Here is a 56,963-nt window from a genome sequence, read left to right on the forward strand (position 1 = left end):
CACACGAACTGTGTGACGCGGCCCGCGGCGTGTGTTCGCCAGGCGGTCAGCGGGCGCGTACGGTCACGGCACGGGTCACGGGGTCAGCGGCGGGCGCGGGCCCTCGTCCTCGGGGCGCCGCTCGGGCGCCTCGTCCTGCTTGATGACCTCGCCCTGGACGACCTTGCCGTCGGGCCGGCGCATCCGCGCCTGCTGGAAGGCGTCGCCCAGGGTGCCGGGGCCCGCCGCGTTCATCCGGCGCTCCATGGACCGCTCCGCGTACCGGCCGAGCCCCTTCCGTACCGGCGGTACGAGCAGCAGCAGGCCGAGCACGTCGGTGATCAGCCCGGGGATCATGATCAGCAGGCCGCCGAGCATGAGGAAGCCGTTGCCGGTGGAGCCGGTGGCCGCCTCGGGCTCGGCTGCGGCGCCGGGGCGCTGCTGCCGCTGCAGCGTCTCGGTCAGGTTCTGGAAGGCGCGGCGCCCGGCGCTCTTGATCACCACGGCGCCGAGTACAACCGCGCCGACGAGCAGGAACAGGACGGTGAATCCGCCGGCGGCCTCGGCCACCACGGTCAGCAGCCAGATCTCCAGCACCAGCCAGACGGCGACGGCGAGCGGGAGGAGGGTGCGGGCGCGTGAGCGCTTGGGAACGGGCCGGGGCGAGTGCGCGGTCGTCATGGTTCCAGTGTGCCTGGGCGCCGGCCGTTACGGCGGGCCGGGGAGCCCTTGACGATCATGGGCGGCGAGGGGGTCAGGCCGCGGGACCGTTCGGTCCGGCCGGTTTGCGGCCCAGCAGCCGGTTCGCCCGGGACTCGACGCCCCATGCGGTGACCCGCCACAGCGCCTCGACGAGGATGTCCTTGCTCATCTTGGAGTCGCCCAGCTCGCGTTCGACGAAGGTGATGGGCACCTCGACCACATGGCAGCCGGCGTCGACGGCGCGGCGGGCCAGATCGACCTGGAAGCAGTACCCCTGGGAGGAGACGGCGTCGAGGCCGAGCCCTTCCAGGGTCTCCCTGCGGAAGGCCCGGTAGCCGCCGGTGACATCGCGGATCGGGACGCCGAGCAGGACCCGCGAATAGGTGCTGCCGCCCCGGGAGATCATCTGCCGGGTCTTGGGCCAGTTGACCACGCGCCCGCCCGGCACCCAGCGTGAGCCGAGCACGAGATCGGCGCCCTTGAGCGCGGTCAGCAGGCGGGGCAGTTCCTCGGGCTGGTGGGAGCCGTCCGCGTCCATCTCGACGAGGACCCCGTAGCCGTGCTCCATGCCCCAGCGGAATCCGGCCAGATAGGCGGCGCCGAGCCCTTCCTTGCCCTTGCGGTGCAACACCTTGACCTGGCTGTCCTCGGCGGCCAGCTCGTCGGCGATCTTGCCGGTGCCGTCGGGGCTGTTGTCGTCGGCGATGAGGATGTCGGCCGCCGGCACGGCCGCGCGCACGCGGGAGACGATCGGCGTGATGTTCTCGGCCTCGTTGAAGGTCGGGATGATCACCAAGGCTGTACCGAGCGGGCCGTACCGCCTCTGGCCACCGTCGTTCACTGCTGCCCCTTCATCGCCGTACGCAGACATCTCAGCTTAGCGAGCGGACAGGGGCCCCCGAGCACGGTGGTGGCCCGGTGTCGGACGAGTTGAGAGGTGATGTCCGGAGATGACGGAGGGGAACGGCCGGCCGTGGGCTCCCGTACGGAGCGTGCGGACACGGGGCGGGGCTGCGGACCGGGACCCGGCGTCCTTCGGGCCGACCTGGGACCCGCTGGCTGCGGATCGACCGAAAGCCGTTGTCTACTGAACGCCGGGGCCCCGTCCGGGTCGCACCTGCCGGCCGGCGGAAACCTTCCCTCGCCTCCGAGACGCGGGCGCTGGACCTGGCTCCCAGTGGTGGTGCGCCGGTGCGGCACACCGCCCCATGGCCCAGCGGCGTTCGACGACGTGTGTGGAGGTTGCCGGACGGACGTCCTGTGGTGGACCCGGCCGAACCTACCCGCCGGTGGCGGCTCGCTGTCAATACCGCTTTGACCTGCGAGGTTGACCTGAAACACCAGGTCAGTGCGGAAGATCCGCAGGTCGTGGCCGAGGCCGGAAAGCATCGGTCGGCGGTACGAAATGTCCCTACGTCACTCGTTCGGGCCCACGAAGACGGTCTGCCCGGCGACCACCGTCCGCAGGCACACGGGCAGCGGACGCCCCGGCGTGAGGTCCGGCAGTCCCGGCGTCCCGGAGCGCGGATCCGTCGACCAGCGCGCCACCCGGTCGTCGGGGGCCTGGACGACCAGTTCCTCGGTCCGCCAGAGCGCGTAGTCGGCGGGGGCGCCCGGCACCAGGGTCCCCGCGTCGTCGCGCCCGACGGCCCGCCAGCCGCCCCGGGTGTGGGCGGTGAACGCGGCCCGTACGGAGATCCGGTGACCGGGGGTGCGGTGGAAGGCCGCGGCCCGGACGGTCGACCACGGGTCGAGGGGGGTGACCGGGCTGTCGGAGCCGAGGGCCAGCGGCACCCCGGCGCGCAGCAGCGCCGCGTACGGGTTGAGCGTACGGGCCCGCTCGACGCCGAGCCGGCGCGCGTACATGCCCTCGTCGCCGCCCCAGGCCGCGTCGAAGGCGGGCTGCACGGAAGCGGTGAGCCCGAGTTCGGCGAAGGCGGCGACGGTCTCCGGGGTGAGCATCTCGGCGTGTTCGACCCGGTGCCGGGCGGCGCGGATCCGCGCGAGCCCGAGACGCTCGGCGGCAGCCCGCACCCCGGCCACGACCGTGCTGATCGCGGCGTCGCCGATGGCGTGGAATCCGGCCTGAAGTCCCGCCTCCGTACAGGCAGTCACATGGGCCGAGACGGCGGCGGCGTCGAGATGCGCGGTACCGGTGTGGGCGGCGTCGGCGTACGGCTCGTGCAGGGCGGCGGTGTGCGAACCGAGCGAACCGTCCACGAAGAGGTCGCCCGCCGCGCCCGCCGCGCCGAGCTCCCGAACGCGCCGGGCCCCCTTCTCGTCGCCGACCGGCTCCGCCCAGTAGCCGTGGACCCGCGGGCCCGGCTCGTCCCGGGCGAGCGCCAGCAGGGCGGTGAAGTCCTCCTCGTCGGAGATCTCGGGACCCGCGCACTCGTGGAGCGTGCCGATCCCGAGGGAGGCGGCCCGCAGCCGGGCGGCGCGCTGCGCCTCGGTGCGCTGACGGGCGCTGACGGCACCGTGGGCGGCCTCGCGCACGGCGTGGTGGGCGGCGGCCGTCAGGGGCCCTTCGGCGCGGTATCCGGCCAGGGAGGTGACGCCGGGGACCAGGTCGAGCAGGGCGGTGGTCACGACCGCCGAGTGCACGTCGACCCGCGGCAGGTAGAGGGGCCGGCCCCCGGCAGCGTCGTCCAGTTCGGCGCGGGTGGGAGCCCGCCGCTCGGGCCACCGCTCGGCGTCCCAGCCGTGCCCGAGCAGGATCCGCTCGTCCGGCCGCGCCGCGCTGTACGCCCGTACGAGCCCGAGCGCCTCCGCGAGGCTCGCCGCGCCGGACAGGTCGAGCCCGGTGAGCGCGAGGCCGGTCGCCGTGGTGTGCACATGGGCGTCGGTGAAGGCGGGGGTGACGAGCGCGCCGTCCAGGTCGACGACCTCGTCGGCCCCGGCGACAAAGGAGTCCGCGGCCCCCTCGGAACCCACCCAGGCGACATGCCCGCGCTCCACGAGCATGGCGGTGGCGAACGGGTCGGCGGGGCTGTGGACTTCCCCACGGCGCAGCAGCACGGTGCGATGGTCGGCCGGGGAGGCGGTGCGATCACTCATGCCCACCAGTCTCCCCCCTTTTCTTGAGGGCTCGGTTCGCCTCCGGGCGCTGACTGAGCCCATCAGCGGCCTCCGGCAGCGGGCGGAAGACCTGGCACCGAGGGGGCGCCCCGGAGGCGAACCGAGCCCCTAAAAGGAAGGCGCCCGGGATTCGTAGGGGGTGGAGAGGACCACCGTGGTGCGGGTGGAGACCCCGGCCAGTGAGCGGATCCGGGTGAGGAGGTGTTCGAGTTCCACCGGGGCGGAGACCCGGACCTTGAGGATGTAGTTCTCGTCGCCCGCGACGCTGTGGCACGCCTCGATCTCGGCGATCCCGGCGAGCCGGTCCGCGATGTCGTCGGGGGCGCTGGGGTCGAAGGGTTTGACCGAGATGAACGCGGTGAGGGGCAGGCCGACGGCCTCGGGGTCGACCACCGCGGCGTAACCGCGGATCACCCCGCGCTGTTCCAGGCGGCGTACGCGCTGATGTACCGCCGAGGTGGACAGGCCCGTGGCCTTGCCCAGGTCGGTGTAGCTCATCCGGCCGTCCTTGACGAGCAATTCCACGATCTGTCGATCCAGCTCCTCCATGCGGATCAACCTATGGCCCCGGGGCCGTTCCGGCACAGTCGGAGCGGCGCCACGCCCGGCGGGGAGGCCGCTTCCGCGCGCACCTGCGGCTGGCATGTGACGAAGACCACAGAGCTGTGGCCGGGTCCGTCGAGACCTTACGGTTACCTGGCGCGCGCGACGGGAAGTGCTTGCTGTGGTCGAGACCACACGAGCCTGGTCGGCCCACCCGAGGGGGAATGTCTCCATGCAGAGCCTTAAGCGCGCCGGACGTACCGAGCCGGTTCCCGTCGATCTCGACGACAGTGACGAGATCGACTCCTACGACACCTTCGAGATGTACCGGGTCGTCTGCCCGGACTGCGTGCAGCCGATCGCGCTCCTCGCCGACGAGGGAACCCTTCCGGAGCACGCGCTGTGCCCCACCCCGTGGAACCCCTTCGTGCTGTCGGTGTGCGCCGGTACGGGCCGCGCCGCTTCCGAGGCGCGGCCCGCCGACGCGTCGTACGAGGCCCAGGAGCAGGAGACCGGGCTGCTGCTGACGCTCCCCCAGGGGCTCGACTGGCGTACGCAGCCCTTCTCGCACGTCGGCGGCCCGGGCTCGCGCCCGTTCAAGGTGCCGTCGCTGCACCGGCACGCCGCCTGAGGTTCCGTCAGCGGGTCTCCGGGCCCGCGAGATGGCGGGCGATCACCATCCGCTGGATCTGGTTGGTGCCTTCGACGATCTGCAGCACCTTCGCCTCGCGCAGATAGCGCTCCGCCGGGAAGTCGGCCGTGTAGCCGTAGCCGCCGAGTACCTGTACGGCGTCGATGGTGATCTGCATGGCCGCGTCGGTGCAGAACAGCTTGGCCATGGCGGCCTGTCGGGAGAAGGGCCGCCCCGCGTCGCGCAGCCGGGCCGCCGCGAGGCAGAGCGAGCGTCCGGCCTCGATACGGGTGGCCATGTCGGCGAGCAGGAAGCGCAGCCCCTGGAAGTCCGCGACGGGCCTGCCGAACTGCCGCCGTCCGGTGGCGTAGGCGACGGCCTCGTCCAGTGCCGCCTGGGCGACCCCCACGGCGCAGGCGGCGATGCCGAGGCGGCCCGAGTCGAGCGCGGAGAGCGCGATCGCGAAGCCCTGGCCCTCCTCGCCGAGCCGGCGGTCGTCGGCCACCCGTACGCCGTCGAAGTGGAGTTGGGCGGTGGGCGAGCCCTTCATGCCCATCTTCTTCTCGGGCGGGGCCGCGCTCAGCCCCGGCGCGTCGCCGGGCACGAGGAACGCGGTGATGCCGCGCGCGCCGTCCCCGCCGGTCCGGGCCAGCACCGTGTAGAAGTCCGCGACACCGCCGTGGGTGATCCACGCCTTGGTGCCGGTGATGACCCAGTGGTCGCCGTCCCGTACGGCCCTGGTGCGGAGCGAGGCCGCGTCGGAGCCGGCTGCGGGTTCGGAGAGGCAGTACGCGCCGAGCAGACCGCCGGTGAGCATCGCGGGCAGGTGTTCGGCCTGCTGGGCCTTGGTGCCGTAGCCGGCGAGGGCGTGGCAGGCGAGGGTGTGGACGCTGACGCCGAGCCCCACGGTGAGCCGGGCGGCGGCCAGCTCTTCGAGTACCTGGAGGTAGACCTCGTACGGCTGGCCCCCGCCGCCGTAGGCGGTGTCGTAGGGGAGGCCGAGCAGGCCGGAGTCGGAGAGCAGACGGAAGAGTTCGCGCGGGAAGTGCCCGGCGTCCTCCTCCTCGGCGGCCGTGGGGGCGATCTCCCGCCGGCTGATGTCGCGTACGAGGGCGATGAGGTCCTGAGCCTCATCGGTGGGCAGCAGACGGTCCACCGGTCGCGGGGCGCGGTCGGACATGGCGGCGCTCTCCTCCCTGTCGGGCGCTGCGGCGAACGCGCGCGGGGTGTGCGTCACGTCGCCGGCACGGGTCCGGGAATGGCCCCGGACGGGTCGTTCCTGCCTCGCCGATGCTGCCCTGCCGGATCACGGCGGGGGCTGATCATCAGCTGTGGCGCGTTGAGTATGCCCGATCGGCGGGGCTTCGTCACGGGTCGGCGATCACGCACCCGGCGCGGCCGGGCGGCGTTCGCGGAAGGAAAGCGGGTTGGTACGAACCATTGACCACACTGGTCTAGTCCTTCTAACGTTCCCCCTCAACACACCTGACATTCCTGCCCGGTCGGCTCCGTGGCAGGATCCCGACTCCCCCCACTTGTCCTTCCTCTCCCCCACGAGGAGACTCCATGCTCAGGTTCCACCCTTCCCGTTCCCGCTTCCGGGCGCTGACCGCCGCGGCGTGCACCGCCGTTCTCGGCGTGACGCTGCTCTCCGGGGCGGGCACCGCCTCGGCAGGCACCGCCTCGGCGGGCGAGACCACCGAGGCACCGGCCACGGCCGCTGCCGTGCCGGCCGCGCCGGCCCGGGCCGCTGGGGACAAGGTCATCGGATACTTCACCAACTGGGGTGTCTACGACCGCAATTACCACGTGAAGAACATCGAGACGTCCGGCTCGGCCGGCAAGCTCACCCACATCAACTACGCCTTCGGCAATGTCACCGGCGGCAAGTGCGCCGTCGGCGACTCGTACGCGGACTACGAGAAGGCGTACACGGCCGACCAGAGTGTGGACGGCGCCGCCGACACCTGGGACCAGCCGCTGCGGGGCAACTTCAACCAGCTGCGCAAACTCAAGGCGATGCACCCCGGTCTCAAGGTGATCTGGTCCTTCGGCGGCTGGTCCTGGTCCGGCGGCTTCGCGGAGGCGGCGAAGAACCCGGCGGCCTTCGCGCAGTCCTGCCGCGCGCTGGTGGAGGACCCGCGCTGGGCCGATGTGTTCGACGGGATCGACATCGACTGGGAGTACCCCAACGCCTGCGGGCTGACCTGTGACAGCAGCGGCCGGGACGCCTTCAGGGACATGGCTGCGGCGCTGCGCGGCGCGTTCGGCTCCGACCTGGTGACGGCGGCGATCACCGCCGACGGCACGGACGGCGGGAAGATCGACGCGGCGGACTACGCGGGCGCCGCGCAGTACCTCGACTGGTACAACCCGATGACGTACGACTTCTTCGGCGCCTTCGCCGCGCAGGGCCCCACCGCCCCGCACTCGCCGCTGACCTCGTACGCGGGCATCCCGACCCAGGGCTTCGACTCGGACACCGCGATCACCAAGCTCAAGAGCCTCGGCATCCCGTCCGAGAAGCTGCTGCTGGGCCTCGGCTTCTACGGGCGCGGCTGGTCCGGCGTCGGCCAGGCGGAGCCGGGCGGCACCGCGACGGGCGCGGCGCCCGGGAAGTACGAGGCGGGCATCGAGGACTACAAGCTCCTCAAGGACCGCTGCCCGGCGAGCGGCACGGTCGGCGGCACCGCGTACGCCCACTGCGGCGACCAGTGGTGGAGCTACGACACCCCGGCCACCATCGCCGGGAAGATGGCGTACAAGGATCAGCAGGGCCTGGGCGGCACCTTCTTCTGGGAGCTGAGCGGGGACACCGCGGACGGCGAGCTGATCAAGTCCATCGACTAGACCCGCTGGATCCCACCGGATCCCGCAGGAGTACGGCCCCGGAACGCGCCGGGGGCGGGGCGCCCGATCGGCCCCCGCCCCCGGCGTCCGGTTTCTCTCTCCGTGCGCCGGGGCCCTACGGCGCGTCCTGCCCGGGGCCGCGGCCCGTGAACGGGACCCATTCGAGGTCCTGGGGCGGGGCCGGGCACTCCGGCGCGAACTCCTCGATGGTGTTGAGGGTGTGCCGCAGCATCCGGACGAGCAGGTCGCGGGGGATCTCCCGGCGCAGCTCCTCCCGGTGCTCCAGCCATTCGAGCGTGAGCCACTCGACGCTGCTGAGCCAGCCGAGCAGGGCGAGCCGGGCGATCGGCGGGATGTCGTCGTGGCCGTAGGCGCCCTGGGCGACCGTGGCGACCAGGCCGGTCCTGACCGCGTCGCGGATCGCCTGGACCTGGGTGTCGAAGCCGACGCCGCCGGTGACGATGGTGCGGTAGGCCGCCTCGTTGTACTGGGCGAAGCGCAGATACGCCTCGACCGTGCGCTGCACCCGCTGGGTGCGCGGCAGTTCGGCGCCGTCGGAGGCGAGCGAGACGAGTTCGGCGACCGAGTCCTCGACGATGGCGAGGTAGTAGCCGCGCTTGTTCTTGAAGTAGTAGTAGATGAGTCCTTTGGCGACGCCCGCGTGCTGCGCGATGTCGTCCATCGACAGCGCGTCGTACGAGGTGTCGGCAAACAACTTCCGGCCGGTTGCGATGAGTTCGGAGCGCCGTACCTGTGATCGCAGGGACGGTCCACGCTGTTGACTACGATTCAAAATCCGCGTCCTGGTCTCCGGCTGCCACGGTGTTCCCCCGCAGGAATCCCCGCAGTATTGCAGAGTGGACGCGGGGTACCACAGTGTGGTCGGCGGAGGGCCGGCGCGACGGTACGGGTTTGCCGGACCAGCAACAAATCTTGCGGGCGCGCCGGCCCCGTGCGGATGATCGTGGGACCACATACCCCGATCGAGGAGCGGCGATGCCAGGGATGTCAGGGATGCCGGCGGTGTCAGCGGCCTCAGCGACGCCGATGGAGAACCCGGCCGTGCGGCACCGGCTGGTGGAGGTCCCCGGCGGCCGGATCCATCTCGCGGAACAGGGCACCGGTCCGCTGGTCCTGCTCGTCCACGGCTTCCCCGAGTCCTGGTACTCCTGGCGCCACCAGCTTCCGGCGCTCGCCGCCGCCGGGTACCACGCCGTCGCCGTCGACGTACGCGGCTACGGGCGCTCGTCCAAGCCGGCCGATGTGGCGGCGTACCGGATGCTCGCCCACGTCGCCGACAACGTCGGTGTGGTGCGCGCGCTCGGCGCGGAGAGCGCGGTGGTCGTCGGCCATGACTGGGGCTCCCCCATCGCCGCCAACTCCGCGCTGCTCAGGCCCGATGTCTTCACCGCCGTGGGAATGCTGAGCGTCCCGTACTCACCGAGGAACGGCTTCCGGCCGAGCGACGCCTTCGGGATGCTCGGCGGGGCGGAGGAGTTCTACGTCAGCTACTTCCAGCGGCCCGGCCGGGCGGAGGCGGAGATCGAGCCCGATGTACGGGGATGGCTGGCCGGGTTCTACGCCGGGCTGTCGGCCGACACGATGCGGCCGGCCGGCGAGGAGAGCCTCTTCTTCGTGCCCGAGGGGGCGAAGCTCTCCGACCGCTTCCCCGGTGACCGGCTGCCCTCCTGGCTGACGGAGGCCGATCTCGACGTCTACGCGGGCGAGTTCGAGCGGAGCGGGCTGACGGGGGCGCTGAACCGCTACCGCAACGTCGACCGGGACTGGGAGGATCTCGCACCGTGGGACGGGGCGCCCGTCCGCCAGCCGTCGCTCTTCATCGGCGGCACGCTCGACGCCTCCACCACCTGGATGGCGGAGGCCATCGCGGCGTACCCCACCACGCTGCCGGGCCTGATCTCCTCGCACCTTCTCGACGGCTGCGGCCACTGGGTGCAGCAGGAGCGCCCCGACGAGGTCAACGGGCTCCTCGTGGAGTGGCTGCGTACGCTGCCCGCGTCACCGCACCGTCCCTGATCCGGCCCGCGCCGCCCGGTCCTCGCGGCGGACCTCAGACCAGGCCGACCGCCCGCAGTGCCCGGCTCTGCGCGGCGGACGGCTTTACGGGCCAGTAGACGTAGCAGACCCCGCCCGTGCCGGAGGCGACGTTGCCGGAGGCGTTGTACCGCTTGGTGCGGAGCCAGATCGTCTCCCACTCGGCCCGGCGGTAGACGCGCCGCACGGCCGGATTGCTGGGCGAGGCGGGGTCGTTGGCGATCACATCGCCCTCGGCCGTGAAGCCGATGACCGTCATGAGGTGGCCCGAGGTGCCGTAACCCGCCCCCGTCAGCTCCTCCCTGAGGAAGGACTGCGAGGTGATGACGGGGATGCCCGCGCCCACCAGCGTCTCCACGTCGGCGAGCGAGCCGAGCCGGGTGACGGCGGAGCTCAGCTCCCGGTACGTGGCGGCGTACGCGGCGTTGAAGGGCCAGTTGCCGCACCCCTCGTACTGGTAGTCGTAGGTGTACCGGGCCGCGTGGCAGACCTGCGGGTCGTCGAAGTCCGGGTTCACCCAGGCGAGTTCCTCGGTGGTGGGGACCCGCCCCCAGTACTCGATGATCATCTGCGAGGAGGTGGGGCTGCACCACGCCTCACCGCCGTTGTCGTACTCGGGATACTGCCCGATGTGCGTGTTCTGCGAGTAGCGCGGCACGGTCAGCTCGCGCGCGAGCCCCGGCGTGGAGGCCGGGACGGTGAACCGGTCCGGGATGTCGGAGGCCATCGCCCCGACGCGGTGGACCACCGGGGTGAGGCCGCTGCCGGGGGTGCGGTGGAGGGTGAGGCGCAGCCGGTACGCGACGAGGCGCGTCCCGCTCGCCGCGTCGTCCACGGCGAAGGTGTCGGTCCAGATGGAGCTGCGGCCGTCGCTCTGGCCGTCCAGGGAGGTGCGCCGGATGTCGCCGTCCCCGTCGCCCGAGGTCCAGCGGCCCATCACGTACCACGGGGTGTCGGTGCCGTCCCCGTACCGGCCGCGCAGTTCGACCTGGAGCCAGGTGCCCGCGGGGGTGGACGCGTTCCAGGAGGCGATCACCTCGGTGGCGGGGACCTTCGGGTGGTACAGGGGGGAGGTCCAGGTGGCGTACTCCCACGGGGTGGTCTTCCCGGTGTGCGGATCGGCGTACGTGGTGGAGCCCGCCGGGGTGGCGATGACCAGCGAGGGCCGGGCGCCGGAGACGGCGCGGACCCCGTTCGCGGCGCCGGCCCGCCAGTCGGCGTACGAGGTCCAGAACGCGTTGTCGACGAGCGGCCCCGCGGGGGCGGCGGGGGCCCCGGGAGCCGCCTCCGCGGCGCCGGCCGGCAGGGCCGCGCCCGTCCCGGTGGCGGCGGTGGCCGCGAGCGCGGCGGCGAGAACGGTTCTGCGCGAGGGGGGACGGGGCATCGGAACCTCCGGTCGACGGGCGGAGAGGCGAAGAGGCGAAGAGGCGGAGTGGCGAAGAGTCGGACGGCAGTCGTCCACTATCGCGGCTCCCGGCGGGCTTCTGCCAGCGATTCGTCTCGCGTCGCCCGACCAATATTGGTCTGCGCCAGTGGCATGGCCTGGGGCGGCCGGGGCACCGCTCAGGGCGCCCCGGCTCGTGGGCCGGCGCAAGGCCACCCCGGTGCCTCGGCTCAGCTCGTACGCTGGGCCATGTGACTCCTCCCCTACCGATAAATCGGAGGGGCTTCACGCCGGTCCTGACGATCGGCCCCGGACAAGCCCTGCCCGCTGCCCGCAGGCAGGAAATCAACCTACTACGGCGCCTCGCGCCGCCTTCGGATACATCCGGAGGTTCCCTCGAAAGATGGTCGGATGGATGACCTCACCGCCGTGGCCGCGCGACTGCGCGACCTGCCGCCCTCCTGCGGCCCGGTGCGGCTGATCGCCGTGGACGGTCACGCCGGCTCGGGCAAGAGCACCTTCGCGGCCCGGCTCGCGGCGGCGCTCGGCGGCGCACCCGTGCTGCGGCTGGACGACGTGGCCAGCCACGAGGAGCTCTTCGCGTGGCTGCCCCGGCTGACGGCGCAGGTCATCGAGGCGTTCACGCGGGGCGAGGCCGCGCGGTACACCCCGTACGACTGGACGCTGCGCCGCTTCACCGCGCCGCGCGTGCTGCCCGCCGCCCCGGTGGTCGTGGTGGAGGGGGTCGGGGCCGGCCGGCGGGCGCTGCGGCCGTATCTCGCCGGGCTGTTCTGGATGGAGCGGGGGGCCGAGGAGTCCTGGGAGCGGGGGCGCCGCCGGGACGGAGCGGCGCAGTCCGCCTTCTGGGACGGCTGGACGGTGGCGGAGACACGCCATTTCGCGACGGACCCAACTCGTCCCTTTTCCGATGCTCTGGTACATGAGGGGCACGAGGGGTACGTGATACGCCCAGCGTCTCGCGCGACCGCGAGGCAGGACCAAACCATCACCCACTGTGACCGGTTGACGCCGCCATACTGAGCAGTCGGAAATCGACGCGCACCGAGTGCCCAACTCGGCTTGACCAGCGGGCGGGACAGGTCTTACGTTCTTAATGTGCGGCTTTTCGGAGCCGCCCCAGACGCGAAGCCCCCGGTTGTTCCCCCGTGATCGGGGGCTTCGTTCTGCCCTTTTCGCCGCGTTCCCGGCCCCGTACCGCCTCACCCGCTCACCCTGGGTCACCGCGCGACCCGGTGCGCGGCGCCCTTAGTCGCACACACTCTGCGCAGGTACGATGCCTCTGAGTGCGGTCAATTCCCGTCCGCGTCATGGTGGTTCAGTACGCTGCCGACGGGCGCCCGCCCGGCGGGACATCACGGGGGCACGGTTTGTGGGGGACCTGATGGATATCGGCACGCAGGGCACGGGCGCCCCGGCCGACCTCGCCTGGGTGCGCGGGGTGGACGCCTACACCATGGGGGCGTACCCCCAGGCGGAGGAGGAGTTCAGGACAGCCGTCCGGCTCGATCCCGGGATGGCCGACGGCTGGCTCGGGCTGCACGCGCTGCGCGTCGAGACCACCACCGCCCTGCTCCACATGTACCGCCATCGCGACCGCTTCGGCGAGCAGCGCACCCGCCACCGCCGCACCCTGAACTCGTGGTACTGGCTGGGCTGGTGGGTCCAGCCGGTCCTGGAGAGCGGGCGCGACCTGCGGCTGGCGCACGCCTCGCACTGGCTGGACGGCCGCCATGTGCCCGAGCTGGACCGGGCGTTGGCGGGGCTGCCGCCGGTGGACACCGATCCGCAGGTCCGCTTCCTGCACGCCTGCCGCGCCTATCTGGTCAAGGACTGGGAACAGCTGTGCCGCCACACGGAGCAGCTCGTGCACGACCCGCTGCTCGGCATCGAGGCGGGTCTCTTCGGCGGGATGGCCCGGGTCAGGCTGGAGATGTTCGGCCAGGCCGAGCCGCTGCTCGCCACCGCGCTGATGCGGTGCCGCAGCGAGCAGCCCCAGCGCAAGGAGCTGCGGTACTGGCTGGCCCGCGCCCACGAGGGCACCGGGCGCAGCGCCGCCGCCCTGCCGCTCTACCGGGCCGTGCACCGGCTCGACCCGGCGTTCATGGACACCGCGGCGCGGCTCGCGGCGATCACCGACTCCGACGGGTACGACGGCTACGAGGGCCCCGACGACCCGCTGGGGCTGGCCTCCGTGTCGCTGGCCGGGCTCGGCCAGGACGCGGCGGACGTGGCCGAGGCCCAGTCCCAGGCGCAGTCGGGGAGCGAGCCGGAGGGGCCGCTCGGCTCCGACATCCTGCTCGGCCGGGAGCCGGCGCCACCGCTCGGCGGCAGCGGTCCGCCCGTCGCGCCCGACGCGCTGCGGGAGAAGCTGCCGCCCCCGCCCGCGCAGCCGACGGCGCCGCGCTTCCCCGAGGGGCCGACGGATCCCGCGCTGCTCGCCGAGGCACTGGCCGAGTTGGAGCGGATGGTCGGGCTCGAACCGGTGAAGCGCCAGGTGAAGGCGATCTCCGCACAGCTGCGTATGGCGCGGCTGCGGGCCGGCCAGGGGCTTCCGGTCCAGCCGCCGAAACGTCACTTTGTCTTCTCGGGCCCCTCGGGCACCGGCAAGACCACCGTGGCGCGCATCCTCGGACGGATCTTCTACGCGCTCGGGCTGCTCGGCGGGGACCATCTCGTCGAGGCGCAACGGGCCGACCTGGTCGGCGAGTTCCTGGGCCAGACCGCCGTCAAGGCGAACGAGCTGATCGACTCGGCGATCGGCGGGGTGCTCTTCGTGGACGAGGCGTACAGCCTCTCCAACTCCGGTTACAGCAAGGGCGACGCCTACGGCGACGAGGCCCTTCAGGTGCTGCTGAAGCGCGCCGAGGACAACCGTGACCACCTCGTGGTGATCCTGGCGGGCTACCCGGAGGGCATGGACCGGCTGCTCGCCACCAACCCGGGGCTCTCCTCGCGCTTCACGAGCCGGGTCGACTTCCCGAGCTACCGGCCGCTCGAACTGACCGCGATCGGCGGGGTGCTGGCCGCCGAGAACGGTGACCTGTGGGACGAGGAGTCCGTGGACGAGCTGCGCTCGATCAGCGGACACGTGGTCGACCAGGGATGGATCGACGAGCTGGGCAACGGCCGGTTCGTCCGGACGCTGTACGAGAAGAGCTGCGCCTACCGCGATCTGCGGCTGTCCGGCTACAGCGGTACGCCTACGCGCGATGACCTGGCCACGCTGCGGCTGCCCGATCTGATGCAGGCGTACGGCGAGGTGCTCTCGGGGCGCGGCCCGGCGGGCCGGAGCCCCCAGGACCCGACGGGTACATGACCCGCCGGGTCCCGGCGGTGGCCGGGTCCCAGGGCCTCGGACCTCGGGGCCCTGAGACCTCGGGCGCCGAGTCCCGGTTACGGGTGCCGGCCGCACCGGTCACCGGTGCGGCCGGGTTACCGGGCCGGGATTCAGCCGGCCAGGACCTGGGAGGCCTGGTCCGTGCGCTGCTCGCCGACGAGGGCCGCCCGGGGGACGGACGCCGCCCGGTGGGAGGGGTCGCGTACCTCCCCGACCAGCATTTCGAGGACGTCCTCCAGCGCCACCAGGCCGAGCACCCGCCCGGACGCGTCCGCGACCTGGGCGAGATGGGTGGCCGCGCGGCGCATCACGGTGAGGGCGTCGTCCAGCGGGAGTTCCGCGCGGAGCGTCGCCATCGGCCGCCAGATGTGCTGGGGCACGGCCCGGTCGGCCATCTCCAGATCGAGGACGTCCTTGACGTGCAGGAACCCCATGAAGGCGCCGCCGCCCTCGGCGCACACCGGGAAGCGGGAGTAGCCGGTGCGTACCGTCAGCTCCTCGATCTCCCGCGGTGTGACCGCCGGGTCCACGGTGACCAGTGAGGCGCGGGTGAGGAGCACGTCGGTGACCGGGCGGCTGCCCAGCTCCAGCGCGTCCTCCAGCCGCTCCTGCGCCTCCGGTTCCAGCAGCCCCGCCTGTCCCGAGTCCTCGACGAGCCGGTTGAGCTGCTCGCTGGTGAAGACGGCCTCCACCTCGTCCTTGGGTTCGACGCGGAAGGCCCGCAGGACGAGCCGGGCGCAGGCGCCGAGGCCGGCGGTGACCGGCCGGCAGAGGCGGGCGAAGCCGACCAGGCCGGGGCTGAGCCACAGCGCGGTCTTCTCCGGGGCCGCCATGGCGAGGTTCTTGGGGACCATCTCGCCGATGACGAGGTGCAGGAAGACGACGAGCGCCAGGGCGATGACGTATCCCAGCGGATGGATCAGGCCCTCCGGCACGCGCATCGCGTGGAAGACGGGCTCCAGGAGCCGCGCCACCGTCGGTTCGGCCACCGCGCCGAGCGTCAGGGAGCAGACGGTGATGCCGAACTGCGCGGCGGCCATCATCTGCGGCAGGTTCTCCAGCCCGTACAGCGCCTGCCGGGCCTTGGCCGAGCCGCGCGCGGCGTGCGGCTCGATCTGGCTGCGGCGTACGGAGACGAGGGCGAACTCGGCCCCGACGAAGTAGCCGTTGGCGAGGACCAGGAGCAGGGCGAAGGCGAGTTGCAGCACGCTCATCGGACGGCCTCCACCGGCGCGGGGGCCTCGGCGGGAGCGCCCACGAGGACGTCGGCCGCGGTGGCGGCGGTCCCGTCGGGGGCCCTGCCGGGCGGCGCCCCGGTGCGGACCGGCGGCGCGGCGGGGTGGTCCGGTACGAGCCCGGCCGGTCCTTCGCCCGTCAGCCGTATCAGCCGGACCCGCTCGGCCCGGTAGCGGTCCACCTGGCGCACGGAGAGCCGCCAGCCGGGCAGCTCCGCGCGGTCGCCGGGGGCCGGGATCCGGCCGAGCAGATCGGCGACGAGCCCGGCGAGGGTCTCGTACGGGCCCTCGGGGACGTCGAGTCCGATGCGCCGCAGGGTGAGGACCCGGGCGCTGCCGTCGGCCTCCCAGGCGGGCCGGCCGTCCACGGGGTCGACGGGGGCGAGTTCCGGCCGTCCGTCCCGCTCGGGGTCGTGCTCGTCGAGCACCTCGCCGACGAGTTCCTCGACGATGTCCTCCAGGGTGACGACCCCGGCCGTACCGCCGTACTCGTCGACCACGGCGGCTATGGGCTGCTCGTTGCGCAGCCGTGCCAGGAGCTGCTGCACCGGCAGGGTCTCCGGGACGAAGAGCGCGGTGACGGCGATCCGGCCGACCGGGGTGCGGCGCCGCTCCGCCACGGGGACGGCGAGCGCGTCCTTGAGGTGCACCATGCCGATGATCTCGTCGATGCGCTCGCGGTAGACGGGGAAGCGGGAGAGCCCGGTGGCCCGGGTGAGGTTGAGGACGTCCGCCGCCGTCGCGTCCGCCTGGAGGGCGCTGACCTTCACCCGGGGGGTCATCACGTGCTGTGCCGTGAGCCGGCCGAGGGAGAGGGTCCGTACGAACAGGTCGGCCGTGTCCTGTTCGAGGGTGCCGGCCTGCGCGGAGTGGCGGGCCAGGGAGACGAGTTCGCCGGGGGTCCTGGCGGAGGCGAGTTCGTCGGTCGGCTCCACGCCGAGTATCCGCACCAGCCGGTTGGCGACGGCGTTGAGCAGCGAGATCACCGGCCGGAAGACGGTGGCGAAGAGGTACTGCGGGCCCGCCACGAACCGCGCGACCTGGAGCGGCCGGGAGACCGCCCAGTTCTTGGGGACGAGCTCACCGATCACCATCTGGAGGGCGGACGCCAGCAGCATGCCGATGACCACCGCGATGCCGGAGACGGCCCCGGCGGGCAGTCCGGTCGCGGCGAGCGGCGGGCCGAGCAGTTCGGCGAGCGCCGGCTCGGCGAGCATGCCGACGACGAGCGAGGTGATGGTGATGCCGAGCTGGGTGCCGGAGAGCTGGAAGGAGAGTTCCCGCAGGGCTCTGACGACGGTACGGGCTCGGCGGTCGCCCTCGGCGGCGGCGCGCTCGGCGTCGGGGCGGTCGACCGTGATCAGACCGAACTCGGCCGCCACGAAGAAGCCGTTGGCGAGGATGAGAAGGAACGCTGCGGTGAGCAGCAGAAGGGGGATGGTCATGCCGCCGCCTCGTCGAAGGGGGCGGCGCAGGTACTACCGGACGATCCGTCCATTGCTGGAGGGAGTCACTCCTCGGGTCGCAGGATGCCCCGCGGGCCGTCGACGGCCGTCTGATGCGGGGCGGGGCGCACTCGGCGCCTCCACCACCAGAGTAATCAAGACAGGGCCCGGACGGACAGGACCTGGCGACCGGTCACCGGTGCGCGGCCGGTGTCCCGGTGGCTGCCGGAGGGGTCCGTCGCTGGTCAGTCGCGGTCGCGCGCGGCGCGGGACTCGGTCAGGTCGCGCAGCGCGCGGGCGTCGCGGATGGCGTGCGCCTTGGCCACGCCCGGCTGAATACCGAGGACGGGCAGGCTGCTGCCGTCGCTGAGGTCAAGGAAGACCCAGGGGTCGCCGGGCCGCAGATTGACGCGCAGGATCTCGGCCCATTCCAGCCGGCGGGTGCGGGTGAGATTGACGACAGTCACCCCCGTGTCGTCGGCGACGACCTTCGGACGGCTGAGCAGCGCCAGCACGCCGAAGAACAGCAGCGCGGTGAGGATGAAGCTCAGCCGCTCCCCCGTGCTGAGCTGTTCGAGCACCAGGCCGATGGCCGAGATGACGACGAACATGACCGTGCCGACGGACAGCAGCACCGTGCGGGTGGCGGTCGGCCGGAACGTGACCGGCAGGGCGGGTACGGCAGGGGCGGGCACGGACATGGCGGGTCTTCCCGGGGTGGTGGCCGGAGGCCCCGGGGGCCTCCGGCGGGACGGTTCGGGTGCGGCGGGAGCCGGTCAGAGCCGGCAGGCGTGGATGGCCGTGGTGAGGATGGCGCGGGCGCCCAGCTGGTAGAGGTCGTCCATGATCCGCTGGGCCTCCTTGGCCGGGACCATCGCGCGGACGGCGACCCACCCCTCGTTGTGCAGCGGGGAGACGGTCGGCGATTCGAGCCCCGGGGTGAGCGCGACGGCCCGCTCCAGGTGCTCGGCGCGGCAGTCGTAGTCCATCATCACGTACGTACGGGCCACGAGGACGCCCTGGAGGCGGCGCAGGAACTGCTGCACCTTCGGTTCCGCCGCGTCGGAGCCGGTGCGCCGGATGACGACCGCCTCCGAGGTCATGATCGGCTCGCCGATGACTTCGAGGCCCGCGTTCCGCAGCGAGGTGCCGGTCTCCACCACGTCCGCGATGATCTGGGCGACGCCCAGTTCGATGGCGGTCTCGACCGCGCCGTCGAGGTGGACGACGGAGGCGTCGACGCCGTGGTCGGCGAGGTGCCGGGCCACGATGCCCTCGTACGAGGTGGCGACGGTCATGCCGCCGAACTCGGTGACCCCGGTCGCGGTCCCCGGCTTGGTGGCGTAGCGGAAGGTGGAGCGGGCGAAGCCGAGCGGCAGGATCTCCTCGGCGTCGGCCTCCGAGTCCAGCAGCAGATCGCGGCCGGTGATGCCGATGTCGAGCTTGCCGGAGCTGACGTAGATCGCGATGTCGCGGGGGCGCAGGTAGAAGAACTCGACCTCGTTCTCCGGGTCGACCAGGACGAGTTCCTTGGACTCCTTGCGCTGCTGGTATCCGGCCTCATGGAGCATCGCCGACGCAGGCCCGGAGAGTGAACCCTTGTTGGGGACGGCGATGCGCAGCATGAGGTCTTGTTCCTTCGTGCGGAGGATGGGGCGGGGCAAATGGTGTGGAACGGTACGAAGTGGTGCTGAGGCGATGCTCAGAGATGGGCGTACACGTCGTCAAGGGAGATTCCGCGCGCCACCATCATCACCTGGACGTGGTAGAGGAGCTGGGAGATCTCCTCGGCGGCGGCTTCCTTGCCCTCGTACTCGGCGGCCATCCACACTTCGGCCGCCTCCTCGACGACCTTCTTGCCGATGGCGTGTACGCCCTTCTCCACCAGTTCGGCGGTGCGGGAGGTGGCGGGGTCGCCGTGGGCGGCCTTCTGCTGGAGCTCGCTGAACAGCTCCTCGAACGTCTTCTTGGACATGGTGACGCTCACTTTACGCGGCTGGACTCACTCGACCGGCGCCAGGGTTCGGCGATGGTGCGCAGGGTGGTCGCGGTCGCGACGGCGGCGGTCACCGCCTCGTGTCCCTTGTCCTCGTGGGAGCCTTCGAGACCGGCCCGGTCCAGGGCCTGTTCCTCGGTGTCGCAGGTCAGTACGCCGAAGCCGATGGGGACCCCGGTGTCCACGGAAACCTGCGTGAGGCCCTGGGTGACGCCCTGGCACACATAGTCGAAGTGCGGGGTGCCGCCCCGGATGACGACCCCGAGCGCGACGACCGCGTCGTAACCGCGTCCCGCGAGCACCTTGGCGACGACGGGCAGTTCGAAGCTGCCGGGCACGCGCAGCAGCGTCGGCTCGTCGATGCCGAGGTCGCGCAGGGCGCGCAGGGCGCCGTCGACGAGACCGTCCATGATCTTCTCGTGCCACTGCGCCGCGATCACGGCGACCCGGAGGTCTCCGCAGTTCTGCACGCTCAGTTCGGGTGCGCCCTTGCCGCTCACGTCTCTCCTCGGATGCTGTGCTGCTGGTCGGGTGGTGCGCCGGCCGTACGTCAGCCGTGGCCGGCCGTACGGTCCTACTGGTTGCCGCAGGTGGACACGGCGGCGGCGTCGAGCCACGGCAGGTCGTGGCCCATCCGGTCGCGCTTGGTGCGCAGGTAGCGGAGGTTGTGCTCGCCCGCCTGGACGGGCATCGGCTCGCGCCCCGTGACCCGCAGGCCGTGCCGGACGAGGGCCGTGGTCTTGTCGGGGTTGTTGGTCATCAGCCGCAGGCTGCGCACCCCGAGGTCGTCGAGGATCCGCGCGCCCGCCGCGTAGTCGCGGGCGTCGGCGGGCAGCCCCAGCTCCAGGTTGGCGTCCAGGGTGTCGTGGCCCCGCTCCTGGAGTTCGTACGCGCGGAGCTTGGAGAGCAGGCCGATGCCGCGCCCCTCGTGGCCGCGCAGGTAGACGACGACGCCGCGGCCCTCCGCGGTGACGCGCTCCATGGACGCCTGGAGCTGGGGGCCGCAGTCGCACCGCTGGGAGCTGAAGATGTCGCCGGTCAGGCACTCGGAGTGGACGCGCACGAGCACGTCCTCGCCGTCGCCGAGCTCCCCGTGGACGAGGGCGACGTGCTCGACCCCGTCGACGGTGGAGCGGTATCCGTACGCGGTGAAGTCGCCGTAGGCGGTGGGCAGGCTGACCTCGGCCTCCCGGCGGACCGTGGGCTCATCGGTGCGGCGGTAGGCGATCAGGTCCTCGATGGAGATGATCGTCAGGCCGTGCTTGCGCGCGAACGGGACCAGCTCTGGCAGCCGCAGCATCACCCCGTCCTCGCCCGCGATCTCCACGATCGCGCCGGCCGGGCGCAGCCCGGCGAGCCGGGCGAGGTCGACGGCGGCCTCGGTGTGGCCGTTGCGCACGAGGACGCCGCCGGACCTGGCGCGCAGCGGGAAGACATGGCCGGGGCGGACGAAGTCGCCGGGCGCCGCCTCGCCCGAGGCGAGGAGCCGGAGTGTGGTGGCGCGGTCGGCGGCGGAGATCCCGGTGGTGACGCCGTGGGCGGCGGAGGCGTCGACGGTGACGGTGAAGGCGGTCCGCATCGACTCGGTGTTGTCGCCGACCATCTGCGGGAGTTCCAGCCGGTCCAGCTCCGCGCCGTCCATGGGGGCGCAGATCATGCCGCGGCACTCGCTCATCATGAAGGCGATGATCTCGGGGGTGGCCTTCTCGGCGGCGATGACGAGATCGCCCTCGTTCTCGCGGTCCTCGTCGTCCACGACCACGACGGGGCGGCCGGCCGCGATGTCGCGGATGGCCTGCGCCACGGGGTCGAGGGAGAGGTCCTCGGCGTGGTCGCGGGCGGACCAGGCGAGGCGCGGCGGGTCGGTGCGCGGGGTCCCGGGGGTGTCGGGGTGCGGAATACCGGCCGCCGCCTCGTCGAGGGCGGTGGCGGGGGACGGACGAGTGGTCATACTGCTGCTCCTTCCAGGGGCATGGCGCCGGCGCGGGAGCGCAGCCACCAGTCGCGCATGCCCCACAGGACGAGGGCGAGGTAGATGACGTAGACGAGGCCGGAGAAGGCCAGTCCGCTGCTGAAGGCGAGGGGGACGCCGACCAGGTCGACGAGGAGCCAGGCGAACCAGAACTCGACGAGACCGCGCGCCTGCGCGACCATCGCCGCGAGGGTGCCGGTGAAGATGTACGCGTCGGGCCAGGGGTTCCAGGACAGTTCGGGTACGGCGACGAAGAGCCCGCCGACGGCGAGGGTGCCCAGGGCCGTCGCGCCGAGGAGCAGCCCGCGCTCGCGCCAGGTGGCGAACCGTACGGCGATCGAGCCGTCCTGCGCCTGTTGTGTGCCCCTCTGCCACTGACGCCAGCCCCACACCGCGACGCCGATGACCAGGAGCTGCTTGCCGACGCCGCCGCTGAGGTGGGCGGAGGCGTACGCGCCGACGAGGACGACGCCGGAGAGGAGCTGGGCGGGCCAGGTCCAGATGGAGCGCCGCCAGCCGAGGGCGAGCGCGGCCAGACCGATGGTGTTGCCGATCATGTCGGACCACAGGATGTGCTGACCGAAGGCGCTGAACGCCTCACCGTTCAGCCAGGACAGGGTGCTCACCGCGCGGACTCCTCGGCCTGTGCGCGCTGAGGGGTCAGCAGGCGCTCGACGTACTTCGCGATGACGTCGACCTCCAGGTTGACCGGGTCGCCCGGCCCCTTGATGCCGAGGGTGGTCAGCGCGAGGGTGGTGGGGATGAGGCTGATGGTGAAGTGGTCGGTGCCCGCGTCGACGACCGTGAGGCTGACGCCGTCCACGGTGATGGAGCCCTTCTCCACGACGTAGCGGGTCAGGGCGGCGGGCAGCGAGATCTTGACGATCTCCCAGTGCTCGGAGGGCGTGCGCTCGACGATGGTGCCGGTGCCGTCGACATGGCCCTGGACGATGTGTCCGCCGAGCCGGCCGCCGAGGGCCATGGGCCGCTCCAGGTTGACGCGGGAGCCGGCCCCGAGGGCGCCGAGGCTGGACCGGTCGAGCGTCTCGGCCATCACATCGGCGGTGAACTCGCCGTCCCCCGACTCGACGACCGTCAGACAGACACCGTTGACGGCGATGGAGTCCCCGTGCCGGGCGTTCTCGGTGACGACGGGTCCGCGCAGGCGGAAGCGGGAGGAGTCACCGAGGTTCTCCACGGCGGTGACCTCACCCAGTTCTTCGACGATTCCGGTGAACACTCAACGCTCCTTCGTGGCGGTCGTGACAGTGGTGGCGGTGGCGGTGCCCGTGGCCGCGGCGGGCCCGGTGGCCCGCGCGACGGGGGATCCGGGGGCCGCGGTGGCCCCTTCGGGGATCGTGGTGGCCTCTTCGGGGATCGCGGTGATCCGCAGGTCCGGGCCGATCCGTACGGTCTCCGTCATCCGCAGGCGCAACGCCCCGGCGATCGTGGTGATTCCGGCGTCGCCGAGCGCGGCGGGCCCGGCGCCGAGGAGGACCGGGGCGAGATAGCCGACGACCTTGTCGACCGCGCCCGCGGCGACGAAGGAGCCGGCCAGCGCCGGGCCGCCTTCGAGGAGTACGGAACGCACGCCGCGCTCGTGCAGGGCGGCCAGCAGGGCGGGGACGGAGAGCCCCCGGCCCCCGGCCGCGCGGGGCAGCCGTACGGCGTCGGGGAGATGGCGGGCGTCGGCGTCCTCGGCGACGGCGATCAGGGTGGGCGCGCCGCCGTCCAGGACCCGGGCGCCGGGCCGCACGGCGGTGGCCTCGGTGTCCACGACGACCCGCAGCGGCTGGACGGCGCCCTCGATGCCGCGGACCGCGAGGTGCGGGTCGTCGGCGCGGGCGGTGCCGGAGCCGACCACGACCGCGTCGGCCTCGGCCCGCAGCCGGTGCACGTCGGCGCGCGCCTCGGCGGAGGTGATCCAGCGGCTGGTGGCGTCGGCTGCGGCGATCCGGCCGTCGAGGGTGGCCGCGTACTTCCACAGGACGTACGGGCGGCCCCGGCGTACGGAGGTGAGCCAGGCGGCGTTGCCCGCCTCGGCCTCGGCGGCGAGCAGCCCGGGCTCGGCGGTGATCCCGGCGGCGCGCAGGGTGGCGGCGCCCCCGGCGGCCTGCGGGTTCGGGTCGGGGACCGCGTAGTGGACGCGGGCGACCCCGGCGTCGATCAGTGCCTGGGCGCAGGGGCCGGTGCGGCCGGTGTGGGCGCAGGGTTCGAGCGTGACGTAGGCCGTGCCGCCCCGGGCCCGGGATCCCGCCGCGCGCAGGGCGTGGACCTCGGCGTGCGGGCCGCCCGCGCGGCGGTGGAAGCCCTCGCCGGCGAGGTGTCCCGAGGCGTCCAGGATCACGCATCCGACGACCGGATTGGGGCTGGTGGAGCCGAGTCCGCGGGCGGCGAGCGCGACGGCCCGCCGCATGGCGTCCGCGTCGGTGACGCGTTCGGCTTGGGTGGCCACCCGGGTCCTCCTGCCTCTTCGGGCACGGACTCCGGGGCCTGTCGATGACGACAGAGAAACGGGAACTCACCGGGGAACGCCAGGGCCGGGAAGCCGGCTCGTCGGAGGACGAACCCGCCCGGGGCGGCGTACCGGTAAGAGCCCGCCGCGCACTGCCTCCCATCCGGACTTTAACCGTCGGTCCAGGAATCTCACCTGGTCAACCGGCCACTGGATGCGGCCGGGTCGCGGACTGTAACCGCCGGTTCGGAATTGCACCGACCCCGGAGTGCGCTGCTGCTGGTACGCGACCAGTGTGCCACGGCTGATCGTCGGCGTTCCGGGCGAGCGCTGTGGGCTGACTCACAGAAGGGCCGGGAATGCCGCCGAGGGGTTGCGCTCCGCCCGTCCTGCCCGCACCTCCGGAGAGCCTCATATGCCGGGCGCGAACAGCTCGTCCTGCGCCGCGTCGCGCGCGGTGAGCAGCGCGCCCCTGAGCACGGCGGCGCCGCCGAGCGCCCCGGGTCTGACCTCGGTCCGGAGCGGGGACATCGCGGCGAGCCGCTCCTCGACCCGGGCGGCCAGCGCCTCGCCGCCCGCGTGGCCGACCTCCCCGGCCAGCACGATCCGGCCGGGGTCGAGAACCGCGGCGACCCCCGCGGCGCCGATGGCCAGCCGGTCGGCGAGGGTGTCGAGGAACTTTCCCGCGCCGGGCCGCCCGTCCCCGACGGCGGCGCGCACCAGCGCGGCGGACGGCGGCTCCTGGGGCGCGCCGGGTGCGGGCACGAGCCCGTACCCCTCGGCGAGTTCGCAGACGGCGGCCGACCCCGCCAGGCTGTGGAAGCCGCCGTCGCAGGCCGTCGCCGAGGGCAGCCCCCCGGTGCCGGGCACGGGCAGGAAGCCGATCTCGCCCGCTCCGCCCGAGGCGCCCCGGCGGAGCCGCCCGTCGAGCACGACGGCCGCGCCGATGCCGTGGCCGATCCAGAGCAGTACGAAGGTGTCCTGGCCGCGGGCGGCGCCGAGGCGCTGCTCGGCGAGGGCGGCGAGGTTGGTCTCGTTCTCGACCAGGAGGGTGGCGGGCAGCCGCTCCTGGAGCACGGCGACGAGCCGCCGGTGCCACTCCGGCAGCCCGGTGGTCTCGCGGAGTACGCCGGTGGCGTCGACCAGGCCGGGGGCGCCGATGCCGACGCTGTGCAGGGGTACGGAGCCGGCCTGCCGGGCGGTGCCCTCCAACAGCGCCGCGGCCTGTTCGACGGCGGGCTCCGTCGCGGTGTCGCTGCCGATGGGCAGGACGGCCTCGGCGAGGGTGACGCCGAGCAGATCGGCGACGACGACGGCGACGCTGTCGGTCCGTACGTCCAGGGCGGCGAGATGGGCGCGGTCGGCGACGATCCCGTACAGCCGGGCCCTGGGGCCGCGGCGGCGGTCGTCGCTCTCCCCGACGACGGTGACCAGCCCCGACTCCTGGAGCCGGTCCACCAGATCGGCGACGGTGGGGCGGGAGAGCCCGGTCATCGTCTTGAGCTGTCCCGCCGTCAACGGGCCTTCCTGCTGGAGCAGTCGCAGGGCAAGCCGGTCGTTGATGGCCCGGGCGGTGCTCGGGGATGCGGCCATGCCGGGATCCTTCCAGACAGCCGCCGGGGGACGGATGTCCCCGGCGGTCCTGAGGTGCCTCCCGCCTGTCTCTATTTATCAGGCAGGGTTCCTGATAATTTACTCCCCGCACCTGGCGGAGGTGTGTCAGGGGTGGGCCCGGGCAACGGGACACCCGACGGAGCGGGACCCTCAGGGGAGGACGGAACGGCATGCGGGCTGAAGCGGTCGGCGACATGCACGGCAAACACGACAAGCAGGGGTTGCGGCGGGCCCGGCTCGCCATCGCCGTCGTCTTCTGCGTGCACGGCGCGGTCACCGGCAGTTTCGCCACCCGGGTCCCCTGGATCCAGGAGCACGCCGGTCTCAGCGCGGGGCAGCTCGGTCTGGCGCTCGCCTTTCCCGCGATCGGTTCGGTGACCGCGATGCCGGTCGCGGGGGCGATCAGCCACCGGTTCGGCTCGCGCACCGCGCTGCGGGGGCTGCTCTCCCTGTGGACGCTGGCCCTGGTCCTGCCGTCGCTGGCGCCCAACCTCGTCACCCTGTGCGCGGCGCTGTTCGTCTTCGGCGCCTCGTCGGGCATGTCGGACGTGGTGATGAACGCGCTGGGTCTGGAGACCGAGGCCCGGCTCGACCGGTCGATCATCTCCAGCCTGCACGGCATGTGGAGCACGGGCGCCCTGATCGGGTCGGCGGCCGGCGCGCTCGCGGCCCATCTCGGCGCCGACGCGCGACTGCACCACCTGCTCGCGGCCCTCGTCCTCACGACGCTCGGCCTGATCGCCTGTCAGAACGTGCTGGACGTACGGAGCGCGCCCGAGGCGGAGGCCCCGCCGAGGTTCGCGCTGCCGCCCCGGTCCGCGCTGCTCATCGGGGTCGTCGGGTTCTGCGCGGTCTTCGCGGAGGGCGCGAGCCTGGACTGGTCGGCGGTCTATCTGCGGGACGTCCTGGACACCTCGCCCGGGGTGGCCGCCGCGTCGACGACGGCCTTCGCCCTCACCATGGCGGTCACCCGGCTCTCCGGCGACCGGGTGGTCGACCGGTTCGGCGCGGTACGGACCGTGCGCACCGGCGGGGTGCTCGCCGCGGCGGGCGGTCTGCTGGTGGTCGTCGCGCCGCAGCCGCTGGTCGCCATGGCCGGATTCGGACTGCTGGGGCTCGGGGTCGCGGTGGTCGTGCCGCTGGCCTTCGCGGCGGCGGGGCGCTCGGGTCCCAACCCGAGCCAGGCCATCGCGGGGGTGGCCACCATCACGTACACCTCGGGGCTGATCGCGCCCTCCGCGATCGGCGCGGTCGCCGACGCGACCTCGCTGGTGGCCTCGTTCGGGCTGGTCACGCTGCTCGCCTGCGGTCTGGTCGTGGGCGCGGGGGTGCTGCGTACGGGCGACCGGCGCACCGCCGCGAACGGGGCCGCCGACGGGGCGCGCGCCCCGGGCAACGAGCGGGCCGGCGACCCGGCGGCGGCCTCCGACCCCCTGGGCCCGGCCTGAAGGCCCGGTCCGAAGGCCTTGTCCGACGACCGCCGGGCGGAGCGGTCCGGTGGCGGCACTACGATGGGCGCTGATCTTTTTCGGCCACACAGCCGCCCGATCGGCTGAGAGCCTGTCGGGTGACCTCCGACCGGGCGCGGCCGGAGGTCACCCGACAGCCTCCGAGCCCGGTCCGGGCCGTGGCGGCGCCGGTTCCGTGCCGGACGCGACCCAGAAGTGGAGCACCACCCATGAAGCTCGGCGTGCGCTGGACCCTGCACGGAGACGGGCGCACGCCGGCACCGGGCGCCGTCGTCCGCCCCGACGAGCGGCTGTCGTGGCCCCGCACGGCGGGCCTCGGCGCCCAGCACGTGGTGGCGATGTTCGGCGCCTCGTTCGTGGCCCCGGTCCTGATGGGCCTGGACCCCAATCTCGCGATCATGATGTCCGGCGTCGCGACGGTGATCTTCCTGCTGGCGACCCGCGGCCGGGTGCCGAGCTATCTGGGGTGTTCGCTCTCGTTCGTCGGCGTGGCCGCGGCGATCCGGGCCTCGGGCGGCGACAGCTCCACCGTCACCGGCGCCATCCTGGTCGTGGGCGGCGTGCTCCTGCTGGCCGGGCTCGCGGTACGGCACTTCGGCGCCCGGATCATCCACACCGCGATGCCGCCCGTGGTGACGGGCGCGGTGGTGATGCTGATCGGCTTCAACCTGGCGCCGGTGACGGCCACCACGTACTGGCCGCAGGACCAGTGGACGGCGCTGCTGGTGATGGTCTTCACCGGCCTCGCCGTGGTCTGTCTGCGCGGCTTCTGGTCCCGGATCGCGATCTTCCTCGGTCTGGTCTTCGGGTACGCGATCTCCTGGATCTTCGACCGGGTCCTGGGCCGGATCCACTCCCCGGCGGGCGGCGCCGAGGCCGTCGACCACTGGCGGCTGGATCTGTCGGGCGTCGGCAAGGCCCCCTGGGTCGGGCTGCCGGACTTCCACGGGCCGAGCTTCGAGTGGTCGGCGATCCTGCTCGCGCTGCCGGTCGTGATCGCGCTGATCGCGGAGAACGCGGGTCATGTGAAGGCCGTCGGCGAGATGACCGGCGACCCGCTCGACGACGAGCTGGGCACGGCGATCGCGGCGGACGGTGCGGCCTCGATGCTCTCCACCGCCGTGGGCGGCCCGCCCAACACCACGTACTCCGAGAACATCGGCGTCATGGCCGCCACCCGCGTCTACTCCACCGCGGCGTACTGGGCAGCCGCCGGTTTCGCCCTGCTCTTCGGCCTCTGCCCCAAGTTCGGCGCGGTCGTGGCCGCGATCCCGGGCGGGGTGCTCGGCGGCATCACCGTCATCCTGTACGGCATGATCGGCCTGCTCGGCGCGCAGATCTGGACCAACGCCGGGGTGGACCTGCGTAATCCGCTCAATCTGGTGCCGACGGCCGCGGGCATCATCATCGGGGTCGGCGGGGTGAGCCTGAAGATCACCGACAATTTCGAGATCGGCGGGATCGCCCTCGGCACGATCGTGGTGATCACCGGCTACCACGCGCTGCGCGCCTTCGCCCCGGCGCATCTCAAGGGAACGGAGGGACCCGACGGAGCCGACAGGCCCGGCGGACCCGGCGGTTCCGAGGGACCGGGCGGATCCGGCGGAGCTGACGGACCCGACGAGCCCGCTCAGCCGGTCGCCAGTTCGTAGGCGTAGTCCGGGGTGAACGAACCCGCCGCCCCCTTGCAGCCGTCCGACTCCCCCGGCAGCTTCACCCACAGGTAGGCGTCGATCCGTGCCTCGCCCGTGTCGGTCGTCGGCGCCCGGCCCAGCGCCCGGCCCGCCGGATCGCACCACTGCCCGGCGGCCGGGGCCCCGTTGCCGTTCCGGCTGGTGTCGATCACCGCGCCGAGCCGGGCCGGGCCGCCGAGCGCGGCCAGCACCTGCCGGGCGTACGCCGCCTCGTCGGCGGTGCGGTGGAAGTTGGAGACGTTGGTGAAGATGCCGTCACCGCTGCTCGCGGCCCCGGCGGCCCGCAGCAGCGACGCCTGGCGCTCCGCCGGGTGCCAGCCGGAGTGGCCCGCGTCGAAGTAGACCCGCGCCTTCGGGGCGGCCGCGTGGATCGTCCGGGCCGCGCGGGCCAGCGAGGCGTACCGGTCGGCGCGCGCCGCCGCGTCGAGGCAGTCGGAGAGCGCGACCGAGTCGGGTTCGAGGACGACGATCGACGGTCCCGCGCCGAGCCCCGCCGCGAACTCCGCGATCCAGCCGTCGTACGCCGCGAGGTCGGGCGCCCCGCCCTGCGAGGCGCCCCCGCAGTCCCGGTCGGGGATCGCGTACGGCACGAGGACGGGCACCCGGCCCGCCGCGGCGGCCCCGGCCGTCACCGCGCGGACCTCCCCCGTGACGGCACCCGGGTTGTAGGCGGCGAACCAGACCGCGGCGGGCCGGTCCGCGATCCGCGACTCGATCAGCGGGCGCCGGGGGTCGTCGCGGTGCGCGGCGACCCAGTCGAGCACCTGGGACGCGGGATGGCGGTAGAGCGCGGCGTCCACGGGCCCGGCGCGCTCCGGGGAGCGGCGCCCGCCCTCCGGGGCGGCCGCCGACGGGGTGCGCGCCGCGGCCGTACGGGACGGGCTCGGCGCCGACAGCGGGGTGCTCGACGGCGGCGGCGAGGACACCGACGGGGCGGCGGCGACCCGGCTGGGCACCCCGGGCAGCGGCGCGAGCACCGGCGACGAGGTGGGCGCGGGCCCGGCCGTGTCCCGCTCGCCCCCTCCCGCGGCGGCGCTCAGCACACCGGTGACGGTGGAGACGACGACCACCGCCGAGGCCGCGACGGCCATGGCGTGGTGCCGTACGGCACGGCGCCGTTCGGCCCGTTCGAGCTGAGCCGTGGAGCGCCGCGCCCCTGTTCCCGCCACCTGGATTCCCCCTTCGCACGGTGCCCGGCCGGGCGAGCGCCGGGCCGGGCGAGCGCGAGCCTATGCCGGTGTGCGGGGCGCACGGACCCGGATCAGCGGGGTTCACGGCCCCGACCGGGGCACGCCGCACCGATGTACGCCCGCTTCGGTCGCCCGGGCCCGGCCGCGCTCGGCCCCGCTGCGCAGCCGGGCCTCCGCCCCGGCGCGGGCCGCCGGTGGACACCTGTCGTACGACGGGAACCGGAGGAACTCCCGGGCGGGCTCAGCCCTCCGGGAGCTCCACGGGCGCGAGTGCGTCGAACAGGTCGCCGGGCCCGGGGTTGACCGGGTCGGTGGCGCCGCCGAAGTGGCGCATCACCCCCCACACCGCGTTGAGCGCGGTCTGCACGGCGCCCTCGGCCCAGCCCGCCGTCCACGAGATGTCGTCCCCGGCCAGGAAGATCCCCCGCCGGTCCGCGGGCAGCCGGTCCTGCATGAAGTGGGTGAACAGCCGCCGCTGATAACGGTAGTGACCGGGCAGATTGGCCTTGAACGCGCCCATGAACCAGGGCTCGTTCTCCCAGGACACGGTCACCGGCCCGCCGATGAGGTGCTTCCTGATGTCGACCTTCGGATAGATCTCGCCGAGCGAGGTCAGCATCACCTCCATCCGCTCCTCCGGCGACAGGGGCAGCCACTTGAGGCTGTCGTCGCACCAGGTGTACGAGAGACAGATGACCGCCGGCCGGTCCGGCCCGTCGTCCAGCAGATAGGTGCCCCGGGTCATCCGGTCGGTGAGCGTCATCGACATCGTGTCGCGCCCGGTCGGCTCCCCCCGGTCGTCCACGGCCTCGTCCAGCCAGAACGGCCGGTCGACCGGCACGAACAGCTTGGAGGACTCCATGTAGTGGGTGCGCTCCATCGCCGTCCAGTGGTCGATCGGGAAGAGCGACTCGTCGCAGGCGATCTTGGAGAGCAGCAGCCAGGACTGGGCGGTGAAGACCGCGGCGCGGTACGTACGGATCCGCCCCGTGGCGTCCGTGACGGTGATCCGGTTGCCCGCCGTACGGTGCAGCCGGGTCACCGCGGGGCGCGGCGCGCCGTCGTGCAGCGAGGCGAGCGAGGTACCGGCCGGCCAGTGCGTGAGCTTGCCGGGCGCGCGCTCCCAGAGCCGCAGCGGAAGCTGCTGGCTGCCGCCGATGATGGAGCGGTGGTGGTCGTCGGCCTCGGTGTAGACGACCCGCAGGATCTCCAGGATGGAGTTCGGGAAGTCGGTGTCCCAGCCCCCGGTGCCGAAGCCGACCTGGCCGAAGATCTCCCGGTGCCGGAAGGAGGCGAAGGCCGGGGAGTCGCAGAGGAAGCCGTAGAAGGTCTGGTTGTCGAGCCTCTCGACCAGCTTCGCCCAGATCTCCCGGATCCGGGGCACGTCGCGCTCCCGCAGCGCCCGGTTCATGGCGGCGAAGTCGGCGCCCTCCTCCAGGGCGGTGTTCCAGGCGTCCATCACCTCGTGGAAGACGGGCGGCAGTTCGTCGACGGTCCGCGCGTAGTGGGAGGTGCCCTTGAGGTCGACCACGGTGGACGGGGTGCCGGGGGCCAGCGGGTTGGGGAAGGGCCGGGTCTCCAGGCCCACCAGGTCGATGTAGTGGCGCAGCGCGGTGGAGGACGGCGGGAAGCGCATCGCGCCCATCTCGGCGGTCAGCCCGGGGTCGCAGCCGTCGAAGCCGACGGTACGCAGCCGCCCGCCGATCCGGTCGGCCTCGTACACGACGGGCTTCAGCCCCATCTTCATCAGCTCGTACGCGGTGACGATGCCGGAGAGCCCGCCGCCGATGACGGCGACCTCCGTGCCGTGCTCGGCGGCGGGGATCTGGCCGAGCCCGGCGGGGTGGGCGAGGAAGTCGTCGTACGCGTAGGGGAAGTCGGGACCGGCCATGGTGACCGGCGGCTGCGCGTCGGTGTGCTGGACGGCGGTGGGCACCGTGGACGTCATGGGGTACGGACTCCTCGCGGCATAAGGGAGCGGGCGTGCGGGACCGGGTATGCGGGACAGGGCACGCGGGACAGGGGGCGGAACGATTCGGCGGACTCGCGGAGGGGCGGGGAGAGGAGGGGAGGTCAGCCCAGCGACGTGTAGAGCCCGGGGCGGCGGTCGTCCAGATACGGGTTGGCCGCGCGGGAGGCGGCCAGGAGTGCGCCGTCGACCTCGCCGAGGAGCAGTTCCTCGCCGCGTCCGGCGCGGGCGCGGACGGCTCCGTCGGGGGCGGCCAGACAGCTCAGCCCGACGAACTCGAACGTGTCCCGCTCACCGGCCGCGCCCTCCTCGCCGGTCCGGTTCACGTACGCCACGTACATCTGGTTCTCGAAGGCCCGGACCGGCACCATCGATTCCGCGACGAACTGGAACGGGTGCATCTGGGCCGTGGGCACCAGCAGCAGATCGGTGCCGGCGAGGGCGTGGGCGCGGACGTTCTCCGGGAACTCCACGTCGTAACAGATCATGATCCCGAGCCGCAGTCCGGCCAGTTCGGCCTGGACGACGGGGCGCTCCCCCGGGGTGAACCAGGTGCGCTCGAAGGAGCCGAAGAGGTGGGTCTTGCGGTAGTTGGCGAGGCGGGTGCCGTCGGGGCCGATCAGCTGCGCGGAGTTGTAGACCGCCCCGCTCGCCGGTGCGGGGTCCCGCTCGGGGTAGCCGTAGAGCACCGCGAGCCCGTGGCGTACGGCGATCTCCGCGACCGCCGCGCCGCCGGGGCCCCCGGCGGTCTCGGCGAGCCGGTGGACGGCGTCTCCGATGGCGTAGCCGGTGAGGAACATCTCGGGGCAGACGAGCAGCCCGGCCCCGGCCGCCGCGGCCCGGCCCGCGGCCTCGTCGAGCACGCGCAGACTGCCGTCGACGGAACCGGGCCGTCCCGAGCTCTGGAGCAGGGCGGTACGGAGCGGGGGCATGGCTGACCTCGGGCGGGGTGCGAAGGGGGTCCGGCGGGAGTCCGCCGGGACAGCTCGACCGTACGGTCCGGGCGCCGGGGGCGACAAGACGCGTCCGTTGCGCGCGAGCCATCGATCCGTTGCGTGTTCGGCGGCCCCGGCGGCGATTCGTTGTCCACGGGACGCGCGGCACCGGCACCGCGAGAAACCGGCGGTTACGGCGATCCGGCGGAGTGCCGGCGCAGCAGCGGGGAGAGGACGAGCACCGACTTCGTGCGCTCCACGTACGGTTCGCCCGCGATCCGCTCCAGGACCTGCTCGAAGTGGCGCATGTCGGCGGCGAAGACCTGGACGACGGCGTCCGCCTCGCCGGTCACGGTGGAGGCCGCCACCACCTCGGGCAGCCGCTCCAGGCCCCGCCGGATGGCGTCGGGCGAGGTGTTGCGGCGGCAGTAGATCTCGATGAAGCCCTCGGTCTCCCAGCCGAGGGCGGCGGGGTCGACCCGTACGGTGAACCCGGTGATCGCGCCCGTGGCACGCAGCCGGTCGACGCGCCGCTTCACGGCGGGCGCGGAGAGCCCGACGAGGGAGCCGATGTCGGCGTAGGAGCGGCGGGCGTCCTCGGCGAGGGCGTGGACGATGCGTTCGTCGAGTTCGTTCAGTCGCACTGTTGGTGGTTCATTTCTCTGTACGGGGGCTCCCCTGCGGGGGCTCCGTGCGGGCCCCGTGTGGGGGCTCCGCCCTCCCGTACCCGAACGGTACGGGAGTGCGGGAGAGCCGTCCGCCGGCCCGGTCAGCTCCAGCTGTGGTGCAGCGGCTTGCCCTCGGCGTACCCGGCGGCGCTCTGGACGCCGACGATCGCCTTCTCGGCGAACTCCGCGAGGGAGTTGGCGCCCGCGTAGGTGCACGAGGAGCGGAGGCCCGCGATGATCGAGTCGATCAGGTCCTCGACACCGGGGCGCGCGGGGTCCAGGAACATCCGCGAGGTGGAGATGCCCTCCTCGAAGAGCGCCTTGCGCGCCCGGTCGTACGCCGACTCCTCGCTCGTACGGTTGCGTACGGCGCGGGCGGAGGCCATGCCGAAGGACTCCTTGTAGAGCCGCCCGTCGGCGGACTGCTGGAGGTCGCCGGGCGACTCGTACGTACCGGCGAACCAGGAGCCGATCATCACGTTCGACGCGCCGGCGGCCAGCGCCATGGCGACATCGCGCGGGTGCCTGACCCCGCCGTCGGCCCAGACGTGCTTCCCGGCCTTGCGCGCCTCGGCGGCGCACTCCAGGACGGCCGAGAACTGCGGGCGTCCCACGCCGGTCATCATGCGGGTGGTGCACATGGCGCCGGGGCCGACCCCGACCTTGACGATGTCCGCGCCGGCCTCGATCAGATCGCGTACGCCCTCCGCGGCGACCACGTTGCCCGCGACGACGGGGACCTTCGGGTCGAGCGCGCGGACCGCCTTGACAGCGCTGATCATCGACTCCTGGTGGCCGTGGGCCGTGTCGACGACCAGGGTGTCGACGCCCGCGTCGAGCAGCTGCGCCGCCTTGCCCGCGACATCGCCGTTGACGCCGACGGCGGCGGCGATCCGCAGCTTGCCCGCGGCGTCGGTGGCGGGCGTGTAGAGGGTCGCGCGCAGCGCGCCCTTGCGGGTGAGGACACCGGCGAGCCGGCCCTCGGCGTCGACGGCCGGGGCGAGCTTGCGGTTGGCGTTGTCGAGGGTGTGGAACGCCTCGCCCGGGTCGAGGTCCGCGGAGATCAGCACCAGGTCCTTCGACATCACCTCGGAGAGCTGGGTGAAGCGGTCCACACCGGTCAGGTCGTGGTCCGTGACGATGCCGACGGGCTTGCGGTCGCCGTCGACCACGACACCCGCGCCGTGGGCGCGCTTGGGCAGCAGGGAGAGCGCGTCGCCGACGGTCTGGAACGGGGTCAGCACGATCGGCGTGTCGAGCACGAGATGGCGCGTCTTGACCCAGGAGATGACGTCGGTGACGACCTCGATCGGGATGTCCTGCGGGATCACGACGAGCCCGCCGCGCCGGGCGACGGTCTCGGCCATCCGGCGGCCCGCGATCGCGGTCATGTTCGCGACGACGAGCGGGACGGTGGTGCCCGTGCCGTCCGGCGAGGAGAGGTCCACGGCCTGGCGGGAGCCGACGGCGGAGCGGCTCGGCACCATGAAGACATCGTCGTACGTCAGGTCGTACGGGGGCGTGACGTCGTTGAGGAAACGCATACTGACTCTCTCACCTGCTGTTTCGCTTGAGGGGCGGGTGGGGAGTCAGCGACGGGCCCGGTGGGCCCCGGCTGCGGCTCCTACGCCATCATCACCGATCCGCCGGCGTTCTGGCGAACCTGCCGGCCGGCTCTGTACGTTCTGCCAGGGAGCCGGTGGTGATCTTCGAAGCATCCTCCGAAACCCCCGTCGAAACCCCGTCGAATCCCCCGTCGGCGCCTCAGTCGTCGTCCGGGTCCGCCCGCTCCAGCGCGGGGTGCGGGGCGGGAGTGAACTCCGTCAGCAGGAAGTCCGCCGCGGCGGTGTCCGTGACCAGGCTGGTGACCAGCCCGGAGCGGAGTACGGCCCCGATCGCCTCGGCCTTGCGCAGCCCGCCGGCGATCGCCACGACCTCCGGGATACGGCGCAGCCGGTCCGCCTCGACGGTGATGCAGCGCTCGCCCAGGTCGCGGCCGACCCGGCGGCCCTCCGCGTCGAAGAGGTGCGCGGACATCTCGGCGGCGACGCCGAGCGAGGCGTAATGGGTGCGCTCCTCCTCGGTGATCATGTCGTGGACCGTGGAGATCCCGGGCTCCCAGGAGCCGATGGAGACGGCCGCGACGGTGACCTTGTCGAAGTACTCGAAGGCGCGCGCGATCCCGGTCTGGCTGCGCAGCGCGGCGGCGGTCGCCGGGTCGGGCAGCAGCATCGGGGCGTAGATGGGGTGCGCCTCGCCGCCGGAGACCTGGGCGGCGCGCCGGACGGCCTCGACGGAGCCGCGCTCGGCGGTGCCCGCGTCGTACACGCCGGTCAGCTGGACGACCGTGCAGGGCGGCAGCCGGTCGAGCGCGGCGGCCATGTGGATGGTGGAGCGGCCCCACGCGAGACCGAGGACATCGCCCTCGACCACCAGTTCGCCGAGGAGGTCGGCGGCGACCTCACCGAGGTTCTCGGGGTCGGGCGACTCGTCCTCGCCCTCCGCGGGGGACTCGACGACGACCGCGTGCCGCAGGCCGTAGCGGGCGCGCAGCGCGTCGGAGCGCTCGGCGTCCAGCTCGGCGGGGACGCGGATCTCGATCCGTACGAGGTCGCGCTCCAGCGCGGTCTCCAGGACCCGGGCCACCTTGAAGCGGCTGACGCCGAACTCCTCGGCGATCTGGATCTTGGACTTGCCCTCCAGGTAGAAGCGGCGGGCCATGGCCGCCGCCTGCACCAGTTCCGCGGGTCCCATCCGCAGGGCTGGCCGACCCGCCGACATACCAGACACCGCGATCTCCTCACCTTTGTTCACACTCTGGACTCGCTGTTCATCCTGTCAGATCCAGCGGTCCTTGATCGGCCTCGGAAGGCCCCGTTCATGTTCCTGTGGCTCACTGGTCGCCCACCGGGGAGCCGCGCCGCGCGCCCCGTTCTCCGCGGGTCCGCGGGGAGCGGGTGCGGGTGCGCGGGCCGCGGGTGCGCGTCTCGCGGGTTCGCGGTTCGCGCACCCGGGGTTCCCCGGCCGCGGATCAGTGGCCGCAGGCCCAGGAGGCCGCGGCGGTCGCCTCGGTCGCCTGGTTGCGCAGCATCCGTACCGCCGCCGCCGGATCGTCCGTGCCGTACACCGCGGATCCGGCGACGAAGACATCGGCCCCGGCCTCCGCGCACCGCTCGATGGTGGTCGCGGAGACCCCGCCGTCGACCTGGAGCCACAGTTCGAGTCCGTGCTTGGAGATCAGCTCCCGGGTGCGGCGGATCTTCGGCAGCATGATGTCCAGGAACGCCTGTCCGCCGAAGCCCGGCTCCACCGTCATGATCAGCAGCATGTCGAGTTCGGGGAGCAGGTCCTCGTACGGTTCGACCGGGGTCGCGGGCTTCAGCGCCATCGACGCCTTGGCGCCCTTGGCCCTGATCTCCCGCGCCAGCCGTACGGGCGCGGCAGCGGCCTCCACGTGGAAGGTCACGGAGCCCGCGCCGGCCTCGACGTACTGCGGGGCCCAGCGGTCGGGCTCCTCGATCATGAGATGGCAGTCCAGCGGCGTGTCCGTCGCCCGCGCGAGCGCCTCGACCACGGGCACGCCCAGGGTCAGGTTGGGCACGAAGTGGTTGTCCATGACATCGACATGGAGCCAGTCCGCGCCGTCGACCGCCTTCGCCTCCTCGGCGAGGCGGGCGAAGTCGGCGGACAGGATGCTGGGGTTGATCTGGGCCATGTGCCAAGCCTGCCATGCTCCGGAGCACTTCCCGACCGCCCCGGGAACCCGGGTACCGACCAATCCCGTACGGGAATGGGCACAGTCCGCGCAATCCTCGCGTTTCTGTGGACAGATCCGGGTTTACGGAGAGATCGGCTTGACTCCCGCGGCTCCGGGCTTCCGGCCGGAACCGAGCGGAACCGGGCAGGACCTCCGGTCGGAACCGGGCAGGAATCGAGAAGCACCGCCCGCCGTCCCGCCCGTAGCGTGGCGTGCGCGGACACGGACTCGGAACGCGGTCCGGCGCCGAGGCCCGACGGTCCGGGACGACCGCACCCGAGGAAAAAATCCAGACGTACTGCCCGAAGCTGGTTAGATCGAGCCAGTCGACGCCGACGGAGACCGCCCGGACGGCTCCGCCCGCCTGAACCATGGAGACACCACGATGAGCATAGCCACGAGCCCGGGCACGCAGCCGTCCGCGCCGGACGGCGTCCACAGCGCCGACAACCACGATCTGATCCGGGTGCACGGCGCGCGCGTGAACAACCTCAAGGACGTCAGCGTCGAGATCCCGAAGCGCCGGCTGACGGTGTTCACCGGTGTCTCCGGCTCGGGCAAGAGCTCCCTGGTGTTCGGCACCATCGCCGCGGAGTCGCAGCGGCTGATCAACGAGACGTACAGCGCCTTCGTGCAGGGCTTCATGCCGACGCTGGCGCGGCCCGAGGTCGACGTGCTCGAAGGGCTGACGACGGCGATCCTCGTCGACCAGCAGCGGATGGGCGCCGACCCGCGCTCCACCGTCGGCACCGCGACCGACGCCAACGCGATGCTGCGGATCCTCTTCAGCCGGCTCGGGCAGCCGCATCTCGGCTCGGCCAAGGCGTTCTCCTTCAACGTCGCCTCGATCAGCGGGGCGGGCGCCGTCACCGTGGAGCGCGGCGGGCAGACCGTGAAGGAGCGCCGCAGCTTCAGCATCACCGGCGGCATGTGTGCGCGCTGCGAGGGCCGGGGCACCGTCTCCGATCTCGACCTGACCCAGCTCTACGACGACTCGCAGTCGCTCAACGACGGCGCGCTGACCGTCCCCGGCTACAAGCCGGGCGGCTGGAACTACCGGCTCTACACCGAGTCCGGCTTCTTCGACCCGGACAAGCCGATCCGCGAGTACACCGGGACGGAGCTGCACGACTTCCTCCACCGCGAGCCGACCAGGATGAAGATCGCGGGGATCAACATGACGTACGAGGGGCTGATCCCCCGGATCCAGAAGTCGATGCTCGCCAAGGACCGGGAGGGCATGCAGCCGCACATCCGGACGTTCGTGGACCGGGCGGTCGCCTTCACCGCCTGCCCGGAGTGCGACGGCACCCGGCTCAACGAGGGGGCCAGGTCCTCGAAGATCAACGGGATCAGCATCGCCGACGCCTGCGCGATGCAGATCAGCGACCTGGCCGACTGGGTGCGGGGCATCGGCGAGCCGTCGGTGGCGCCGCTCGTCGCCGCGCTGCGGGCGGCCCTCGACTCGTTCGTGGAGATCGGTCTCGGCTATCTCTCGCTCGACCGGCCCGCGGGCACGTTGTCCGGCGGCGAGGCGCAGCGCGTGAAGATGATCCGTCACCTCGGCTCCTCGCTCACCGATGTCACCTACGTCTTCGACGAGCCGACCATCGGCCTGCACCCGCACGACATCGGCCGGATGAACGGCCTGCTGCTGCGGCTGCGCGACAAGGGCAACACGGTGCTCGTCGTGGAGCACAAGCCGGAGATGATCGCGATCGCCGACCATGTCGTGGATCTCGGCCCCGGCGCAGGTACGGCGGGCGGCACCGTCCAGTTCGAGGGCACCGTCGAGGGGCTGCGGGCCGGCGACAGCCTCACGGGCCGCCACTTCGACGACCGGGCCGCCCTCAAGGAGAAGGTACGGACGCCCACCGGGGCGCTGGAGATCCGCGGCGCGTCCGCGCACAACCTGCGGGACGTCGATGTCGACATCCCGCTCGGGGTGCTGGTCGTGGTCACCGGGGTCGCGGGCTCGGGCAAGAGCTCGCTCGTGCACGGGTCGCTGGTCGACGGCCCGGGAACGGCCGGCCCCGGTGTGGTGTCGGTCGACCAGAGCCCCATCCGCGGCTCCCGGCGGAGCAACCCGGCGACGTACACCGGACTGCTGGAACCGATCCGCAAGGCTTTCGCGAAGGCCAACGGCGTGAAGCCGGCGCTGTTCAGCGCCAACTCCGAGGGCGCCTGCCTCAACTGCAACGGCGCCGGTGTCGTCTACACCGACCTGGCGATGATGGCCGGCGTCGCCACCACCTGCGAGGAGTGCGAGGGGAAGCGGTACCAGCCGGCCGTGCTCGACCACCACCTCGGCGGCCGCGACATCAGCGAGGTGCTCGCGATGTCGGTGGACGAGGCGGAGGAGTTCTTCGGCTCCGGCGAGGCGCGGACGCCCGCCGCGCACGCGATCCTCGGCCGGCTCTCCGACGTCGGGCTCGGCTACCTCACCCTCGGCCAGCCGCTCACCACGCTCTCCGGCGGCGAGCGGCAGCGGCTCAAGCTCGCCACCCGCCTGGCCGAGAAGGGCGCCGACCGGCAGATCTACGTCCTCGACGAGCCGACCACCGGCCTCCACCTCGCCGATGTCGAGCAGTTGCTCGGCCTGCTCGACCGGCTCGTCGACTCCGGCAGGTCGGTGATCGTCGTGGAGCACCACCAGGCGGTCATGGCGCACGCCGACTGGATCATCGACCTCGGCCCGGGTGCGGGCCACGACGGCGGCCGGATCGTCTTCGAGGGCACACCGGCCGATCTCGTCGCCGGCCGCTCCACCCTCACCGGCGAACACCTCGCGGAGTACGTGGGCGCCTGACCGACGGCCTGAGCCACCGCGCACGGACCGGCGGTGGCTCAGGGCGCCCGGCGGCGGCTCAGGCCGTACGGCGCAGCAGTGCCAGGTACATGGCGTCCGTGCCGTGCAGATGCGGCCAGAGCTGTACGTCGGGGCCGTCGCCCAGCGCCGGGACCCCGGGCATCAGGGGCCTGGCGTCGACCCATTCGGCCTCGGCCGGCGGGCCGCCCCGGCCCCTGAGGACGTCCTCGACGACGACCCGGGTCTCGGCGAGATGCGGGGAGCAGGTGGCGTACCCGACGATGCCGCCGACCCGTACGGCCTGGAACGCCTCGCGCAGCAGCCCGCGCTGGAGCGGCGCGAAGCCGTCCAGGTCGGCCGGGCGGCGCCGCCAGCGCGCCTCCGGCCTGCGGCGCAGCGCGCCCAGCCCCGAGCAGGGGACGTCGACCAGGACGCGGTCGAAGGAGCCCGGGCGCCAGGGCGGCCGGGTGCCGTCGGCGGCGATGACCTGGTACGGGCCCGGATTCCCGGCGAGGGCGCGTTCGACGAGCCGGGCGCGGTGCGGCTGCTTCTCCGCGGCGAGGAGCGCGGCGCCGCGTCCGGCGGCGAGCGCGGCCAGCAGCGCCGCCTTGCCGCCGGGGCCCGCGCAGCCGTCGAGCCAGCGCGTGTCGGCGCCCTCCAGCGGCGCGTTGGCCAGGGCCAGGGCGACGAGCTGGCTGCCCTCGTCCTGGACTCCGGCGCGGCCGTCCCGTACCGCCTCGACGGCACCCGGTTCGCCGCCCTCGGCGAGCCGTACGGCATACGGGGACCAGCGTCCCGGCAGCACCGTGTCCGCGCCGAGCAGGTCGGTCAGCTCGTCGGTGGTGGAGCGTCCGGGGCGGGCCACGAGGGTCACCTCGGGGCGTTCGTTGTCGGCTTCGAGCAGGTCCTCGATCCCGGCGCGCCCGCCGCCGAGGGCGTCCCAGAGCGCCGAGACGATCCAGCGGGGATGCGAGTGGACGACCGCGAGATGGTCCTCCGCGTCCTCGTCGTACGGCGGCGCGACCCGTTCCAGCCAGCCGTCCAGGTCGTCCTTGGAGATCTTGCGCAGGACGGCGTTGACGAACTTGGCGCGCCCGTCACCGAGCACCACCCGGGCCAGGTCCACGCTGGCGGAGACCGCGGCGTGGGTGGGGATCCGGGTGCCGAGGAGCTGGTGCGCACCGAGCGCGAGCACGTCGAGCACCGGCGGGTCGACCTCCCGCAGCGGCCGGTCCACGCAGGCCGAGATGATCGCGTCGTACGTGCCCTGGCGGCGCAGCGTCCCGTACACCAGCTCGGTGGCGAGCGCCGCGTCCCGCGCCTCGAAGTCGCTGTTCTCGCGGGCCTTCTTGAGCAGCGGGGGCAGCACGAGGTTGGCGTAGGCGTCCCGCTCGTCGACGGCCCTGAGCACCTCGAAGGCGAGGAGCCGTACGGGGTCCTTCTTGGGGCGGCGGTACGGCTTGGAGGGGCGGCGCGTGGCCTGCTCGTTCAAAGGTGCTCCGCGGTGAGAAGAGTGGATCCCTCTCAGCCTACGTCGGCGGTGCCGAGCCGTTCGTCCGGGGCGATCCGCACCCCGCGCGCCCAGTCGGCGGCGCGCATCGGCTTCTTGCCCTGCGGCTGGACCCAGAGCAGTTCGACGGCGCCCGAGCCGGTGCCGGCGTGCACGGTGTTCTTGCCGACGGCGAGCGCGCCGGGCGCCAGGGAGTCGGCCTCGGGTGCGAGCCGGGCCTGGACGAGCTTGAGCCGTTCGCCGCGGAAGAGCGTCCAGGCGCCCGGCGCGGGGGTGCAGGCGCGCACGACCCGGTCGACGCGGAGCGCGGGGGCGGCCCAGTCGACCTGTGCGTCCTCGACGGTGATCTTGGGGGCGAGGGAGACGCCGTCGGCGGGCTGCGGTACGGGGACCAGGGAGCCGTCCTCGATGCCGTCCATGGTCGCGGAGAGCAGTCCGGCGCCGGCGAACGCCAGCCGGGTCAGCAGGTCGCCGCTGGTGTCGGTGGGCCGGACGTGCTCGGTGAGCACGCCGTACACGGGGCCGGAGTCGAGCCCCTCCTCGATCTGGAAGGTGGCCGCGCCGGTCATCTCGTCGCCGGCCATGACGGCGTGCTGCACGGGCGCGGCGCCGCGCCAGGCGGGCAGCAGCGAGAAGTGCAGGTTCACCCAGCCGTGGACGGGCACTCCGAGAGCGATCTTGGGCAGCAGGGCGCCGTACGCGACGACCGGGCAGCAGTCGGGGCCGATCTCGCGCAGCCGGGCGAGGAAGTCCTCGTCCCGGGGCTTCGCGGGCCTGAGCACCTCGATGCCCGCTTCCTCAGCGCGCTGGGCGACCGGGCTGGCCACCAGCCTGCGCCCGCGTCCCGCGGGTGCGTCGGGCCTGGTCACGACGGCGGCGACGGTGTGCCGTTCCGAGGCGATGAGGGCGTCCAGGGCGGGTACGGCGACCTCGGGGGTGCCGGCGAAGACGAGCTTCATCGGTGGCTGACTACCTCTCGGACTGGTGGTCGAACGGAGGGAGCGTACCGGCCGGAGGGCCGGAGACGCTCCCGCCCGGGCCGCCGCGCGGCGGCCCGGTGCCGCGGGACCGGTACGGATCTTCGCGGGCCCGTGAACGGCGTACCAGTGTAGATGCGCGAGCGGGGAGTCCCGTCCCCCGCCTCAGGGGGCGTACGACGGCCTGTGCGCCCCGCGCATATGCGCATACGCCCCCGCAGCGTGACCACATCGCCCAATGGAGCGTTGTCAAGAGAGATTGACCCACGCGGGCCGCACCGGTGCGGCCCGGATCCTTTTCCACGCCGGTTCGAGAGGCTTGTTCATGGCCGACCACGCAACCCACGACGCACAAGCCCGGGCAAGTCTGCACCTGTTGGTGCGGGACATCGAGCGGGTCAGGCGGCAGGTGGACGCGTTGCGCACGCTCACCGCCCAGTTGGGCAACGTCTACCGCCCGCGGCGCTCGGGCCCCTCCACGGGCTTCGTCGTCTACGGCAGGGCGCCCGCCCCGACCGTCCGCCTCGCGCAGGAGCTGCGGGACAGCGTCGAGACGCTGGTGACCGCGGCGGTGGACTTCGACCGCTCGCTCGGGTTCTCGTGGGACGCGGTGGGGTCGGCCCTGGGGGTCACCAAGCAGGCGGTGCACCGGCGTTACGGTACGCGGCGGGCCACGCAGCAGCCCGGCGCGGCCGACCCGGACCGCGCACAGGACCCCGGCGCGCCCCGCGCCTCGCTGCCGGGCGCCGTCCCCGCGGTGCCGGCGGCCCGTTCGATGCCGCCGCAGCCCTCGGCGAGCCTCCCGTCGCTCCGTGAGGAGAGCCGTCCCAACGCCTTCCCCGGCCCGCGCGGCGGCTGAACTCCCCCGCCCGCTCTCCCCCGCCCCACGCGCCGGAACCGGTCACCCGTCGACGGCGCGACGAGCCAGCCCGTACCGCACCCCCACCGCGTACGGGCGGCAGAGCGCGGTGCGGCCGGCAGCCGCCCGGCCGCACCGCCGCGCCCTGTTCCGTCGCGGCCCGTCCCGTCGCGGCCCGGCCCGTTCCGTCCCTGCCTCGGCCGATGCCCCTCAGCCGATGTCCGGGGGATCGATCCTGATCCGCACCGGATCGCCGCCGCCCCGCGACATCCGCGCCGCCTGCGCCGCCTTCAGCGCCCGTGCCAGCGCGGCGCCACTGCCCGGCGGCACCCGGAGCAGGGCGCGCTCCCAGCGCTCCCCCGGCGGCGGATCGCCCGGCCTGCGCGGCCGGCCCGGGTCGGTCATGGGCAGTGGTACGGGCCCCAGCACCTCGGCGTCGCCCGGCAGTTCGGCCGAGGCGAGGAACGCGTCCACCGCCTCCGTGCGCCCCACCACGGCGGCCATCCGGGACACCGGGGGGAACCCCAGCTCGGTCCGCTCGGCCAGCTCACGCCGCGCGTGCCCCACCGGGTCCCAGCGGACCAGCGCCTGCACCGGCCGCAGGGTCGGCTCGGCGACCACCACCACCGTGCCGCCCTCGCCCTGCCCCCGGACCAGGGACGCCGCCTGCGTCCAGCGGCGCAGCGCCTCCTCGCCGGCCCGCAGATCGGGGCGGCCGAGCATCGCCCAGCCGTCGAGCAGCAGCGCCGCCGCGTAGCCGCCCTCCGCGACGGGCTCGGCGCCCGGTGTGCTGACGACGAGCGCGGGGTGCCCCGGCACGGAGTCGAGCACATGGTCGCGTCCCGACGTACGGACCGGGACGGCCGGGAAGGCCCTGCCCAGCTCCTCCGCCGTACGCCGCGCCCCCACGATCCGCGCGCGCAGCCGGGGACTCCCGCAGGCGGCGCAGTGCCAGTCCGGCTCCGCCCGTCCGCACCAGCCGCAGTGCAGCTCCCGCTCGCGCGGGGCCTCCAGCGGCCCCGCGCAGTGCCGGCACCGGGCCGGGGTACGGCACAGCTCGCAGGCCAGCCGGGGCACATAGCCGCGGCGGGGCACCTGCACCAGCACCGGGCCGCTGCGCAGCCCGTCCCTGACGGCCCCCCAGGCGAGGCTGGGCAGCCGGGCCGCCCGCGCCGCCTCGTCGCGCGCCAGCTCGCCGTCGCCGATGGTCCGCACCAGCGGCGCGGCCGTACGCACCTGATCCCGGCCCGCCGCCAGCGGCAGCGCCCAGCCCGTGTCGACGAGCTGGGCCGCCTCGACCGTGCACGACGTACTGCCCAGCAGGAAGCCGCACCTGTCGTGCGCGGCGCGCAGCAGCAGCACCTCGCGGGCGTGCGGCTGGGGGGCGTGCGGCTCGCTGTGGCTGGAGTCGCCGTCGTCCCAGATGGCCACCAGCCCCAGGTCCCGGACGGGCGCGAACATGGCCGCACGGGTCCCGACGACCGCCCGCACCGCGCCGCGCCGGACCGCGAGCCACTCCCGGTAGCGTTTCTCGGGCCCGGCCTCCGCGGTGAGGAGCGCGTGCCGCCCCTCGCCCAGCAGCGCCGTCAGCGCGGCGTCGGCCCGCGCCGCGATCCGCCCGTCCGGTACGACGACGAGCGCGCCCCGCCCCGAGGCGAGCGTCGCGGCGACGGCGCGCGCCAGCTCGTCCGCCCAGCCCGGCCCCGGCAGCGCGGTCCACACGGCGCGCGGCGCGCCACCTCCCGCGAGCGCGCCGAGGAACGCGGGCCCGTTCACATACCGCTCCCAGCCGCCCGGCTCCGGCGCGGCGGGCGGCGGGGCCGGCTCCGGCGACGGCTTCGCCTCGGCGCGCGCGTTCCGCGGCGGCACGGCGAGCTGGAGCACGTCGGCGAGGCTCCCCGCGTACCGGTCGGCGACGGCCCGCGCCAGCCCCAGCAGCTCCGGGCCGAGCACCGGCTCGGTGGACACGACCCCGGCCAGCGCGGCGAGCGGCCCCGCGTAGTCCGACTCGGCCCGCCGCTCCACCACGAACCCGTCGATCAGCCGGCCGCCCTCCCGCCGCCCGCCCCGCACCTGACGCGCCCCGGCCCCGAACCGCACCCGCACCCGCACCCCGGGCTGCGCCGCCTCGTCCAGCTCCTCGGGCACGGCGTAGTCGAAGAACTGGTCGAGATGGAGCACCCCCTTGTTCACCACCACCCGCGCCACCGGCAACCCCCCGGCCAGCGCGGCCCCCCGCCAGGTCCGCGGCTTGGCCCGCGGCACCTTCGCCTTCCGCACACTCTCCCGAATGAGCGCAAGCTGCTCGGGCCCACCACCGGCGGGTTCGTCGGGCCGCTCGTCGTCGCTGCTCACAGCTTCATACCTACCAGACGCCACCGACAGCGCCACCCCCGCGGAGATCCGCCGGACGCCGCACCACGACAACCGCGTGAGCCGCCGGACGCCCCCTGTCCCGACAGCCCCCGGCCGACAGCGAGGCCCCGGACACCGAGGTGGTGTCCGGGGCCTCGCTCAGGAATGCGGTCCGCGGCTCAGACGCCCGCGGCCTCGCGCAGCGCGTCCACGCGGTCCGTGCGCTCCCAGGTGAACTCCGGCAGCTCGCGGCCGAAGTGGCCGTACGCCGCGGTCTGCGCGTAGATCGGGCGCAGCAGGTCGAGGTCGCGGATGATCGCGGCCGGGCGGAGGTCGAAGACCTGGCCGATGGCCTGCTCGATCTTCTCCGGCTCGACCGTGGCCGTGCCGAAGGTCTCGACGAAGAGGCCGACCGGCTCGGCCTTGCCGATCGCGTACGCGACCTGGACCTCGCAGCGCGCGGCGAGACCGGCGGCCACGACGTTCTTGGCGACCCAGCGCATCGCGTACGCCGCCGAGCGGTCGACCTTGGACGGGTCCTTGCCGGAGAAGGCGCCGCCGCCGTGGCGGGCCATGCCGCCGTAGGTGTCGATGATGATCTTGCGGCCGGTGAGGCCGGCGTCGCCCATCGGGCCGCCGATCTCGAAGCGTCCGGTCGGGTTGACCAGCAGGCGGTAGCCCTCGGTGTCCAGCTTGATGCCGTCGTCCACCAGCTCCTTGAGCACGTGCTCGACGACGAACTCACGGACGTCGGGGGCGAGCAGCGAGTCCAGGTCGATGTCGGACGCGTGCTGCGAGGAGACGACGACCGTGTCGAGGCGTACGGCCTTGTCGCCGTCGTACTCGATGGTGACCTGGGTCTTGCCGTCGGGGCGCAGGTACGGGATGGTCCCGTTCTTGCGGACCTCGGAGAGGCGGCGCGAGAGCCGGTGCGCGAGGTGGATCGGGAGCGGCATCAGCTCGGGGGTCTCGTCGCAGGCGTAGCCGAACATCAGGCCCTGGTCGCCGGCGCCCTGCTTGTCCAGCTCATCCTCATCACCCTCGACCCGCTTCTCGTACGCCGTGTCGACGCCCTGCGCGATGTCGGGCGACTGCGCGCCGATGGAGACCGAGACGCCGCAGGAGGCACCGTCGAAGCCCTTCTTCGACGAGTCGTAGCCGATCTCCAGGATCTTGTTCCGCACCAGCTGGGCGATCGGCGCGTACGCCTTGGTGGTCACCTCGCCGGCGACATGCACCAGACCGGTGGTGATCAAGGTTTCCACGGCGACCCGGGAGGACGGGTCCTCCTGGAGGAGCGCGTCGAGAATGGTGTCGCTGATCTGGTCAGCGATCTTGTCGGGGTGACCTTCGGTCACTGACTCCGAGGTGAACAGACGGCGGGACACATCGCTCCCTGAGGTTGCAGCGGCTGCTGGCTGATCATTGGCGGACGTACGGGGCGCTGCACGCCCCGCGGCGGTCCTCGACCACTTTATCGGTCGAATCGGGCCACGGGGGCAAGTGTCTCGATCTGTGGGAGCCCCACGCTCGCGGTCTCGCATTATGCGCCACGGTGATCGCCCCTGGCCAGAGCCCTGAGAAAGATGTGACGAAGGGCGCGTAAGCGGCACAGGGGGAGGAAGGGTGCGTAATGAAGAATTCATCCGGCCGGAGGCTCCTCGCCACCTTCGCCGCCGCCGGCGGACGTGGGCCCGCCGCCGAGGCTGTCCGCGGCCCGGGGCACCCCACCGCCGCCCGCCGTTATCCGGCCACCATCCGGGGCGCCACCAGGTCCCAGACCACGTCCGCCAGGGCCTCCTTCGGTCCGTACGGTACGGGCGTCTCCGCGCCGTCGGCCGCGAGGACGACGGCCTCGTTCTCCTCGGCGCCGAACGCCTTGCGGTCCCCGACCTCGTTGACCACGAGGAGGTCGCACCCCTTGCGCCGCAGCTTGCGCCGGCCGTTGGCGAGGACGTCGTCCGTCTCCGCCGCGAAGCCGACGACCACCTGTCCCGGGCGGGGCCGCTCGGCGGCGAGCTCGGCGAGGATGTCGGGGTTGCGGACGAGGGCGACCGGGGCGGGCTCCTCGCCGTCCTTCTTCTTGATCTTGCCGGTGGCGTAGGCGGCGGGCCGGAAATCGGCCACGGCCGCCGCCATGACCACCGCGTCCGCCTCGGCGGCGGCCTTCAGCACGGCCTCCCGGAGCTGTACGGCGGTGCCGACGTGGACCAGGTCCACGCCCGCCGGGTCGGGCAGTCCCGTGTTCGCCTCGATCAGCGTGACCCTGGCCCCCCGGGCCACGGCCGTACGGGCCAGGGCGTACCCCTGCTTGCCCGAGGAGCGGTTGCCCAGGTAGCGGACCGGGTCGAGCGGCTCGCGCGTACCGCCCGCGCTGATCACCACATGGCGTCCCGCCAGGTCGGGCGCGGGGACGCCGCGGGCCAGGATCCGGCGGCAGAGCTCGAAGATCTCGCCCGGGTCCGGCAGCCGCCCCTTGCCCGTGTCGGCACCGGTGAGGCGGCCCACGGCGGGCTCGACGACGACGGCGCCCCGGGCGCGCAGGGTCGCGACGTTCTCCTGGGTGGCGGGGTGCTCCCACATCTCGGTGTGCATGGCGGGCGCGAAGACGACCGGGCAGCGGGCCGTGAGGAGCGTGTTGGTCAGCAGGTCGTCCGCGAGGCCGTGCGCCGCCTTCGCGAGCAGGTCGGCGGTGGCCGGGGCGACGACGACCAGGTCGGCGCCCTGGCCGATCCGTACGTGCGGCACCTCGTGCACGTCCGACCAGACCTCGGTGGAGACGGGATGCCCGGACAGGGCCGACCAGGTCGCCGCCCCGACGAAGTGCAGCGCCGAGTCGGTCGGCACGACCCGTACGTCATGGCCCGACTCGGTCAGCCGGCGCAGCAGCTCGCACGCCTTGTACGCGGCGATCCCCCCGGCGACCCCCAGAACGACCTTCGGCTTGTCCACCGTGCCCACTCCCCTCCACCGGCCCCGACCAGAACGTGACAGCTCCCATGACACACCACAGGCCCGGCGGTCGCTCCACCGGGCCTGTGCCGAAAAACGTGTGGTGCCTGGGCGCCTACTGGGCCGGGCCCTCGATGGCCTCGGAGGTCAGCAGACCCGCGTTGATCTCGCGCAGGGCGATCGAGAGCGGCTTCTCGTGGACGTGGGTGTCCACCAGCGGACCGACGTACTCAAGCAGGCCCTCACCGAGCTGCGAGTAGTACGCGTTGATCTGGCGCGCGCGCTTGGCCGCGTAGATCACGAGGCTGTACTTCGAGTCCGTGGCTTCGAGCAGCTCATCGATCGGCGGGTTGATGATGCCCTCGGGCGTGGTGATGGAAGAGGACACTCTCTTGCCTTCCGAAGAAAATTCAGGGAAATACTTCAGGGAAATACTGTGGTCGCACCCTCACCGAGGGTGCGGGACCGTGCACCGCGGACCGGGGAATCCTGATGGTTCTGGTGATTCTCGCGCTTCGCGCAATTCTGGTGGTCCCCGGTATCCGGACGGCACACTAAAGATCATGCAAGTGCCATCAAGGCTAGCAGCTCGCGTGCGACGTCCTCGACCGAGGTGTTGACCAGCGTCGTGTCGAACTCCGACTCGGCGGCCAGCTCCACCTTCGCGGCCGCCAGCCTGCGCTCGATCACCTCGGCCGACTCCGTGCCCCGGCCGGTGAGCCGGCGCACCAGCTCGTCCCAGCTCGGCGGGGCCAGGAAGACCAGCCGGGACTCCGGCATCGACTCCTTGACCTGCCGGGCGCCCTGGAGGTCGATCTCCAGGAGTACGGGCTCCCCCGCGGCCAGCCGGTCCAGGACCGCCTGTCGCGGGGTGCCGTAGCGGTTTCCCGCGAACTCCGCCCATTCCAGCAGTTCGCCGTTGGCCACCGACTTGTCGAACTCGTCGTCGGTGACGAAGAAGTACTGGACGCCGTGGCGCTCGCCGGGGCGCGGCTTTCTCGTGGTGGCCGACACCGAGAGCCATACCTCGGGGTGGACCTTGCGCATATGCGCGACGACCGTGCTCTTGCCGACCCCTGAGGGGCCGGAGAGCACGGTCAGCCGCGGTCGTACGTCTGCTGCCATGCGGCGATTATCCAGGTTCCCGGGGGAACCCGGAAACGTCAGGCGCCGCCACCGCCGAACTCGCGCTCCAGGGACGCGATCTGATTGGAGCCGAGACCCCGCACGCGGCGGCTCTCGGAGATCCCGAGCCGCTCCATGATCTGCTTGGCACGGACCTTGCCCACGCCGGGCAGCGACTCAAGGAGGGCGGAGACCTTCATCTTCCCGATGACGTCGTTCTCCTGACCCTGCTTGATCACGTCATGGAGCGAAGCGCCGGAGTGCTTGAGTCGATTCTTGACCTCGGCCCGCTCCCGGCGAGCCGCGGCGGCCTTTTCGAGCGCGGCTGCGCGCTGTTCAGGGGTAAGGGGCGGAAGAGCCACGCCTACGTCACCTCGGATGTCGAACTGTCGGATACGGACCGGTGAGGAACCTAATCGCCCCACACCAGGCGAGCAACGGGCAACGAACTGCGCGTTGGCTCTCGACGGAGACTAGCGGCCAACTCCGCCCGAGTCAGCGAGAACAGACGAAAAGTCCTGGTCAGCATCGATCAGGGGTGACATTTTGGTCATTTTGCCCAACTTTTTGGACAGGAAGCCGCGCATTGCCTCCGTCACCTGCCCGCCGTGTCACCGCCGACGGCCGTTCTCACGTCGTCCGCGAAGCGGTCCGCGGCCTTCCGCAGCGCCCCGGCGTCCGGACCGTGACGGAGAACACCCCGGCTGACGCTCGGTACGACGTTGCCGACCACCGCGCCGAAGACGGCGGGCAGGTCCGCGGGCGTCGCGCCCTGCGCGCCGATGCCGGGCGCCAGCAGCGGCCCGTTGATCGCGAGATCCACGCCCGTGTCCGCGAGATCACCGAGGGTGGCCCCCACGACGGCGCCGACCGAGCCGAGCGGCGTCGCGCCCGCGTTCTCGGCGGCCATGTGGCCGAGCATGAGCCCCGCGAGCGGGCGCCCGTCGGCGGCGGTGGCGCGCTGCACCTCGGCGCCCTCCGGGTTGGAGGTCAGCCCGAGGACGAAGACCCCGCAGCCGGCCGCCGAGGCCGCGTCCAGCGCCGGGCGCAGCGAGCCGAAGCCGAGGTACGGGGAGAGCGTCACCGCGTCCGAGAAGAGCGGCGAGGCCGGGTCCAGGTAGGCCGCCGCGTACGCGCCCATCGTGGAGCCGATGTCACCGCGCTTGGCGTCCATCAGGACCAGCGCCCCGGCCGCCCGCGCCTCCGCGACGGCCTTCTCCAGGACGGCGATGCCCCGCGACCCGAAGCGCTCGAAGAACGCCGACTGCGGCTTGAGCACGGCGACCCGGTCGGCCAGCGCCTCCACCGTCGTACGGGTGAACCGCTCCAGGCCCGCGACGTCGTCGTTCAGCCCCCAGTCGGTGAGGAGCGAGCCGTGCGGGTCGATGCCGACGCAGAGCGGGCCGCGGCGGTCCATGGCCTGCCGCAGCCGTGCCCCGAAGGGGACCACGGGGACCACGGGGTGCGCGGGGCTCGGAGGGATCGGTGCGCTCATGCGTCGGCCTGCTTCCGGTTCGCGGTGTCCCTGGTGGACCTCGTGGCCGCGCCGACGGCCTCGGCGAGCGTGGCGTACGGGGAGAGCGCGAGCCGCGCCGCGAGCCCCTTGTGGATCTCGCGGCTCCAGAACGGGCCCCGGTAGATGAACGCGCTGTATCCCTGGACGAGCGTGGCACCGGCCAGGATGCGCTGCCAGGCGTCCTCGGCGTCCTCCACGCCCCCGACGCCCACCAGGGTGATCCGGTCGCCCACACGCGCGTACAGGCGGCTCAGCACCTCCAGCGAGCGCTCCTTGAGCGGCGCGCCGGAGAGCCCGCCGGTCTCGGCGGTCAGCTCCGGGCCGGAGACGAGGCCGAGCCCCGCGCGGGCGATGGTGGTGTTGGTGGCGATGACGCCGTCCAGGCCCAGCTCCACGGCGAGGTCGGCGACGGCGTCGACGTCCTCGTCCGCGAGGTCGGGCGCGATCTTGACCAGCAGCGGCACCCGGCGCCCGGGGACGGTGCGGTCGGCGGCCTCGCGTACGGCGGTGAGCAGCGGCCTGAGCTGGTCGACGGCCTGGAGGCTGCGCAGCCCGGGGGTGTTGGGCGAGCTGACGTTGACCACGAGATAGTCGGCGTGGCGGGCCAGGCGCTCCGTGGAGAGCACGTAGTCCGCGACCGCCTCACTCTCGGGGACGACCTTGGTCTTGCCGATGTTGACGCCGACGGTCGTCCTGAAGACCGGCTTGCGGGCCGCACGGGCCGCGAGGCGCTCCGCCACGGCGGCGGAGCCCTCGTTGTTGAAGCCCATGCGGTTGATCAGCGCGCGGTCGGGGACGAGCCGGAAGAGCCGCTGCTTGGGGTTGCCGGGCTGCGGCTCGCCGGTGACGGTGCCGATCTCGACGTGGTCGAAGCCGGCCATCGCCAGTCCGTCGATGCCCACGGCGTTCTTGTCGAACCCCGCGGCGAGCCCGAACGGGCCGTGCATGCGCAGCCCGAACGCCTCGGTGCGCAGTTCCTCGTAGCGGGGCGCGAGGGCGGCGGCGGCGAAGGTGCGCAGCACGGGGACCCGGGCGGCGAGCCGGATCCACCGGAAGGCCAGGTGGTGCGCCTGTTCGGGGTCCATCCGCCGGAAGACCAGCCGGAAGAGCATCCGGTACATCGTGTCTGTGAGGTCCATGAGATTCAGTCCTGGCGCGCCGCGGTGAGGTGCTCCGCGTGCTCCTGGAGGGAGCGGACGCCGACGTCGCCGTGCTTGAGCGCGTCGATGCCCTGGACGGCGGCGGCCAGCGCCTGGACCGTCGTGAGGCAGGGGATGCCGCGCGCCACGGCCGCCGTGCGGATCTCGTAGCCGTCGAGCCGGCCGCCGGTGCCGTACGGGGTGTTGACGATGAGGTCGACGTCCCCGTCGTGGATGAGCTGGACGACGGTCTTCTCGCCGGCCGGGCCCTCGCCCTCGCTCTGTTTGCGTACGACGGTGGCGTTGATGCCGTTGCGCCTGAGGACCTCGGCGGTGCCGGAGGTGGCCAGCAGCTCGAAGCCGTGGGCGACCAGCTCGCGCGCCGGGAAGATCATCGAGCGCTTGTCGCGGTTGGCGACGGAGATGAAGGCGCGGCCCTTGACGGGCAGCGGGCCGTACGCCCCGGCCTGCGACTTGGCGTACGCCGTGCCGAAGGCGGAGTCGATGCCCATGACCTCGCCGGTGGAGCGCATCTCCGGGCCGAGGACGGTGTCGACGCCGCGGCCGTGGATGTCGCGGAAGCGCGACCAGGGCATCACGGCCTCCTTGACGGAGATCGGCGCGTCGAGCGGCAGCGTGCCGCCGTCGCCCTGCGCGGGCAGCAGCCCCTCCGTACGCAGCTCCGCGACGGTGGCGCCGAGGGAGATCCGGGCGGCGGCCTTCGCGAGCGGTACGGCGGTCGCCTTCGAGGTGAAGGGGACGGTGCGGGAGGCGCGCGGGTTGGCCTCCAGGACGTAGAGGATGTCGCCGGCCATCGCGAACTGGATGTTGATCAGTCCGCGCACGCCGACACCGCGGGCGATGGCCTCCGTGGAGGCGCGCAGCCGCTTGATGTCGAAGCCGCCGAGCGTGATGGGCGGCAGGGCGCACGCCGAGTCGCCGGAGTGGATGCCGGCCTCCTCGATGTGCTCCATGACGCCGCCGAGGTACAGCTCCGTACCGTCGTAGAGCGCGTCGACGTCGATCTCGATGGCGTCGTCGAGGAAACGGTCCACCAGGACGGGGCGGGTGGGACTGATCTCGGTGGACTCGGCGATGTACGCGGAGAGCCTGGTCTCGTCGTACACGATCTCCATGCCGCGTCCGCCGAGGACGTACGAGGGCCGGACGAGGACCGGGTAGCCGATCTCGTCCGCGATCGCCTTGGCCTCGGCGAAGGTGGTGGCGGTGCCGTGCTTGGGCGCGGGCAGGCCGGCCTCGGCGAGGACCCGGCCGAAGGCGCCCCGGTCCTCGGCGGCGTGGATCGCCTCGGGGGAGGTGCCGACGACGGGCACGCCGTTGTCCTTGAGGGCCTGCGCGAGGCCGAGCGGGGTCTGGCCGCCGAGCTGGACGACGACGCCCGCGACCGGCCCCGCCAGGGTCTCGGCGTGGACGATCTCCAGGACGTCCTCCAGGGTGAGCGGCTCGAAGTAGAGCCGGTCGGAGGTGTCGTAGTCGGTGGAGACGGTCTCCGGGTTGCAGTTGACCATCACGGTCTCGTACCCGGCGTCGCTCAGGGCGAAGGAGGCGTGGACGCAGGAGTAGTCGAACTCGATGCCCTGGCCGATCCGGTTGGGGCCGGAGCCGAGGATGATCACGGCGGGCTTCTCGCGCGGCGCGACCTCGCTCTCCTCGTCGTACGAGGAGTAGAAGTACGGGGTCTTCGCGGCGAACTCGGCGGCGCAGGTGTCGACCGTCTTGTAGACGGGGCGTACGCCGAGGGCGTGCCTGACCTCGCGGACGACGTCCTCGCGCAGCCCGCGGATCGCGGCGATCTGGGCGTCGGAGAAGCCGTGCCGCTTGGCCTCGGCGAGCAGGCCGGCGTCGAGCCGCTCGGCGGCGGCCAGCTCGTCCGCGTACTCCTTGATCAGGAAGAGCTGGTCGACGAACCACGGGTCGATCTTCGTGGCGTCGAAGACCTCCTCGGGGGTGGCTCCGGCCCTGATGGCGCGCATGACGGTGTTGATCCGGCCGTCGGTGGGGATCCCGGCGGTCTCCAGCAGCTCCGTACGATCACCGGGTTCCCCGGTGAAGGAGAACTGGCTGCCGGCCTTCTCCAGGGAGCGCAGCGCCTTCTGGAGGGCCTCGGTGAAGTTGCGGCCGATGGCCATGGCCTCGCCGACGGACTTCATGGTGGTGGTGAGGCTGGCGTCGGCGGCCGGGAACTTCTCGAAGGCGAACCGCGGCACCTTGACGACGACGTAGTCGAGCGTGGGCTCGAAGGACGCCGGGGTCTTCTCGGTGATGTCGTTGGGGATCTCGTCCAGCGTGTAGCCGACGGCGAGCCGGGCGGCGATCTTGGCGATCGGGAAACCGGTGGCCTTGGAGGCGAGCGCGGAGGAGCGGGAGACGCGCGGGTTCATCTCGATGACGATGACGCGGCCGTCCTCGGGGTTGACCGCGAACTGGATGTTGCAGCCGCCGGTGTCGACGCCGACCTCGCGGATCACGGCGATGCCGACGTCCCGCAGGATCTGGTACTCGCGGTCGGTGAGCGTCATCGCGGGGGCGACGGTGATCGAGTCGCCGGTGTGCACGCCCATGGGGTCGAAGTTCTCGATGGAGCAGACGACCACGACGTTGTCGTGCTTGTCGCGCATCAGCTCCAGCTCGTACTCCTTCCAGCCGAGGATGGACTCCTCCAGGAGCACCTCGGTGGTCGGCGAGAGCATCAGGCCCTGTCCGGCGATCCGGCGCAGGTCCTCCTCGTTGTGGGCGAAGCCGGAGCCGGCGCCGCCCATGGTGAAGGAGGGGCGGACGACGACGGGGTAGCCACCGAGCGTGTCGACGCCGGCGAGGACGTCGTCCATGGAGTGGCAGATGACCGAGCGGGCGGACTCGCCGTGGCCGATCTTGGCGTGGACGGCCCTGACGACGTCCTTGAAGAGGTCGCGGTCCTCGCCCTTGTTGATGGCCTCGACGTTGGCGCCGATCAGTTCGACGCCGTACTTGTCGAGGGTGCCCGCGCCGTGCAGCGCGATGGCGGTGTTCAGGGCGGTCTGGCCGCCGAGGGTGGGGAGCAGCGCGTCGGGGCGCTCCTTCGCGATGATCTTCTCGACGTACTCGGGGGTGATCGGCTCGACGTACGTGGCGTCGGCGATCTCCGGGTCCGTCATGATCGTGGCGGGGTTGGAGTTGACCAGGATGACCCGCAGCCCCTCTGCCCTGAGGACGCGGCAGGCCTGGGTTCCGGAGTAGTCGAACTCAGCGGCCTGGCCGATGACGATCGGTCCTGAACCGATGACCAGGACGGACTGGATATCGGTGCGCTTAGGCACGCTGGCCCTCCATGAGCTGTGTGAAGCGGTCGAACAGGTACGCGGCGTCGTGCGGGCCCGCGGCCGCCTCGGGGTGGTACTGGACGCTGAAGACGGGCCCGTCGAGCAGCCTGAGTCCTTCGACGACGTTGTCGTTGAGGCAGACGTGCGAGACCTCGGCGCGGCCGTAGGGGGTGTCGGAGACGCGGTCGAGCGGGGCGTCGACGGCGAAGCCGTGGTTGTGCGCGGTGACCTCGACCTTGCCCGTGGTGCGGTCCTGTACGGGCTGGTTGATGCCCCGGTGGCCGTACTTCAGCTTGTACGTGCCGAAACCGAGCGCGCGGCCGAGGAGCTGGTTCCCGAAGCAGATCCCGAAGAGCGGTGTGCCGCGCTCCAGCACGCCCCGGACGACGGTGAGGTCGGCGGTGGCCGGGTCGCCGGGCCCGTTGGAGAGGAAGACCCCGTCGGGGCGGGTCGCGTACACCTCGTCCAGCGTGGCGGTGGCGGGCAGGACGTGCACCTCGATGCCGCGCTCGGCCATCCGGTGCGGGGTCATGCCCTTGATGCCGAGGTCGAGCGCGGCGACGGTGAAGCGCTTCTCGCCGATGGCGGGGACGACGTACGGCTGCTCGGTGGCGACCTCGGCGGAGAGGTCGGCGCCGGTCATCTCGGGGGCCTGCCGGACCCGGGCGAGCAGCGCCGCCTCGTCCGCCAGGGACTCCCCGGAGAAGATGCCGACGCGCATGGCGCCGCGCTCGCGGAGGTGGCGGGTGAGGGCGCGGGTGTCGACGCCGCTGATGCCGACGACGCCCTGGGCGACCAGTTCGTCGTCGAGGGAGCGGCGCGAGCGCCAGTTGGACGGGGTGCGCGCGGGGTCCCGTACGACGTAGCCGGAGACCCAGATCCGCCGGGACTCGGGGTCCTCGTCGTTGACGCCCGTGTTGCCGATGTGCGGGGCCGTCATCACCACGACCTGGCGGTGGTACGAGGGGTCGGTGAGGGTCTCCTGGTAGCCGGTCATGCCGGTGGAGAAGACGGCCTCGCCGAAGGTCTCCCCCACGGCCCCGTAGGCGCGGCCGCGGAAGCTGCGGCCGTCCTCCAGGACGAGTACGGCGGGAACGCGGCCGGTTCCCCGGATGGAGGTGGTCATCGTGCGGGGCCTTCCGTAGTGCTGGTGTGGTGCGTGGTGGCGCTCTCGCGCGCCGTGCCGGACGGGTTCGCCGTGATGAGCTCGTCCATGGAGTTCATGGCGTCGACCCAGGCCGTGTGTTCGGCGGACCGGTCGGAGCGGAAGCCGGAGTCGATCAGCCGCTCGCCGTGCTCCCAGGTGACGATCAGCAGCCCGCCCTCGGCGAGGACCTTGCCCGCGATGCCCTTGTCGAGCCGAGCCCCGCGCAGCCGCTCCGCCGGGATGAAGAAGTCGTTGGCGCCGGGTCGTACGACGTC

47 protein-coding genes and 1 riboswitch (1 of these 48 running past the window's edge) are annotated in these 56,963 nt (G+C 72.9%); of the genes, 9 read left to right on the plus strand and 38 right to left on the minus strand.

Annotated elements, in window-relative coordinates; translation table 11 throughout:
• Positions 1-75: 75 nt before the first annotated feature.
• From fxsA to ACFTZC_RS33555, 4 genes are all read right to left on the minus strand, one after another.
• Entirely contained in the window at positions 76-660 is a 585-nt protein-coding gene (gene fxsA, locus ACFTZC_RS33540) for an FxsA family membrane protein (RefSeq protein WP_382896197.1), read from the minus strand.
• 73 nt (positions 661-733) lie between these two features.
• The gene (locus ACFTZC_RS33545) at positions 734-1,522 is read right to left on the minus strand and encodes a polyprenol monophosphomannose synthase (RefSeq protein WP_382896199.1); all 789 of its coding nucleotides are present in this window, start codon (positions 1,520-1,522) and stop codon (positions 734-736) included.
• 575 nt (positions 1,523-2,097) lie between these two features.
• Positions 2,098-3,738, minus strand: coding sequence for an amidohydrolase (locus ACFTZC_RS33550; RefSeq protein ID WP_382896201.1), 1,641 nt, complete (start codon positions 3,736-3,738; stop codon positions 2,098-2,100).
• Between the two features lie 129 nt (positions 3,739-3,867).
• The gene (locus ACFTZC_RS33555) at positions 3,868-4,308 is read right to left on the minus strand and encodes an Lrp/AsnC family transcriptional regulator (RefSeq protein ID WP_382896203.1); all 441 of its coding nucleotides are present in this window, start codon (positions 4,306-4,308) and stop codon (positions 3,868-3,870) included.
• A gap of 226 nt (positions 4,309-4,534) precedes the next feature.
• Between ACFTZC_RS33555 and ACFTZC_RS33560 the strand changes: the two genes are divergently transcribed.
• A complete protein-coding gene (locus ACFTZC_RS33560; protein ID WP_382896205.1) occupies positions 4,535-4,933 on the plus strand; it encodes a hypothetical protein in 399 nt (132 codons plus the stop codon).
• A 7-nt stretch (positions 4,934-4,940) separates the two neighbouring features.
• On the opposite strand, the gene ACFTZC_RS33565 is transcribed toward ACFTZC_RS33560, so the two are convergent.
• A complete protein-coding gene (locus ACFTZC_RS33565) occupies positions 4,941-6,113 on the minus strand; it encodes an acyl-CoA dehydrogenase family protein (protein WP_382896207.1) in 1,173 nt (390 codons plus the stop codon).
• Positions 6,114-6,499: 386 nt separating this feature from the next.
• On the opposite strand from ACFTZC_RS33565, the gene ACFTZC_RS33570 reads away from it, so the two are divergent.
• Positions 6,500-7,783, plus strand: a complete 1,284-nt coding sequence (locus ACFTZC_RS33570) for a glycoside hydrolase family 18 protein (protein ID WP_382896209.1) — start codon at positions 6,500-6,502, stop codon at positions 7,781-7,783.
• Between the two features lie 115 nt (positions 7,784-7,898).
• Here the strand turns inward: ACFTZC_RS33570 and ACFTZC_RS33575 are convergent, their stop codons facing one another.
• Positions 7,899-8,576: a TetR/AcrR family transcriptional regulator gene (locus tag ACFTZC_RS33575; protein ID WP_382896211.1), complete on the minus strand. Its 678-nt coding sequence runs from the start codon at positions 8,574-8,576 to the stop codon at positions 7,899-7,901.
• Between the two features lie 221 nt (positions 8,577-8,797).
• Between ACFTZC_RS33575 and ACFTZC_RS33580 the strand changes: the two genes are divergently transcribed.
• A complete protein-coding gene (locus ACFTZC_RS33580) occupies positions 8,798-9,820 on the plus strand; it encodes an alpha/beta fold hydrolase (protein ID WP_382896213.1) in 1,023 nt (340 codons plus the stop codon).
• A gap of 34 nt (positions 9,821-9,854) precedes the next feature.
• Here ACFTZC_RS33580 and ACFTZC_RS33585 read toward each other — a convergent pair whose 3' ends face one another.
• Positions 9,855-11,222 (minus strand): peptidase C39 family protein, encoded by a 1,368-nt coding sequence (locus ACFTZC_RS33585; protein WP_382896215.1) that lies wholly within the window; start codon positions 11,220-11,222, stop codon positions 9,855-9,857.
• Positions 11,223-11,633: 411 nt separating this feature from the next.
• Here ACFTZC_RS33585 and ACFTZC_RS33590 point away from each other — a divergent pair, with 411 nt between their 5' ends.
• Positions 11,634-12,263: a hypothetical protein gene (locus tag ACFTZC_RS33590; protein WP_382896217.1), complete on the plus strand. Its 630-nt coding sequence runs from the start codon at positions 11,634-11,636 to the stop codon at positions 12,261-12,263.
• Positions 12,264-12,624: 361 nt separating this feature from the next.
• A complete protein-coding gene (locus tag ACFTZC_RS33595; protein WP_382896219.1) occupies positions 12,625-14,559 on the plus strand; it encodes an AAA family ATPase in 1,935 nt (644 codons plus the stop codon).
• A gap of 131 nt (positions 14,560-14,690) precedes the next feature.
• Here ACFTZC_RS33595 and ACFTZC_RS33600 read toward each other — a convergent pair whose 3' ends face one another.
• From ACFTZC_RS33600 to ACFTZC_RS33650, 11 genes are all read right to left on the minus strand, one after another.
• Positions 14,691-15,794 (minus strand): hemolysin family protein, encoded by a 1,104-nt coding sequence (locus ACFTZC_RS33600; protein ID WP_382896221.1) that lies wholly within the window; start codon positions 15,792-15,794, stop codon positions 14,691-14,693.
• Positions 15,791-17,260, minus strand: a complete 1,470-nt coding sequence (locus tag ACFTZC_RS33605) for a hemolysin family protein (RefSeq protein WP_382896222.1) — start codon at positions 17,258-17,260, stop codon at positions 15,791-15,793. Before ACFTZC_RS33605 ends, ACFTZC_RS33600 begins: the two co-directional genes overlap by 4 nt.
• Positions 17,261-17,505: 245 nt before the next feature.
• Positions 17,506-17,961: a PH domain-containing protein gene (locus ACFTZC_RS33610; RefSeq protein ID WP_382896224.1), complete on the minus strand. Its 456-nt coding sequence runs from the start codon at positions 17,959-17,961 to the stop codon at positions 17,506-17,508.
• A 75-nt stretch (positions 17,962-18,036) separates the two neighbouring features.
• Positions 18,037-18,885, minus strand: a complete 849-nt coding sequence (gene hisG, locus ACFTZC_RS33615; protein ID WP_382896226.1) for an ATP phosphoribosyltransferase — start codon at positions 18,883-18,885, stop codon at positions 18,037-18,039.
• Positions 18,886-18,962: 77 nt separating this feature from the next.
• Positions 18,963-19,235 (minus strand): phosphoribosyl-ATP diphosphatase, encoded by a 273-nt coding sequence (locus ACFTZC_RS33620; protein ID WP_365815772.1) that lies wholly within the window; start codon positions 19,233-19,235, stop codon positions 18,963-18,965.
• 8 nt (positions 19,236-19,243) lie between these two features.
• Positions 19,244-19,756, minus strand: coding sequence for a 6,7-dimethyl-8-ribityllumazine synthase (gene ribH, locus ACFTZC_RS33625; protein WP_382896228.1), 513 nt, complete (start codon positions 19,754-19,756; stop codon positions 19,244-19,246).
• 74 nt (positions 19,757-19,830) lie between these two features.
• Entirely contained in the window at positions 19,831-21,207 is a 1,377-nt protein-coding gene (locus ACFTZC_RS33630; RefSeq protein ID WP_382896230.1) for a bifunctional 3,4-dihydroxy-2-butanone-4-phosphate synthase/GTP cyclohydrolase II, read from the minus strand.
• Positions 21,204-21,854, minus strand: coding sequence for a nicotinamide riboside transporter PnuC (locus ACFTZC_RS33635; RefSeq protein WP_382896232.1), 651 nt, complete (start codon positions 21,852-21,854; stop codon positions 21,204-21,206). The genes ACFTZC_RS33630 and ACFTZC_RS33635 overlap by 4 nt, the downstream gene beginning before the upstream one ends.
• Positions 21,851-22,468, minus strand: a complete 618-nt coding sequence (locus ACFTZC_RS33640; RefSeq protein ID WP_382896234.1) for a riboflavin synthase — start codon at positions 22,466-22,468, stop codon at positions 21,851-21,853. Before ACFTZC_RS33640 ends, ACFTZC_RS33635 begins: the two co-directional genes overlap by 4 nt.
• Complete coding sequence (gene ribD / locus ACFTZC_RS33645; protein WP_382896310.1) at positions 22,469-23,644, minus strand: bifunctional diaminohydroxyphosphoribosylaminopyrimidine deaminase/5-amino-6-(5-phosphoribosylamino)uracil reductase RibD; 1,176 nt, start codon at positions 23,642-23,644, stop codon at positions 22,469-22,471. It lies immediately after the preceding gene.
• 184 nt (positions 23,645-23,828) lie between these two features.
• Positions 23,829-23,959, minus strand: a riboswitch (FMN riboswitch).
• Positions 23,960-24,094: 135 nt separating this feature from the next.
• On the minus strand, positions 24,095-25,276 hold the full coding sequence (locus tag ACFTZC_RS33650; RefSeq protein WP_382896236.1) for an ROK family transcriptional regulator: 1,182 nt from the start codon (positions 25,274-25,276) through the stop codon (positions 24,095-24,097).
• A gap of 191 nt (positions 25,277-25,467) precedes the next feature.
• On the opposite strand from ACFTZC_RS33650, the gene ACFTZC_RS33655 reads away from it, so the two are divergent.
• Together ACFTZC_RS33655 and ACFTZC_RS33660 are read left to right on the plus strand one after the other, a co-directional pair.
• Positions 25,468-26,745, plus strand: coding sequence for an MFS transporter (locus tag ACFTZC_RS33655; protein ID WP_382896238.1), 1,278 nt, complete (start codon positions 25,468-25,470; stop codon positions 26,743-26,745).
• A gap of 230 nt (positions 26,746-26,975) precedes the next feature.
• A complete protein-coding gene (locus ACFTZC_RS33660) occupies positions 26,976-28,418 on the plus strand; it encodes a uracil-xanthine permease family protein (protein WP_382896240.1) in 1,443 nt (480 codons plus the stop codon).
• On the opposite strand, the gene ACFTZC_RS33665 is transcribed toward ACFTZC_RS33660, so the two are convergent.
• The 7 genes from ACFTZC_RS33665 to rpe all read right to left on the minus strand — a co-directional run bounded on the left by ACFTZC_RS33665 (position 28,397) and on the right by rpe (position 36,937).
• Positions 28,397-29,629, minus strand: coding sequence for a glycoside hydrolase family 6 protein (locus ACFTZC_RS33665; protein ID WP_382896241.1), 1,233 nt, complete (start codon positions 29,627-29,629; stop codon positions 28,397-28,399). The two genes, ACFTZC_RS33660 and ACFTZC_RS33665, sit on opposite strands and share 22 nt — an antisense overlap.
• 262 nt (positions 29,630-29,891) lie before the next feature.
• Positions 29,892-31,598 carry a flavin monoamine oxidase family protein gene (locus tag ACFTZC_RS33670; RefSeq protein ID WP_382896243.1) on the minus strand — a complete coding sequence of 569 codons (1,707 nt, stop codon included), beginning with the start codon at positions 31,596-31,598 and terminating at the stop codon, positions 29,892-29,894.
• A gap of 125 nt (positions 31,599-31,723) precedes the next feature.
• The gene (locus ACFTZC_RS33675; RefSeq protein ID WP_382896245.1) at positions 31,724-32,551 is read right to left on the minus strand and encodes a carbon-nitrogen hydrolase family protein; all 828 of its coding nucleotides are present in this window, start codon (positions 32,549-32,551) and stop codon (positions 31,724-31,726) included.
• Positions 32,552-32,745: 194 nt separating this feature from the next.
• Positions 32,746-33,198 carry an Lrp/AsnC family transcriptional regulator gene (locus ACFTZC_RS33680; protein ID WP_382896246.1) on the minus strand — a complete coding sequence of 151 codons (453 nt, stop codon included), beginning with the start codon at positions 33,196-33,198 and terminating at the stop codon, positions 32,746-32,748.
• 125 nt (positions 33,199-33,323) lie between these two features.
• Entirely contained in the window at positions 33,324-34,766 is a 1,443-nt protein-coding gene (locus ACFTZC_RS33685; protein WP_382896248.1) for a GuaB1 family IMP dehydrogenase-related protein, read from the minus strand.
• 220 nt (positions 34,767-34,986) lie between these two features.
• A complete protein-coding gene (locus tag ACFTZC_RS33690; RefSeq protein ID WP_365815796.1) occupies positions 34,987-36,036 on the minus strand; it encodes a sugar-binding domain-containing protein in 1,050 nt (349 codons plus the stop codon).
• Positions 36,037-36,253: 217 nt separating this feature from the next.
• Entirely contained in the window at positions 36,254-36,937 is a 684-nt protein-coding gene (gene rpe / locus ACFTZC_RS33695) for a ribulose-phosphate 3-epimerase (protein WP_365815798.1), read from the minus strand.
• Positions 36,938-37,364: 427 nt separating this feature from the next.
• On the opposite strand from rpe, the gene ACFTZC_RS33700 reads away from it, so the two are divergent.
• Positions 37,365-39,788, plus strand: coding sequence for an excinuclease ABC subunit UvrA (locus ACFTZC_RS33700; RefSeq protein WP_382896249.1), 2,424 nt, complete (start codon positions 37,365-37,367; stop codon positions 39,786-39,788).
• 58 nt (positions 39,789-39,846) lie between these two features.
• Here ACFTZC_RS33700 and ACFTZC_RS33705 read toward each other — a convergent pair whose 3' ends face one another.
• Complete coding sequence (locus tag ACFTZC_RS33705; protein ID WP_382896250.1) at positions 39,847-41,280, minus strand: RsmB/NOP family class I SAM-dependent RNA methyltransferase; 1,434 nt, start codon at positions 41,278-41,280, stop codon at positions 39,847-39,849.
• Between the two features lie 32 nt (positions 41,281-41,312).
• A complete protein-coding gene (gene fmt, locus ACFTZC_RS33710; protein WP_382896252.1) occupies positions 41,313-42,257 on the minus strand; it encodes a methionyl-tRNA formyltransferase in 945 nt (314 codons plus the stop codon).
• Between the two features lie 343 nt (positions 42,258-42,600).
• Between fmt and ACFTZC_RS33715 the strand changes: the two genes are divergently transcribed.
• Positions 42,601-43,134 (plus strand): hypothetical protein, encoded by a 534-nt coding sequence (locus ACFTZC_RS33715; RefSeq protein ID WP_382896254.1) that lies wholly within the window; start codon positions 42,601-42,603, stop codon positions 43,132-43,134.
• A 210-nt stretch (positions 43,135-43,344) separates the two neighbouring features.
• On the opposite strand, the gene ACFTZC_RS33720 is transcribed toward ACFTZC_RS33715, so the two are convergent.
• From ACFTZC_RS33720 to ACFTZC_RS33770, 11 genes are all read right to left on the minus strand, one after another.
• Positions 43,345-45,489 carry a primosomal protein N' gene (locus ACFTZC_RS33720; RefSeq protein ID WP_382896255.1) on the minus strand — a complete coding sequence of 715 codons (2,145 nt, stop codon included), beginning with the start codon at positions 45,487-45,489 and terminating at the stop codon, positions 43,345-43,347.
• A 179-nt stretch (positions 45,490-45,668) separates the two neighbouring features.
• Entirely contained in the window at positions 45,669-46,877 is a 1,209-nt protein-coding gene (metK, locus tag ACFTZC_RS33725; RefSeq protein WP_382896257.1) for a methionine adenosyltransferase, read from the minus strand.
• Between the two features lie 355 nt (positions 46,878-47,232).
• A complete protein-coding gene (coaBC, locus tag ACFTZC_RS33730; RefSeq protein WP_382896259.1) occupies positions 47,233-48,441 on the minus strand; it encodes a bifunctional phosphopantothenoylcysteine decarboxylase/phosphopantothenate--cysteine ligase CoaBC in 1,209 nt (402 codons plus the stop codon).
• Between the two features lie 115 nt (positions 48,442-48,556).
• A complete protein-coding gene (rpoZ, locus tag ACFTZC_RS33735) occupies positions 48,557-48,829 on the minus strand; it encodes a DNA-directed RNA polymerase subunit omega (RefSeq protein WP_003970369.1) in 273 nt (90 codons plus the stop codon).
• A 173-nt stretch (positions 48,830-49,002) separates the two neighbouring features.
• Entirely contained in the window at positions 49,003-49,566 is a 564-nt protein-coding gene (gmk, locus tag ACFTZC_RS33740; RefSeq protein WP_382896260.1) for a guanylate kinase, read from the minus strand.
• A gap of 38 nt (positions 49,567-49,604) precedes the next feature.
• Complete coding sequence (locus ACFTZC_RS33745; protein WP_329828420.1) at positions 49,605-49,928, minus strand: integration host factor; 324 nt, start codon at positions 49,926-49,928, stop codon at positions 49,605-49,607.
• 233 nt (positions 49,929-50,161) lie between these two features.
• Positions 50,162-51,061 (minus strand): orotidine-5'-phosphate decarboxylase, encoded by a 900-nt coding sequence (gene pyrF / locus ACFTZC_RS33750; RefSeq protein WP_382896262.1) that lies wholly within the window; start codon positions 51,059-51,061, stop codon positions 50,162-50,164.
• Positions 51,058-52,203, minus strand: a complete 1,146-nt coding sequence (locus ACFTZC_RS33755) for a quinone-dependent dihydroorotate dehydrogenase (RefSeq protein ID WP_382896312.1) — start codon at positions 52,201-52,203, stop codon at positions 51,058-51,060. The genes pyrF and ACFTZC_RS33755 overlap by 4 nt, the downstream gene beginning before the upstream one ends.
• Positions 52,204-52,226: 23 nt before the next feature.
• A complete protein-coding gene (carB, locus tag ACFTZC_RS33760; RefSeq protein WP_382896264.1) occupies positions 52,227-55,538 on the minus strand; it encodes a carbamoyl-phosphate synthase large subunit in 3,312 nt (1,103 codons plus the stop codon).
• Positions 55,531-56,667, minus strand: a complete 1,137-nt coding sequence (gene carA / locus ACFTZC_RS33765) for a glutamine-hydrolyzing carbamoyl-phosphate synthase small subunit (protein WP_382896266.1) — start codon at positions 56,665-56,667, stop codon at positions 55,531-55,533. The genes carB and carA overlap by 8 nt, the downstream gene beginning before the upstream one ends.
• On the minus strand, positions 56,664-56,963 hold the 3' end of the coding sequence (locus ACFTZC_RS33770) for a hypothetical protein (RefSeq protein WP_382896268.1). Its footprint extends 333 nt past the window's final position; only the last 300 of its 633 coding nucleotides appear in the window; the start codon falls outside the window, past its right edge; its stop codon occupies positions 56,664-56,666. The genes carA and ACFTZC_RS33770 overlap by 4 nt, the downstream gene beginning before the upstream one ends.

The organism is Streptomyces sp. NPDC056987 (assembly GCF_042673865.1).
Classification (GTDB): Bacteria; Actinomycetota; Actinomycetes; order Streptomycetales; family Streptomycetaceae; genus Streptomyces.

Excerpts from the sequence above, each read along its gene's own strand:
- ACFTZC_RS33700 (WP_382896249.1), top strand. The coding sequence starts at position 37,365 with ATGAGCATAGCCACGAGCCCGGGCACGCAGCCGTCCGCGCCGGACGGC.
- rpe (WP_365815798.1), bottom strand. The coding sequence starts at position 36,937 with ATGGCCCAGATCAACCCCAGCATCCTGTCCGCCGACTTCGCCCGCCTC.
- ACFTZC_RS33565 (WP_382896207.1), bottom strand. The coding sequence starts at position 6,113 with ATGTCCGACCGCGCCCCGCGACCGGTGGACCGTCTGCTGCCCACCGAT.
- ACFTZC_RS33650 (WP_382896236.1), bottom strand. The coding sequence starts at position 25,276 with ATGGCCGCATCCCCGAGCACCGCCCGGGCCATCAACGACCGGCTTGCC.
- ACFTZC_RS33610 (WP_382896224.1), bottom strand. The coding sequence starts at position 17,961 with ATGTCCGTGCCCGCCCCTGCCGTACCCGCCCTGCCGGTCACGTTCCGG.
- ACFTZC_RS33580 (WP_382896213.1), top strand. The coding sequence starts at position 8,798 with ATGCCGGCGGTGTCAGCGGCCTCAGCGACGCCGATGGAGAACCCGGCC.
- hisG (WP_382896226.1), bottom strand. The coding sequence starts at position 18,885 with ATGCTGCGCATCGCCGTCCCCAACAAGGGTTCACTCTCCGGGCCTGCG.
- ACFTZC_RS33685 (WP_382896248.1), bottom strand. The coding sequence starts at position 34,766 with ATGCGTTTCCTCAACGACGTCACGCCCCCGTACGACCTGACGTACGAC.
- ACFTZC_RS33570 (WP_382896209.1), top strand. The coding sequence starts at position 6,500 with ATGCTCAGGTTCCACCCTTCCCGTTCCCGCTTCCGGGCGCTGACCGCC.
- ACFTZC_RS33550 (WP_382896201.1), bottom strand. The coding sequence starts at position 3,738 with ATGAGTGATCGCACCGCCTCCCCGGCCGACCATCGCACCGTGCTGCTG.
- fxsA (WP_382896197.1), bottom strand. The coding sequence starts at position 660 with ATGACGACCGCGCACTCGCCCCGGCCCGTTCCCAAGCGCTCACGCGCC.
- ACFTZC_RS33585 (WP_382896215.1), bottom strand. The coding sequence starts at position 11,222 with ATGCCCCGTCCCCCCTCGCGCAGAACCGTTCTCGCCGCCGCGCTCGCG.
- ACFTZC_RS33595 (WP_382896219.1), top strand. The coding sequence starts at position 12,625 with ATGGATATCGGCACGCAGGGCACGGGCGCCCCGGCCGACCTCGCCTGG.
- ACFTZC_RS33620 (WP_365815772.1), bottom strand. The coding sequence starts at position 19,235 with ATGTCCAAGAAGACGTTCGAGGAGCTGTTCAGCGAGCTCCAGCAGAAG.
- ACFTZC_RS33715 (WP_382896254.1), top strand. The coding sequence starts at position 42,601 with ATGGCCGACCACGCAACCCACGACGCACAAGCCCGGGCAAGTCTGCAC.
- ACFTZC_RS33660 (WP_382896240.1), top strand. The coding sequence starts at position 26,976 with ATGAAGCTCGGCGTGCGCTGGACCCTGCACGGAGACGGGCGCACGCCG.
- gmk (WP_382896260.1), bottom strand. The coding sequence starts at position 49,566 with ATGGCAGCAGACGTACGACCGCGGCTGACCGTGCTCTCCGGCCCCTCA.
- ACFTZC_RS33630 (WP_382896230.1), bottom strand. The coding sequence starts at position 21,207 with ATGACCACTCGTCCGTCCCCCGCCACCGCCCTCGACGAGGCGGCGGCC.
- ribD (WP_382896310.1), bottom strand. The coding sequence starts at position 23,644 with ATGCGGCGGGCCGTCGCGCTCGCCGCCCGCGGACTCGGCTCCACCAGC.
- ACFTZC_RS33655 (WP_382896238.1), top strand. The coding sequence starts at position 25,468 with ATGCGGGCTGAAGCGGTCGGCGACATGCACGGCAAACACGACAAGCAG.
- fmt (WP_382896252.1), bottom strand. The coding sequence starts at position 42,257 with ATGAAGCTCGTCTTCGCCGGCACCCCCGAGGTCGCCGTACCCGCCCTG.
- ACFTZC_RS33560 (WP_382896205.1), top strand. The coding sequence starts at position 4,535 with ATGCAGAGCCTTAAGCGCGCCGGACGTACCGAGCCGGTTCCCGTCGAT.
- ACFTZC_RS33555 (WP_382896203.1), bottom strand. The coding sequence starts at position 4,308 with ATGGAGGAGCTGGATCGACAGATCGTGGAATTGCTCGTCAAGGACGGC.
- ACFTZC_RS33755 (WP_382896312.1), bottom strand. The coding sequence starts at position 52,203 with ATGTACCGGATGCTCTTCCGGCTGGTCTTCCGGCGGATGGACCCCGAA.
- pyrF (WP_382896262.1), bottom strand. The coding sequence starts at position 51,061 with ATGAGCGCACCGATCCCTCCGAGCCCCGCGCACCCCGTGGTCCCCGTG.
- ACFTZC_RS33600 (WP_382896221.1), bottom strand. The coding sequence starts at position 15,794 with ATGAGCGTGCTGCAACTCGCCTTCGCCCTGCTCCTGGTCCTCGCCAAC.
- ACFTZC_RS33675 (WP_382896245.1), bottom strand. The coding sequence starts at position 32,551 with ATGCCCCCGCTCCGTACCGCCCTGCTCCAGAGCTCGGGACGGCCCGGT.
- carA (WP_382896266.1), bottom strand. The coding sequence starts at position 56,667 with ATGACCACCTCCATCCGGGGAACCGGCCGCGTTCCCGCCGTACTCGTC.
- ACFTZC_RS33590 (WP_382896217.1), top strand. The coding sequence starts at position 11,634 with ATGGATGACCTCACCGCCGTGGCCGCGCGACTGCGCGACCTGCCGCCC.
- ACFTZC_RS33670 (WP_382896243.1), bottom strand. The coding sequence starts at position 31,598 with ATGACGTCCACGGTGCCCACCGCCGTCCAGCACACCGACGCGCAGCCG.
- ACFTZC_RS33605 (WP_382896222.1), bottom strand. The coding sequence starts at position 17,260 with ATGACCATCCCCCTTCTGCTGCTCACCGCAGCGTTCCTTCTCATCCTC.